55 protein-coding genes, 1 pseudogene and 2 riboswitches (2 of these 58 cut by a window edge) are annotated in these 57,671 nt (G+C 55.8%); of the genes and pseudogenes, 19 read left to right on the top strand and 37 right to left on the bottom strand.

Features of this window, described 5'->3' with window-relative positions; translation table 11 throughout:
• The 4 genes from KI379_RS04405 to KI379_RS04390 all read right to left on the bottom strand — a co-directional run.
• Window positions 1-996, bottom strand: the 5' portion of a protein-coding gene (locus KI379_RS04405; protein WP_089546000.1) for a LacI family DNA-binding transcriptional regulator. Its footprint begins 9 nt before the window's first position; only the first 996 of its 1,005 coding nucleotides appear in the window; its start codon is at window positions 994-996; the stop codon falls past the left edge of the window.
• Window positions 997-1,313: 317 nt separating this feature from the next.
• A complete protein-coding gene (locus KI379_RS04400; protein ID WP_076170297.1) occupies window positions 1,314-2,081 on the bottom strand; it encodes a MerR family transcriptional regulator in 768 nt (255 codons plus the stop codon).
• A gap of 155 nt (window positions 2,082-2,236) precedes the next feature.
• Window positions 2,237-2,590 (bottom strand): winged helix-turn-helix transcriptional regulator, encoded by a 354-nt coding sequence (locus KI379_RS04395; protein WP_234489423.1) that lies wholly within the window; start codon window positions 2,588-2,590, stop codon window positions 2,237-2,239.
• Between the two features lie 129 nt (window positions 2,591-2,719).
• Window positions 2,720-3,799, bottom strand: a complete 1,080-nt coding sequence (locus KI379_RS04390) for a hypothetical protein (RefSeq protein ID WP_212982888.1) — start codon at window positions 3,797-3,799, stop codon at window positions 2,720-2,722.
• Between the two features lie 133 nt (window positions 3,800-3,932).
• Here KI379_RS04390 and KI379_RS04385 point away from each other — a divergent pair, with 133 nt between their 5' ends.
• Window positions 3,933-4,397: a MarR family winged helix-turn-helix transcriptional regulator gene (locus KI379_RS04385; RefSeq protein WP_212982887.1), complete on the top strand. Its 465-nt coding sequence runs from the start codon at window positions 3,933-3,935 to the stop codon at window positions 4,395-4,397.
• A gap of 28 nt (window positions 4,398-4,425) precedes the next feature.
• On the opposite strand, the gene KI379_RS04380 is transcribed toward KI379_RS04385, so the two are convergent.
• A complete protein-coding gene (locus tag KI379_RS04380; RefSeq protein ID WP_306433637.1) occupies window positions 4,426-5,709 on the bottom strand; it encodes an MFS transporter in 1,284 nt (427 codons plus the stop codon).
• A gap of 110 nt (window positions 5,710-5,819) precedes the next feature.
• Here KI379_RS04380 and KI379_RS04375 point away from each other — a divergent pair, with 110 nt between their 5' ends.
• On the top strand, window positions 5,820-6,566 hold the full coding sequence (locus KI379_RS04375) for a MerR family transcriptional regulator (protein ID WP_244879189.1): 747 nt from the start codon (window positions 5,820-5,822) through the stop codon (window positions 6,564-6,566).
• Window positions 6,567-6,744: 178 nt separating this feature from the next.
• On the opposite strand, the gene KI379_RS04370 is transcribed toward KI379_RS04375, so the two are convergent.
• A complete protein-coding gene (locus KI379_RS04370; protein ID WP_212982886.1) occupies window positions 6,745-8,553 on the bottom strand; it encodes an Ig-like domain-containing protein in 1,809 nt (602 codons plus the stop codon).
• 310 nt (window positions 8,554-8,863) lie between these two features.
• Between KI379_RS04370 and KI379_RS04365 the strand changes: the two genes are divergently transcribed.
• Both KI379_RS04365 and KI379_RS04360 read left to right on the top strand, forming a co-directional pair.
• Window positions 8,864-9,607, top strand: a complete 744-nt coding sequence (locus KI379_RS04365; RefSeq protein ID WP_212982885.1) for an SDR family NAD(P)-dependent oxidoreductase — start codon at window positions 8,864-8,866, stop codon at window positions 9,605-9,607.
• A 238-nt stretch (window positions 9,608-9,845) separates the two neighbouring features.
• On the top strand, window positions 9,846-10,415 hold the full coding sequence (locus tag KI379_RS04360) for a TetR/AcrR family transcriptional regulator (protein WP_167372871.1): 570 nt from the start codon (window positions 9,846-9,848) through the stop codon (window positions 10,413-10,415).
• 3 nt (window positions 10,416-10,418) lie between these two features.
• Here the strand turns inward: KI379_RS04360 and KI379_RS04355 are convergent, their stop codons facing one another.
• On the bottom strand, window positions 10,419-11,081 hold the full coding sequence (locus KI379_RS04355) for an O-methyltransferase (RefSeq protein WP_212982884.1): 663 nt from the start codon (window positions 11,079-11,081) through the stop codon (window positions 10,419-10,421).
• A 146-nt stretch (window positions 11,082-11,227) separates the two neighbouring features.
• On the opposite strand from KI379_RS04355, the gene KI379_RS04350 reads away from it, so the two are divergent.
• Entirely contained in the window at window positions 11,228-12,118 is an 891-nt protein-coding gene (locus tag KI379_RS04350) for a LysR family transcriptional regulator (protein ID WP_212982883.1), read from the top strand.
• A 75-nt stretch (window positions 12,119-12,193) separates the two neighbouring features.
• Here KI379_RS04350 and KI379_RS04345 read toward each other — a convergent pair.
• The 3 genes and pseudogenes from KI379_RS04345 to KI379_RS04335 all read right to left on the bottom strand — a co-directional run.
• Window positions 12,194-12,712: pseudogene (locus KI379_RS04345) on the bottom strand (TRM11 family SAM-dependent methyltransferase); the annotation flags it as partial.
• A 10-nt stretch (window positions 12,713-12,722) separates the two neighbouring features.
• On the bottom strand, window positions 12,723-13,217 hold the full coding sequence (locus tag KI379_RS04340) for a THUMP domain-containing protein (RefSeq protein ID WP_212982882.1): 495 nt from the start codon (window positions 13,215-13,217) through the stop codon (window positions 12,723-12,725).
• Between the two features lie 447 nt (window positions 13,218-13,664).
• A complete protein-coding gene (locus tag KI379_RS04335) occupies window positions 13,665-14,144 on the bottom strand; it encodes a GNAT family N-acetyltransferase (protein ID WP_076170306.1) in 480 nt (159 codons plus the stop codon).
• Window positions 14,145-14,294: 150 nt separating this feature from the next.
• Between KI379_RS04335 and KI379_RS04330 the strand changes: the two genes are divergently transcribed.
• Window positions 14,295-14,633: a VOC family protein gene (locus tag KI379_RS04330; RefSeq protein WP_089550074.1), complete on the top strand. Its 339-nt coding sequence runs from the start codon at window positions 14,295-14,297 to the stop codon at window positions 14,631-14,633.
• A 68-nt stretch (window positions 14,634-14,701) separates the two neighbouring features.
• On the opposite strand, the gene KI379_RS04325 is transcribed toward KI379_RS04330, so the two are convergent.
• A complete protein-coding gene (locus tag KI379_RS04325) occupies window positions 14,702-15,922 on the bottom strand; it encodes an MFS transporter (protein WP_212982881.1) in 1,221 nt (406 codons plus the stop codon).
• A gap of 183 nt (window positions 15,923-16,105) precedes the next feature.
• Here KI379_RS04325 and KI379_RS04320 point away from each other — a divergent pair, with 183 nt between their 5' ends.
• Window positions 16,106-16,984, top strand: a complete 879-nt coding sequence (locus tag KI379_RS04320; protein WP_116232414.1) for a LysR family transcriptional regulator — start codon at window positions 16,106-16,108, stop codon at window positions 16,982-16,984.
• A 59-nt stretch (window positions 16,985-17,043) separates the two neighbouring features.
• Here KI379_RS04320 and KI379_RS04315 read toward each other — a convergent pair whose 3' ends face one another.
• From KI379_RS04315 to KI379_RS04295, 5 genes are all read right to left on the bottom strand, one after another.
• On the bottom strand, window positions 17,044-17,556 hold the full coding sequence (locus tag KI379_RS04315; protein WP_212982880.1) for a DinB family protein: 513 nt from the start codon (window positions 17,554-17,556) through the stop codon (window positions 17,044-17,046).
• Window positions 17,557-17,586: 30 nt separating this feature from the next.
• Window positions 17,587-17,916, bottom strand: coding sequence for a chaperone CsaA (gene csaA / locus KI379_RS04310; protein WP_076170310.1), 330 nt, complete (start codon window positions 17,914-17,916; stop codon window positions 17,587-17,589).
• A gap of 180 nt (window positions 17,917-18,096) precedes the next feature.
• The gene (locus tag KI379_RS04305) at window positions 18,097-19,194 is read right to left on the bottom strand and encodes a hypothetical protein (protein ID WP_212982879.1); all 1,098 of its coding nucleotides are present in this window, start codon (window positions 19,192-19,194) and stop codon (window positions 18,097-18,099) included.
• An 84-nt stretch (window positions 19,195-19,278) separates the two neighbouring features.
• Window positions 19,279-20,349, bottom strand: a complete 1,071-nt coding sequence (locus KI379_RS04300; RefSeq protein ID WP_212982878.1) for a sensor histidine kinase — start codon at window positions 20,347-20,349, stop codon at window positions 19,279-19,281.
• A gap of 4 nt (window positions 20,350-20,353) precedes the next feature.
• Entirely contained in the window at window positions 20,354-21,064 is a 711-nt protein-coding gene (locus KI379_RS04295) for a response regulator transcription factor (protein WP_212982877.1), read from the bottom strand.
• Between the two features lie 231 nt (window positions 21,065-21,295).
• On the opposite strand from KI379_RS04295, the gene KI379_RS04290 reads away from it, so the two are divergent.
• Window positions 21,296-22,135 carry an SDR family NAD(P)-dependent oxidoreductase gene (locus tag KI379_RS04290; RefSeq protein ID WP_212982876.1) on the top strand — a complete coding sequence of 280 codons (840 nt, stop codon included), beginning with the start codon at window positions 21,296-21,298 and terminating at the stop codon, window positions 22,133-22,135.
• A 164-nt stretch (window positions 22,136-22,299) separates the two neighbouring features.
• Here the strand turns inward: KI379_RS04290 and KI379_RS04285 are convergent, their stop codons facing one another.
• Window positions 22,300-23,115, bottom strand: coding sequence for an alpha/beta fold hydrolase (locus tag KI379_RS04285; RefSeq protein WP_212982875.1), 816 nt, complete (start codon window positions 23,113-23,115; stop codon window positions 22,300-22,302).
• 183 nt (window positions 23,116-23,298) lie between these two features.
• Window positions 23,299-23,463, bottom strand: a riboswitch (cyclic di-AMP (ydaO/yuaA leader).
• Between the two features lie 87 nt (window positions 23,464-23,550).
• A riboswitch (cyclic di-AMP (ydaO/yuaA leader) is annotated at window positions 23,551-23,738 on the bottom strand.
• Between the two features lie 483 nt (window positions 23,739-24,221).
• Here KI379_RS04285 and KI379_RS04280 point away from each other — a divergent pair.
• A complete protein-coding gene (locus KI379_RS04280) occupies window positions 24,222-24,851 on the top strand; it encodes a hypothetical protein (protein WP_212982874.1) in 630 nt (209 codons plus the stop codon).
• A gap of 40 nt (window positions 24,852-24,891) precedes the next feature.
• On the opposite strand, the gene KI379_RS04275 is transcribed toward KI379_RS04280, so the two are convergent.
• The 10 genes from KI379_RS04275 to KI379_RS04230 all read right to left on the bottom strand — a co-directional run bounded on the left by KI379_RS04275 (window position 24,892) and on the right by KI379_RS04230 (window position 33,970).
• Window positions 24,892-26,271 carry an MATE family efflux transporter gene (locus KI379_RS04275; protein WP_089545972.1) on the bottom strand — a complete coding sequence of 460 codons (1,380 nt, stop codon included), beginning with the start codon at window positions 26,269-26,271 and terminating at the stop codon, window positions 24,892-24,894.
• On the bottom strand, window positions 26,271-27,095 hold the full coding sequence (locus KI379_RS04270) for a sugar phosphate isomerase/epimerase family protein (protein ID WP_212982873.1): 825 nt from the start codon (window positions 27,093-27,095) through the stop codon (window positions 26,271-26,273). The genes KI379_RS04275 and KI379_RS04270 overlap by 1 nt, the downstream gene beginning before the upstream one ends.
• A 27-nt stretch (window positions 27,096-27,122) precedes the next feature.
• On the bottom strand, window positions 27,123-28,178 hold the full coding sequence (locus KI379_RS04265; RefSeq protein ID WP_212982872.1) for an oxidoreductase: 1,056 nt from the start codon (window positions 28,176-28,178) through the stop codon (window positions 27,123-27,125).
• A 33-nt stretch (window positions 28,179-28,211) separates the two neighbouring features.
• Entirely contained in the window at window positions 28,212-29,147 is a 936-nt protein-coding gene (locus KI379_RS04260) for an AraC family transcriptional regulator (RefSeq protein WP_212982871.1), read from the bottom strand.
• Between the two features lie 91 nt (window positions 29,148-29,238).
• Window positions 29,239-29,991 (bottom strand): sugar phosphate isomerase/epimerase family protein, encoded by a 753-nt coding sequence (locus tag KI379_RS04255; RefSeq protein ID WP_089545967.1) that lies wholly within the window; start codon window positions 29,989-29,991, stop codon window positions 29,239-29,241.
• Window positions 29,992-30,046: 55 nt separating this feature from the next.
• Window positions 30,047-31,159 carry a Gfo/Idh/MocA family protein gene (locus tag KI379_RS04250; protein ID WP_212982870.1) on the bottom strand — a complete coding sequence of 371 codons (1,113 nt, stop codon included), beginning with the start codon at window positions 31,157-31,159 and terminating at the stop codon, window positions 30,047-30,049.
• A 233-nt stretch (window positions 31,160-31,392) separates the two neighbouring features.
• The gene (locus KI379_RS04245) at window positions 31,393-32,187 is read right to left on the bottom strand and encodes a DUF2935 domain-containing protein (protein WP_212982869.1); all 795 of its coding nucleotides are present in this window, start codon (window positions 32,185-32,187) and stop codon (window positions 31,393-31,395) included.
• 175 nt (window positions 32,188-32,362) lie between these two features.
• The gene (locus KI379_RS04240) at window positions 32,363-33,265 is read right to left on the bottom strand and encodes a LysR family transcriptional regulator (protein ID WP_076170320.1); all 903 of its coding nucleotides are present in this window, start codon (window positions 33,263-33,265) and stop codon (window positions 32,363-32,365) included.
• 101 nt (window positions 33,266-33,366) lie between these two features.
• A complete protein-coding gene (locus tag KI379_RS04235; RefSeq protein WP_212982868.1) occupies window positions 33,367-33,765 on the bottom strand; it encodes a DUF6220 domain-containing protein in 399 nt (132 codons plus the stop codon).
• On the bottom strand, window positions 33,746-33,970 hold the full coding sequence (locus KI379_RS04230) for a DUF5957 family protein (RefSeq protein WP_089545962.1): 225 nt from the start codon (window positions 33,968-33,970) through the stop codon (window positions 33,746-33,748). Before KI379_RS04230 ends, KI379_RS04235 begins: the two co-directional genes overlap by 20 nt.
• A 360-nt stretch (window positions 33,971-34,330) precedes the next feature.
• Here KI379_RS04230 and KI379_RS04225 point away from each other — a divergent pair, with 360 nt between their 5' ends.
• The gene (locus KI379_RS04225) at window positions 34,331-35,020 is read left to right on the top strand and encodes a response regulator (RefSeq protein ID WP_076170323.1); all 690 of its coding nucleotides are present in this window, start codon (window positions 34,331-34,333) and stop codon (window positions 35,018-35,020) included.
• On the top strand, window positions 35,010-36,371 hold the full coding sequence (locus tag KI379_RS04220) for a sensor histidine kinase (RefSeq protein ID WP_076170757.1): 1,362 nt from the start codon (window positions 35,010-35,012) through the stop codon (window positions 36,369-36,371). The genes KI379_RS04225 and KI379_RS04220 overlap by 11 nt, the downstream gene beginning before the upstream one ends.
• Before the next feature lie 127 nt (window positions 36,372-36,498).
• Here KI379_RS04220 and KI379_RS04215 read toward each other — a convergent pair whose 3' ends face one another.
• A complete protein-coding gene (locus KI379_RS04215; protein WP_076170324.1) occupies window positions 36,499-36,825 on the bottom strand; it encodes an ArsR/SmtB family transcription factor in 327 nt (108 codons plus the stop codon).
• Between the two features lie 89 nt (window positions 36,826-36,914).
• Here KI379_RS04215 and KI379_RS04210 point away from each other — a divergent pair, with 89 nt between their 5' ends.
• Entirely contained in the window at window positions 36,915-38,375 is a 1,461-nt protein-coding gene (locus KI379_RS04210; protein ID WP_208629319.1) for an MFS transporter, read from the top strand.
• Between the two features lie 8 nt (window positions 38,376-38,383).
• Here KI379_RS04210 and KI379_RS04205 read toward each other — a convergent pair whose 3' ends face one another.
• Window positions 38,384-39,349 (bottom strand): NADP-dependent oxidoreductase, encoded by a 966-nt coding sequence (locus KI379_RS04205; protein WP_212982867.1) that lies wholly within the window; start codon window positions 39,347-39,349, stop codon window positions 38,384-38,386.
• 158 nt (window positions 39,350-39,507) lie between these two features.
• Here KI379_RS04205 and KI379_RS04200 point away from each other — a divergent pair, with 158 nt between their 5' ends.
• The 6 genes from KI379_RS04200 (at window position 39,508) to KI379_RS04175 (ending at window position 45,519) form a co-directional block, all read left to right on the top strand.
• Complete coding sequence (locus KI379_RS04200) at window positions 39,508-40,080, top strand: TetR/AcrR family transcriptional regulator (protein ID WP_212982866.1); 573 nt, start codon at window positions 39,508-39,510, stop codon at window positions 40,078-40,080.
• Between the two features lie 129 nt (window positions 40,081-40,209).
• The gene (locus tag KI379_RS04195) at window positions 40,210-40,710 is read left to right on the top strand and encodes a DinB family protein (protein ID WP_306433636.1); all 501 of its coding nucleotides are present in this window, start codon (window positions 40,210-40,212) and stop codon (window positions 40,708-40,710) included.
• Window positions 40,711-40,780: 70 nt separating this feature from the next.
• Window positions 40,781-41,773 carry a helix-turn-helix transcriptional regulator gene (locus KI379_RS04190; RefSeq protein WP_212982865.1) on the top strand — a complete coding sequence of 331 codons (993 nt, stop codon included), beginning with the start codon at window positions 40,781-40,783 and terminating at the stop codon, window positions 41,771-41,773.
• A 91-nt stretch (window positions 41,774-41,864) separates the two neighbouring features.
• Complete coding sequence (locus tag KI379_RS04185; RefSeq protein WP_212982864.1) at window positions 41,865-43,313, top strand: spore germination protein; 1,449 nt, start codon at window positions 41,865-41,867, stop codon at window positions 43,311-43,313.
• Window positions 43,310-44,413, top strand: coding sequence for a GerAB/ArcD/ProY family transporter (locus tag KI379_RS04180; RefSeq protein WP_212982863.1), 1,104 nt, complete (start codon window positions 43,310-43,312; stop codon window positions 44,411-44,413). Before KI379_RS04185 ends, KI379_RS04180 begins: the two co-directional genes overlap by 4 nt.
• On the top strand, window positions 44,410-45,519 hold the full coding sequence (locus tag KI379_RS04175; protein ID WP_076170330.1) for a Ger(x)C family spore germination protein: 1,110 nt from the start codon (window positions 44,410-44,412) through the stop codon (window positions 45,517-45,519). The genes KI379_RS04180 and KI379_RS04175 overlap by 4 nt, the downstream gene beginning before the upstream one ends.
• Before the next feature lie 70 nt (window positions 45,520-45,589).
• Here KI379_RS04175 and KI379_RS04170 read toward each other — a convergent pair whose 3' ends face one another.
• The 7 genes from KI379_RS04170 to KI379_RS04140 form a co-directional block, all read right to left on the bottom strand.
• The gene (locus KI379_RS04170) at window positions 45,590-47,185 is read right to left on the bottom strand and encodes a glycoside hydrolase family 43 protein (protein ID WP_212982862.1); all 1,596 of its coding nucleotides are present in this window, start codon (window positions 47,183-47,185) and stop codon (window positions 45,590-45,592) included.
• The gene (locus KI379_RS04165) at window positions 47,182-48,165 is read right to left on the bottom strand and encodes a pectinesterase family protein (RefSeq protein ID WP_212982861.1); all 984 of its coding nucleotides are present in this window, start codon (window positions 48,163-48,165) and stop codon (window positions 47,182-47,184) included. Before KI379_RS04165 ends, KI379_RS04170 begins: the two co-directional genes overlap by 4 nt.
• Before the next feature lie 37 nt (window positions 48,166-48,202).
• Entirely contained in the window at window positions 48,203-49,093 is an 891-nt protein-coding gene (locus KI379_RS04160) for a dienelactone hydrolase family protein (RefSeq protein WP_076170333.1), read from the bottom strand.
• 3 nt (window positions 49,094-49,096) lie between these two features.
• Complete coding sequence (locus tag KI379_RS04155; RefSeq protein WP_212982860.1) at window positions 49,097-50,467, bottom strand: glycoside hydrolase family 28 protein; 1,371 nt, start codon at window positions 50,465-50,467, stop codon at window positions 49,097-49,099.
• On the bottom strand, window positions 50,464-51,609 hold the full coding sequence (locus KI379_RS04150; protein ID WP_212982859.1) for a glycoside hydrolase family 88/105 protein: 1,146 nt from the start codon (window positions 51,607-51,609) through the stop codon (window positions 50,464-50,466). The genes KI379_RS04155 and KI379_RS04150 overlap by 4 nt, the downstream gene beginning before the upstream one ends.
• A 161-nt stretch (window positions 51,610-51,770) precedes the next feature.
• Window positions 51,771-53,300, bottom strand: a complete 1,530-nt coding sequence (locus KI379_RS04145; RefSeq protein WP_084203892.1) for an extracellular solute-binding protein — start codon at window positions 53,298-53,300, stop codon at window positions 51,771-51,773.
• A gap of 77 nt (window positions 53,301-53,377) precedes the next feature.
• Window positions 53,378-54,343, bottom strand: coding sequence for an ABC transporter permease (locus KI379_RS04140; protein ID WP_373309525.1), 966 nt, complete (start codon window positions 54,341-54,343; stop codon window positions 53,378-53,380).
• 292 nt (window positions 54,344-54,635) lie between these two features.
• Here KI379_RS04140 and KI379_RS04135 point away from each other — a divergent pair, with 292 nt between their 5' ends.
• Window positions 54,636-55,526: a carbohydrate ABC transporter permease gene (locus KI379_RS04135; RefSeq protein WP_076170336.1), complete on the top strand. Its 891-nt coding sequence runs from the start codon at window positions 54,636-54,638 to the stop codon at window positions 55,524-55,526.
• A 68-nt stretch (window positions 55,527-55,594) separates the two neighbouring features.
• Here KI379_RS04135 and KI379_RS04130 read toward each other — a convergent pair whose 3' ends face one another.
• Window positions 55,595-57,671 carry the 3' portion of a helix-turn-helix domain-containing protein gene (locus KI379_RS04130; RefSeq protein ID WP_212982858.1) on the bottom strand. 167 nt of this gene lie beyond the right edge of the window, so 2,077 of the gene's 2,244 nt are visible here — the last part of the coding sequence; its start codon lies off the right edge, out of view — the gene reads right to left on this strand; the stop codon is at window positions 55,595-55,597.

Raw genomic sequence — 57,671 nt, 5'->3', positions numbered from 1 at the left:
GCGGGATGACTCCCTTACGATCAGCTTATGCTTCATCATCTCCTTTGGGACCTTCACACTGCCTGTCGTAAGCAGTTCATGAAGCTTCTCCGCCGCGCGGTATCCGAGCTCGTAAATCGGCTGGGCCACCGTCGTCAGCTTCGGAATGAACATATTCGCCATCCGCAGATTGTCGAACCCGACGACCGACACCTGACCCGGCACGAGAATATTCCGGTCCTTCAGATACGAGATCGTCCCCATGGCGAATTCGTCCGCCACGCAGAAGACGGCCGTAATGTCCGGATGGGCGGAAAAAAGCTCGTGCGACGCATGATAAGCCTGCTCGAACCGGTGTTCCGCGTACGCCACCCTTTCGATGTTATGAGTGAGCCCGCCTTCCTTCATGGCCCGGACGAAGCCTTCGTAACGCGGCGGCCCCGATACCGAGTTCACATGGTTGAAGCCGATCATACCGATCTCCCGGTGGCCCAGCTCAATGAGGAACTTCACGGCCTCATAGGCGGCCTCCTCGTCGTCGACCTCGACGCTCGGAACCTCGAATTCGTCCGAATGCGAGGACAGCAGCACGAACGGGATGCGGCATGCGGTGAGCTTCTCATAGTACTCCGGATACAGGATATCGCTGGCGAAGACGATGCCGTCCACCTGCTTCTCGCGGAAGGCGTCGATGTACGACAGCAGACGGTCCTTGTCGCGGTCGGTGTTGCAGATCATCAAGCTGTATCCGAGCTTGACGCAGGCGTCCTGCATCCCCCGGATGATCCCGGCAAAGTACATGTTCTCGATATCCGGGATAAGGAGCCCGAGGGTAAAGGACTTTCTGTAAATCAGTCCCCTGGCAAAGGCGTTCGGCTGATACTGGAGCTTCTCGATCGCTTCGAGTACGCGTGAGCGCTTGGCCTCCACCACCGATTCGGGCGAGTTCATGACCCGCGAGACCGTACTGATGGAGACACCGGCCATCTTGGCAACATCTCTGATTGTTGGTTTCATGTAGGCAACTTCCTTTTTAAGAAAACCTTTTCAAGGCGATTATAGCAAGGGTATTTCGAGTTGGCAACAACTTTTTTAAGCGCTTACAATTACCTTTTTATGCCGAAACGTTTTTACTCATTTAAGGTGCCTATAGCTGCATAGGGAAAGGTTCTTCGTTCTCCCAGCAAAAAAAGCCCCATCAGGGCTTTTAGGTAATGCGCCAAACGTTCGCGGTTTCTTTCGGGAAGGTCAGCTGTACATTGGTCCCGTCTGGGCTCCGGTACGGATTTATAAAATTGCTACATGGACGAAACCACGAACTTCGCAGTCCCGGTTCAGGACTTCGCCATCCCTGTGTAGACCAGAATTGCGTCCCGCAGAAACTCCGCCGCTCCCGGCTGCTTCGCATCATAGTAAGCCTTGAAGCGCTCGTCGTCCACATACATCTGGGCCAGCCCGGCATGCGCCTCTTTGCTGTAATCGCTCCAGTAGTACGTCAGCCACTGCTTGTGGAGGTCAGCCGTCTTCTGGGCGAGCTCACCGGCAGGATCCCCGGTTTGATAAGCCTGCCCAAGCGTGGACAGCACCTCATCGGCCAGGCGCGACACCTCTTCGTACTGCTCCTTGGTCATGTTTTTCACCTTGGCGTTGGAACGCTCGATGGCCGCATCCCCGTACTTCTCACGGATTTCCTTGCCGTACTTCTGTTCGTTATCGTCAATGAGCTGTTGTTTGAAGCCTTCAAATTTCTGCTGATCCGTCATGTTCATTCTCCCTTCCTGATACTGGATCGTCCGTTCCACGTTGGCAATCAGCCGGTCCAGCTGCCTGCGTTTGTCAAGAAGCTTCTCACGATGTTCCTTCAGAGCTTCGCTGCTGTTAAAAGAAGGTGAGGACATCAGCTCCTTGATGCGGTCCAGGCTTACGTCCAGCTCTCTGAAAAATAAAATTTGCTGCAGCCTGTTCACCTCATCTTCCCCATAAATCCGGTACCCTGACGAATTGATCCTAGCCGGCTTAAGAAGACCGATTTCGTCATAGTACCTCAGGGTCCGGGTGCTGACACCCGCGAGCCGTCCCAGCTTCTGCACGGTGTATTCCATGGGATCACCTCCTGACGGTTTCACTGTACACCTTTACGTAACGTCAATGTCAAACCTATTTTGCACACAACAAAAAGGACTTACCAGGCCGACCTTCAGACGAAAGCCATGCCTTGCAGCCCTTGAAGTAACATTTGACCTATGGCTATGTTCCATTATTCAGCTGAAGCAGGGTTCCGCCCGCCCCATTTGTCCACCCATCGCTCCATTTCCTTTAAGGCGAGCTGGAAATCGGCGCCCTTCTCCGTCAGCGAATATTCGACGGTCACCGGGACCGTGGGGAACACCTCGCGGTTCACAAGTCCCATCCGTTCGAGATGCCGGAGCGTATCCGTCAGCGACTGGGTTTTGATCACGGACGCATTGCGCTGGAGCTGATTAAACCGCTGCGGGCCCTTCAGCAATTCATCCAGAACGAGGAACGCCCATTTGGTCTTCAGGATTTGCAAAACCTCGCAAATTTTCGAGCCCGACTCTTCGGGATCATATTTCAAAGCATGATCTTCCAAAGTGCTTCACCTCCCTCGTGTTCGAGAAAAAAGTACCGACATTATCCCGCCTGGCCAGCAGGATGCTGCCCTGAATATATAGCTTCAGCATGCCCGTGTCAATGAGCGGATGGTACGCTTGCCGGATTTCTACGGCCGATCATAAAGCTCGCCCAGTGCCGCAAAGGAAGCCTTCGTATCCCACGGCATCCCGGGATAGGCCGCCCCTGTCCGCCCGTCTTTGAACGTGCGCACGACACTGTAGCTCGCCGTATCCAAATTTAAGGCCGGCTCTTCGTCATACGGATAGCTTGGCATGGCAAAGGTAAACCAAAAGGCTCCATCCACCCCTTCTTCCTGAAAAATATCGAAAAGCTCCCTCATGTACCGGACCTGCACCTGTTCGTTCCTCACGACGGCCTCCCCCAGCCGCTTGGGCGAATGTCCATGATCTACGACGTTCCAGCCAAAACCTCCCCGGTCCTGCGCCCCTTCGTAGGTGCAGCATCCGAATTCCGTGATGACGACCGGTTTCCCGTGCTTGAAATAGGAGCGCAGCTGCTTCCGGTAGTGCTTATCGTTATACGCATCGCGGTAATGATCGGCCGAAACGATGTCAAAGAGATCCCAATTCACATTTTCCCACGTACCGGAAGCATAGGTGACTTGCCCGTGGAAATGCTCCCGGATCACGTTTACGGCTTTGCTGAGAAAAGCGTTCAGACGCTTATGAAAAGATCCCTTTCGAATGGTGTATTTGAGCAGCCGCCAAGGACTCATCAGCACCCCGATTCGGTCGAAGGACGCAGCTCCTTCCAATATCCCTTTCATGAACAGGCTCAGCTCGCAGCCGGCCACAAACACGACATCCGCTCCTTTTCGCCGCAGCGTCTCCGCCGCGATTGCACATTCCCTGTAGTACTCGAGCATCGCTTGTTCTTCCTCATCGATCAGAGCCGGGGAAAACCACACCTCGAGCCCCTGATGGAGAGCGCATTCCGAAGCCGCCACCAGCCTGTCCACATCCCTGCCCGAAATACGGATACTGGTGCAGTGCAGTTCGCTCTGGATGATCTCCATTTCCTTCCGGACGGTCTCCGGATCAAAAAGTTCTCTCGAGGAGGGCTGATCCGGTCCCCGGGTGTACGTTCCGACATCATAGTTGATTCCCCTCCGGCGAGGACCGCCGCTCCTGCGATTTATTGGATCATTGGCCATGCTGCGGGTCATTAGGGTTCCTCCTCTGTCTCATTTTTAATTAATATTTATTTACTATTACTGTTGATATTTTGCTTTAATACGTGAATAATATAAATAAATATTTACTACCTGTCAAATGGACAGGGATGAAGGAGAACACGCCATGAATTCAGACAACTCCAGGCTTGCCGCAGCTTATATTCAGCTGATCCCGCTGCTTCACCGCGGCTTTGACATGCCTTCTGCGCGGCAAATGTTGCCTGAGCTGACGCATTTGCAGTACCACGTGCTCGAGGCTTTATATCATCAACCGGATAGTTATTCGATGAGCCTTCTGGCCAAACATCTGCATATTTCCAAGCAGCAGCTTACGCCCCTGATCGCCAAGCTTGAAGAGAAGGAGTGTCTCACCAAGCAGCCGGACCCACAGGATAAGCGTCAGATCGGACTGTCCTTGACCGAGAAAGGCCGACGGATCGTAAGCAGCCGGTGGGAATCCTTCCACCACGAGCTGAGCCAGCAGCTCGATCTTCTCAGCGAGGAGGACCGAAGCGATCTCGGCTTCTGCCTTGAGAAGATGACCCGAATCCTGCGCCGGTTGGATCCGGATACGGCTAAGGCGGATTAGCCCGGCCTGCCCGGCCGGGCTTGATCCGTTACTCGGGCCGGCTTGCGAGAGCGGATTCCCGCTGCCGGTACAGTGGGAGCACGATAAGCAGGCCGATCAGCAGGCACAACCCTGCCAAGCTGTAGATGATTCCGAGCGGTAAGCGGCCGGCGAGCACGCCGGACAAGCTCATCATCAAGAGCATGGCTCCCGTCATAAGCGGCGTGCGGATTCCGCTCACCCGTCCGATGTATTCGGGCTCCGTATGCTGCATGACGAGCGTTTGGTTACCGATGAATATCGCCGGCTGCAGCAGGGCAATAACGAACTGGGCCAGCATCGTGAGCCACAGCATACCGGACCATCCGGTGACGGCAATCCCGGCTGCATTGACGATCAGGCCGAGCATCAGCAGCGTCTGGGGAGCCATGCGGCCGGCCAGCGCAAACGCGGCGATCCCGCCGGCAATCTCCCCGGCGCCATACGGGATGGACAGCCATTTCAGGTGATCGGCGGGAAGACCGAGCTTGTCGGTCACAATGAAGACGCTTAGCGGCGAAATGAGGCCGATCCCCAGACCGACAGCCGCAAAACAGAGACTGAGCCGACCCAGTACGCGGTTCGAAGTGACATAACGGATGCCGTCCCTCATCTCCCGGAATACCGAGGTTCCTTGTCTTCGGCCGCCCCCTTCGGCCTTGAAATCGGCTGGAATCCATCCCAGCACGGCGGCGGACAGCAGAAAAACAGTCCCGGTCAAGCCCATGGAAACGCCGATGCCGAAGGTTTGGTACACCCATGTCCCCAGAACGGGGCCGAGCACCATAAACACGGCAAACATCGTCTGAAACACAGACATCGCCGGCTGGATCAAGTCCGCTGCGGCCCGTTCTTGAAACAGTCTCATTCCTGACGGCTGTGACAATTGGGACAGCACGGCGGATATCAAGGTAGGGAAGAATACGGCTTCCCAGGCACCCGATTTCATGGCCGCGAGGACGATCCAGATGGAGACGGCGGCGAGCGCATCGCACCAGATCAGCGTTCTGCGCGGCGGCCACCGGTCGGCGAACACGCCTCCGATCAAGGCAAATACCAGCATCGGAGCGTACTCGGCAACCGAGATCATAGAGACGGCGAAGGCGTCGCCGCCAGTCTTGTTCACCACATAGAGCAGCACTGCGAAGTTCCGGATCCAAATGCCGGTTTGCGTCAGCAGATTGGAAATGAGGACGATGCGAATCCATGGATGATGTAACAGCTTTGACGAAGCGAACATATTCTTCGACTCCCTTCCTGGTTTGGATTTCATCATGTGCGTTTCGGATTCCATGATGCAGCCTCCTCCAAGGGGAGAGTCAATGAAACATTTTTTCAGGTTCCCCGCTTGACTCTGACCTTAGGGGAGGCTATACACTAACCGCGAAAGGAGGAAAGGACCAGGTGTACACCGTGAAAGAAGTATCGGAGCTGTCGAATGTCACCATCAAGACGCTCCATCACTACCACAAGATCGGCCTCCTGATGCCGAGGGAGATTACCGAGGCGGGATATCGGTTATACGGCATGGAAGAACTGGAGCGTCTGCAGCACATTTTGTTCTATAAGGAGCTCGATTTTCCGCTGGAGCAAATCAAGCAGCTGCTGGAGGATCAGCCGGGCAGAGCCGAGATTTTGTCCGGTCAAAGGGAACTTCTCCTAGGCCGGATGAGCCGGCTCGAGCGGCTTGTCCATACGCTGGATGAGTCCATTCAACATACACGGGAGGGAAAAGCGATGAATACGAAAGATATGTTCCAAGGATTTCAGAGCGAAGAGGAATGGAAGGAAGCGTTGGCGGAGCAAAGCCGCCATATCCAGGAGAATTACGGATACGACATGCTGGAAGAAAACCGGGTGGATCCGGCCGAGATGAACGAGCAGGCCGCGGAGGCGGTGCGCTTTATGAACGGAATGGCGCAGGCGCTGAAGGATGGCGTCAAATACGACGACGGTCAGATCCGGCAGCTGATCGCATCGCATCTGGAGGCTTTGAAGAAGCATGGACATGACACCGGACCGGACGCATTTGCTGCGCAGGCGCGTTTTTTCCTGCAGGACGACTTTCACCGGAACATGCTGGAGTCCCAGCAAACCGGCCTGTCCTACTATCTGTGCACCGCAGCCGAGGCGTTTGCGCATAACGCTTAACAGGCGTATTGGAAGCCATCAAGATCCAGGACCATCAGGATCGATGGACGCAAAAAGACGGATCAGCTGCAGCTGGTCCGTCTTTTTCCTCTTTCCAGGGTTTATTCATGGGAGGGGGCGATTGGAGAATTCCCGCTTCCCCCTTTGGTGCGGCTGACGCCGGCCAATTGCGTTTTCTTTAACGCTCCGAACCGGCCGAGCGCATCACCTGCACGTCTGCCATCACATGGCTGCCTTTATAAAAAGCATAAATCGTCGTGCTCCCTGCCCGCTTCCCGACCAGATTTCCTTCTGCATCGATATCCGCGATATCGGGGTTCTCGCTGCGGAACTTCGCCTGCTTGGTTACGTCGGTTTCCTTGCCGGTCAAGTAATCCAGCACAGTCAGACGGATATCGATCTGCGTGCCGGCGGCCAAAGAATACTCGTCCGAATCCAGTTGAAGCCGACCTTTGACCTTATCGAATTCGTCGCTGTCCTTAGGCAGCACCTGGACCTTGATCCTAGCGCTCAGCCCCTGGAATTCCGCAAGCAGATAGGTTTTCCCCCGCGAGACACCGATGACACGCCCGGAAGGGTCCGCCTCGGCAATGGACGCATCTTCGATGCTGTACACCGCCGCTGTGGACAGATCGCTGTGCGATCCATCCTCGTATACCGCCTCAAGCACGGAAGGAACGGTTTCCCCTTCTTTCAGCTTCAGTTCCTTTCCGGAAAAAGCAATGCTTGTCGGCTTGCGGTCATCCGCTGGCCCCTGCTCCTGAAAAGGAGCAACCTTAATGAGCTGGAACTTTGTCGTTTCCTCGCGCAGTACCGTGCCGGGAACGATGACGCCTCCATCCGGACCGGCGGCACCGATGCCGTAGCGGGATAAAGCCGCCTCCTTGAACAAATGGCGGTTCAGAAGGTTACCGTCCCTGTCCACAGTCAGCACATCGTACTGGATTTTCCGGTTCGAAGGGCTTCCCGAATAGTGGCCCCCCAGCAGGGCGTATCCGTCGCCCAACGGAATCAAATTGTTAAACACCTCATAGTCCGAGCCCTCCGTCTTGAACGTCTTCTCCCACTGCGGCTCCCCGTTCAGATCCGTCTTCGTCAGAATCGTAATGCGCTGCTGGTCTACCACCCGCTGGCTGCCGATCAAATAACCTTCGTCACCCGCGGGGATGACCGCAAAAGCGCCCCGGTCCGTGTGGGGATCACTGATCTGCTTAGACCAGACCTCCTGCCCATCCGCATTCAATTTGACGATCAGCAGCGCGTCCGGATCCCCTGCCTCATATTCCGGAGTATTCACCGCGCCCACCGCGATCAGCCCGCCGTCGACCGCTGGAATCAAATCGTCAAAATACTGGCTCTCCGCATAACGGTATTTGTTATACCACAGCTCCTGTCCCTGCCCATCGACCTTAAGCGCGTAAGCGGTCTCGTATCCCATCTTGGAGATGCCCTTGCCGCCGATAACGAAGCTTCCATCCTCCAGCTCCACCGCTGCCTTCGGCGTGCTGTAAATATAAGGATCATCCTGGGTCCGGTCCCACTTCAGACCGCCGTCGGCATCCAGTTTGGCCAGGTACATCTGGCTGTACGGCTCACCGGCCTGATTGGTGGATGTTCCGTACACGAGATACCCGCCGTCCCGGGTTTCAATCGCGGACAGCGCTTCATTGGTGCTCGAACCGCCGTAGGCCAACCTTTGCTCCCATTTCACCTCTCCCTCCGGGCTGAGCTTCATGATATACGCTTGTTGCTCATAATCGTCCCACTCCCCCGCAGGCACAACTTCCGTATAGCTGCCCAATGCCAGGTATCCGCCGTCCGAAGTGGGAAGAACGCCTTCACCGGCGGACCAGCTGCCGTATTCCCGAGACCATTCCATATGCGTCTGACTGTCGCTTTCAGCGCGGACTACCTCCGCCTTTCCTCCTGGCAATACAATCAACAATACCAACATCATGCTTGTAAATCGCAGTAAAAACCTGGACATATGCGCACCCCTCACGTCTCGTCTGATTAAATTCCATAATATTTCAATCTGCTCTAATTATGGGTTCAAATCATCCAGGTGGGTATCCCCCTAATCTCTTAAATCCCTGTGTCGTATGAACGGTTTTCCGTTCACCGATCAAGGCTATCTGCAACCCTCTGGACCTAGTTCGATGGAATGAGCCCGCATATAGCGCCATTGCATTCGTCATGAAAGTGTGCTAATAATTGTATGAACTATTTTACACAATGTAAACGAAATTCGCTGAAGCAGGATTCGTTTACACTTTATATTGGGGAGGCAATCTGGCATGAGATTACAAGGCAAAGTGGCGATCATCACCGGGGCAGCAAACGGAATGGGTGCGGCGGAAGCGAAATTGTTTGCCAAAGAAGGCGCAAAGGTCGTCGCAACCGACTTAAACGAGGCGAAGCTCAATGAAATCGTTGCTGAAATTACCGCAAACGGCGGTGAAGCCGTGGCGCTGAAGCAGAACGTCACCTCGGAAGAGGAATGGAAGACGATCGTTGCAAGAACGGTTGAGCTCTACGGCAAAGTGGATGTATTGGTGAATAATGCGGGCGTCGCAAGTCCCAAAACGATGGCCGATATGGAGATGGACGAGTGGAACAAGGTCATGGACATCAATCTGAACGGCTGCGTGCTTGGCATGAAGTACTGCATACCTGAAATGAAAAAGGCCGGCGGCGGATCGGTTATTAATATTTCATCCATCGGCGGCATTGTGGGCATGGCAGGGTCAAGCCCTTATACGGCTGCCAAAGGGGCGCTGCGCGCGTTGTCCAAATCCGCTGCCGTCGAGTACGGCAAGGATCGGATCCGCGTCAACTCCGTCCATCCCGGCATCATCGTCACGCCGATGACCGCTCCTTCGATGGCATCCGCCATGCCTTATTATGAGGCGCACACCCAGCTCCCTTACATGGGCGAGCCGGAAGACGTTGCTTATGGCGTCGTATTCCTGGCCAGTGACGAGTCCAGATTTATGACGGGTGCGGAACTCGTCATTGATGGCGGCTGGACGGCGCTGTAACGGGAGCATTTTTTTCTATCGCAAAATAACAGGGACTGCTTCTCAAATGGTTCGAACCTTTGAGGCAGTCCCTTTTTTCTCGGCTATTCGGCATCCTTCTATCGCATGATAGATCATCCGCAGATGACGTCTGGCTGCCTTGAATATACGTCGAATGACGTTTTTTATGCTAGTATAGAGTTACCAAAAGATAGGTGTGATGTGGGTGGAAAGAAAAGATCCAAGGCAAGTGCATTCGATGAAAAAAATACAACGGGCTTATTTGTCGCTGATGCTGAAGGAAAACGAAAAGAGCATCACCATTCAGCGCATCTGTCAGGAAGCTCATGTAACGCGGCCTACGTTTTATAAATTGTATAAAGATATCCTGGAATTGCGCATCGACCTGCATAATGCAATTTTAAACGATTTGAGGCAGTCCTTGACCATTACCCATCCCAAAAGGATTGACGAACTGCGTTCCGAGGACCTTCCGGAAAACATGGTCGCCCTGTTTGAGCATATCATTCAGAACCAGCTTGCCTATGAAGTCATGCTCGTGTATAAACCGGACGACTTATTCATTCAGGAAGTCAAAAACATCATCAGGCATTACGTAGAAGACGGCATTCGCGTATCCCAAACGTCCGAAGAAGGGCTCCGCATGGAGATGTCCTTCGTCATTGCCTACACAACGGGCGCTTATTTGGAAAGCATCGTCTGGTGGGTTCGCAGCAACTATAAATATTCCGCCGTCACCATGGCGTCCAAGCTGCTCGAAATCTCCTTCCACGGGCCATACAAAAACCCGATTTTATGGAATAAGTAACACTTATTTCACGATGCCAATCATAAATCCGTCGTACCCCTTGCTCCCCACCGTCTGCAGTGCCGTGGCCGAAATATTCGGATGCCCGCTGAGCATATCGTAGAACGTTCGGACACCCTGCACCCGCGGGTCGGTGCTGTGCCGATCGGCAATTTCTCCGTTGCGGATAACGTTGTCCCCGACAATGACCGTTCCCGGCCGGGAAAAATGCAGCGCCCAGCGGAGATAGTTCGGATTGTTCGGCTTATCCGCATCGATAAAAATGAGGTCAAACGGCTCCACCCCCTCTTTCTCCATTTGAGCCAGCTGTTCAAGCGCGTCCCCGGTACGTACTTCGATCGTCTGTTCCAGCCCCGCCCGGGCGATGTTCTTCTTGGCAACTTCGGCATGATACGGACTCAGCTCCAGTGTGATGATCCGCCCGCCTTCACTTAAGCCTCTAGCCATCCATATCGTGCTGTAGGCCCCCAGCGTCCCGATTTCCAGGATCCGTTTCGCCCCTTTGATTTGTACGAGCAGCTGCAAAAACTTCCCCTGATTCGCCGTTACATCAATTTCCGGGAGGTCCGCCTTCCGGTTCGCCACGATCACTTCGTCCAGCACCCGGTCATTCGGGCAAAGCCGGTCGACAATATACTCATCTACTTGTTCCCAAACAGGATTCATTCCCCGTCACTCCTCATCATTTGGTTTCAACTTTAGGATAGAAGCGCTTCTGGTTCTATTGTAGATCGTCTATAATGATATGAATAATATATCTTTAGCCGATTTTCATACATGAAAGATATGAATGGATGAGGAGTTGATACATCTTGAACCTGCACGCCCTGCGCTTATTTCATGTGATTGCTTCCACCGGGAGCGTGACCCGGGCATCCGAGCTGCTGAAGATCAGCCAGCCTGCGATTACCGCCCAGATCAAGAAATTCGAGAAGGAGCTGTCCCTGATCCTGCTTGAACCGCAAGGAAGGGGCATCCGGCTGACGGATGCGGGGAACAAAATAGCTGCGCTCGCCAAGAGGCTGTTCGCCGTCGAGCAGCAAATCGAGCAGCTGGCGCGGGATTACGGGCAGGGTACGGCCGGCCACATCCGCCTGGCGGCGACCTACCTGCCTGCGCACTTTCTCCTCCCGACCTGGCTGGCAAGGTTCAAGCAGCAGTATGAGCAGGTCGAGATGAGCATCACCACGACCAACTCCAGCGGGGCGCTCCGGCAGCTGCTGAGCGTCGAAGCCGACCTGGCCATCTATGGCGGGCTGCCGGAAGAATATCCGGACACAATTCAGACCGAGGAGCTGTTCCAGGACGAGCTGTGGTTCGTCGTCGCGCCGAATCATAAATTTGCGAACCGCCACCTGTCGCTTGCCGAAATGATGAGCGAGCCGTTTGTCATGCGCGAGGAAGGCAGCTCTACGCGGGAGCGGCTGTTCGCGCTATGCCGCACCTACAACGCCCCAGCCCCCAAAGTAGCGCTGCAGTTTAACGGTCTGCACGAGGCGATCACCGCCGTCATTGCCGGATATGGCGCCAACTTTGTCTCCTCGCTGGTCGTACGCGAATATGTGGCGCGGGGAGAGCTGTGCCGGGTCTATGTAGACGACGTCAGTTTGACGAACGTCATCGCCATCTGCACCCGCAAGGATGAGCCTCTGTCTCCGGCGGCCGCAAACCTGGTCGAGCTGATCCGCAGCCGCCCGGTGTAATGCGGCAAGCACTGTCGGCACACTGCATTCCGCCATATTGCCCGAAGTCCGTTTCAGCCGTGCGACAGGGCCGGATTAATCTTTTTGCAGCAAATAAATGGACGGATGCAGTCCCTTCAACCGGAGATCGGCTACCGTGGTCAAACGGAGGTGGGCTTTCTCGGCAGCCGCCAGCAGAGGACCCCCCGCATCGGTTAAACAGACGATCTGACCTCCCGATTTCAGCACCCGCTTCATTTCTCTAAGCACTCCTTCATACAACACGGGAATGCATGCTATGGACGAAATTTGCCTTCCAAAAGGAAGATTGGTCACCACTTTGCCGGCATATCCCGAATCCAGCGGCAGGCGCTGCCCATCCCATAGCTTAAGATGCACACCGGAAGTGTGTCCCATGTTGGCACGGGCAGCTGTGACGGCTTCCTCGGAGAGGTCTCCGCCGTGAATGCCGGCGTGAGGATACGCACAGCGCTCGGACAACACGGTCCCTGATCCGCAGCAGGGGTCAACGAAGATGTCGTCCCTCTCCGGACAGGACACCCACACGAGCGCGTGCGCAACGGTCGGCCGCAGGGCGGCCGGCGCAAATTCCCGCGTCTTTCCCCTATACCTGAACGCCGCATCCCGTTATCCTGATGGCAAAGACAGCCTCTTCCTGAACCAGATCAAGCCGAAACTCGAGCTGATGCCCGCCGCTGTGATCTTGTCTAAAATGCCGATAGCGCCGCATGATTCCCAATTCCGCAGCCTCTGCCGCATCAAACCTGCTGTAGGTATGGTTTCCCGCTCGACTGGCATTGACCTTAAAGCTAATCTTTTCGGAAGAATCCGGGCGGATCATGGATAAATCCAAACGGGAGATTTCTTGTTCAATGTCGTGCAAATGCAATTTATGAGGACCCACCGGGAACCGGTGGATAAAACGATACAGATTGTCGGCGGTCCGCAGCGCCAGAAAATGCTCTACTGGCGAGTCAGAGTCAAAATAAACCTTACCTCTAGTCTTGTCCTGGATACATTCACCGGAAATTTTAGCTTGCATTTCATCGGCGAGAATTTCTTCCAGCCCAGGCAGTACAGTAAAAAAGTAGCGTGGCATAATACATCGATCACCTCGTCATTGATGGTAAAGCCCGCAGAACGCGGTTTTTGCTCCGGCGGCCGGTTAGTGTGTTTCGAACATCTGCCCCGGAAACAAAAAAAACGCGAATGAACCAAAGTCCATTCGCGTCTTCTATGCAAAAAGGCACAGGCTGCCCCTAAGGCTGCCTGCAAAAGAACGTGATTAAGGAATTCCGTTTCATGACCATTCACTGCATCCCCGGAAGCTGCATATCAAATATACCCAGCCCCTATCGGGCTTGGATACCATGCCTCCGGCATGCTATTCAGTTTAGTTCACTGAATGAATGGTCAAGAAAACGGTCATCATCATCGTTCCAACCTCCATCAATTACGAAATTTTCCCCATTATATTACAGACCGCCGGATGGGGCAAGAGATCTGCGCGCCAACAAGCTTATTCCCTTTGCATCCCTCGAGAAATTCAGGCTGATGAATCAGCCTTAGCGACCGGCAGGCTCCATACCTCTTCTTCACCGTATACCGCCCCGGTTGGCGTAAAGCCTGCCGACTCGTACAGACGCTTGGCGATTCTATTGTTCCCATGAACGGTCAGACGGATTTCCCGGCAGCGGTCCCACCGGCTTAAGATCCAGCGGATCATCTCCGTCAAGGCGGCCCGGCCGTACCCTTGGCCCTGGTAGCGCTCATCAATCAAAAAGCCGTTAATCCAGTACATATCCGCCGTGTTCTCTTCACATGCGTGCATGATAAAGCCGACCATTCGCGGCCCATCGTATATGGCGAAAGGGATATAGTCGACATTGTCCCCATCGGGTTTAACGTAGACTTTGGCCAGCGATACAGCAACCGGTGGGGTGAAGCCGGCCTGTTCCTCCGCAACCCTGAGGGAAATGGCTTCCTCCCAATTTTCCCTTGTCACCTTCTGAAGCTGAATTTCCATACCGATGCCTCCTGCCAGGTGACGGGTTTTTATCGTAAACCCCACCTCTTTTAACCCCTATTATACCGAAACCTTATCACTTGCATAAAGGTCATATAATAAGGGGGTAAGCAAAGAAAGTCATCCCATTTTGAAAGGACGGCGGTAATGATGAAAATCAACCATTTGAATTTAACGGTGACCGATGTGGCGGCGTCACGGGCCTTTCTGGAAACTTATTTCGGACTGGAGTGCCGGGCGGCCCGAGGCGACAACTTCGCGGTGCTCTTCGATGATGACGGGTTTGTGCTGACGCTGATGAAGGGCCGTGAGGTGCAGTACCCCAAAACGTTCCACGTCGGCTTTCCCCAGCAGACCGAGGAGCAGGTCGACCGCATCAACCAAAAGCTGCTGGAGGACGGATACGACGTCAAGCCTCCGCAGCATGCGCACGGGTATACGTTCTACGTCGAGGCACCGGGCGGGTTTACGGTCGAAGTCCTCTGCTAAAGCCTGCCCCCGTCCCGATCTATACTGCCAGCCGGCAGGCTGATGCTCCGTCATCGACGGCCCTTTCCTTACTCTGCCAAGGGAAGGGCTGTTTCCTTTTCCTTCGCCCGCTGCTTATTTAGCACCTTCGCCGCTCCGGGCTTCGCGGCCAGCTGCTGAACCCCCACCATGGCCAGCGTGACGGCCAGCAGCACCGGGATGAGCAGCGTATAGCTGCCGGCAGCGTCGTGGATCACGCCAAGCAGCATCGGTCCCATCGCGCCAATTACGTATCCCACCGATTGGGTCATGGCCGACCAGGCCGTCGCCTGCTGAGCATCGCTTACCGCTTCGATCGGCATCATCAGATTGACCGGGAACAGCACGCCAGGACCGATGCCGATCAGAATCGCCGCCAGCCACGGCGTCACGGACATCCAGAGCATCAGGAAGCCGGCGGCCATCGACAGTGCGCCCAGCGCCAGCCAGAAGCGTCGGGAAGGCAGACGCCGGAGCAAGTGTGGAAACAGGAGGCCGACGGGGATCTGTGTCAGGGAGAACAGGACAAGCATGTTCGCCGCATAGTCTTTGCCGTATCCCATATGTTCCACGACCGGCGGCAGCCAAGCCGTGACCGAAAAGAACAGAACAGCGAGCAGGCCAAAGGACAGCGTGAGAGCCCATGCTTTGGCGCTGTTCCAGGGAAGTCCGGCCGCCCTTGCCGAGCGCTCCGCACGGGCAGGCCGACGGGTATGGCGGAGAACCGACCACCACCATACCGGCAGGGCGACGGCAGCCAGGATAGCCCAAACCGCCAGCGATTCCTGCCACGAATGGGCCCGGACCGATAAAGGCAGGGACAATCCCGATGCGAGCGCGGCTCCGACCGCCATGGATACGGTATAGAGCGAAATCATGACGGGTACCTTGGCGGGAAAATGCTGCTTAATGAACCCGGACAGCAGCGGACCTGCCGCAGCGATCCCGAGCCCGGACAGAACGGTGGTTAGCAGCAGGTATGCTGACGACCCGGTGAACCATCTCAGCACCGTACCGGCGCCGATGACCGCAATCGACCAGCCGATGACGCGCTCCAGGCCGGCACGCTGGCCCAGTTTGACCGCAAAGGCTGGAAATATCCCCATGCACAGCACCGGAATGGACGTAAGCAGACTTGCCGACAACGAGCTCATGCCCAAATCCCGCTGGATGGCTTGCAGCATGGGCGAGATGGAATTCATCGCGGGCCGCAAATTTAAAGAGGCCAAAATGAAGGCGACAGCCATCATGAACAGTGAAGGTTTTCTCATTATTTCTCTCTCCCTCAGATCGATTTGATCACATCTTAATGGGAGAGCAATCATTTATCAATTATATTGAAATTATAATAATAATTTGTTATACAAATGATAAAACCGTGTTTTCACACATTCTAGAATTTATTTCTACTTCGGTGTGCCGCGTTCTATTGTTCATGAACAGGAGGAATTAACATGGAACTGAGACAACTGGAGTATTTCGTGGCCGTTTGCGAGGAGCTGCATTTTACGAGGGCCGCAGATAAGCTCGGCATCTCCCAGCCGAATTTAAGCCTGCAGATTAAGGCATTGGAGGAGGAGGTCGGTATGCCTCTGTTTGACCGGATCGGCAAACGGATCGCGGTGACCGATGCGGGCTCGGTCCTGCTTAAGCAGGCAAGGGGAATTTTTCAAAATTTGCAAAACGCCAAGCTGGAGATCGGCGAACTTCGCCATCACCAGGGCGGTACGCTCGGCGTCGGCGTGCTGCCTTCCGAGCTCGATTTCCGCCTGACCCCGATGTTCATCGATTTCCGCAACCGGTATCCGAACGTCCGGCTCAAGATCGTCTCGGCCGTCGATGTGGCGGACCTCGTCCTCAGTACGGAAATCGATATCGGCATCTCGCTCAAGCCGCTTTACGACAACCGGCTGGTGGTCCGGTCCCTGCCCCGGGAGGAGTACGGCGTGGTGGTATCTGCCGAACACGAGCTGGCCGGCAGGGAGTCGGTCTCCCTGACTGAACTGAACGGGCTGCCGATCATTATGTATCCCAAGGGATTCTGGGGAAGGGAGCTCGTCGAGCAATACTGCCGGAAGCACGGGTTTAACCTGGACATCGTCGTGGAAACGACGTCCAACCCTTCGCTCTTCCGCTTTGTCAGGGAAAACATGGGGGTTACCGTTCAGACGCCTACGCTCGTCGAAGCCATCGGCGATCCGAAGCTGCGGTTCCTCCCCATCCATGATGATCCGCCCTACAGGGAAATGAGCATCATTTACCGGGCGGATAAATATTTGGGCCATGCTGCGCAGGCTTTTATTCATCTTGCCGAGGAGCGCCTCAAATCATAGTGCGAGCTGGAGGCAACGCAGCATGGCCGGCAACCGGCCCCATTTTGACCCTTGGGAAGTTATATGTATCTTTCCTGGATCACGTTATAATGGTGGATTTCATGTCCGGTCAGAATATACGCCCAAGCGGCGGCGGTGGATTCATAACCGTTCACGATACCTCTGCGGGTCCAGGCCTCGTCCGGAATGCTCCGCAGCAGCGTCAGCGTGGAGCGGCGAACGGCGGCAAAATCCTCGAGAAGCTCGGCGATGGAGAAACGGTCGAAGGCTGCGCCTTCCATCAGCACTTCCTCGTCATAGCCGGTCAAAGGCGTGGCGTCCCTCCTCGCGATGCGGAGCAGTCTGTAGCACATGATGCGCTCATTATCCGTGATATGGCCGAGCACCTCTTTCAAGCTCCATTTGCCTGGCGCATAGCGGTAATTCCCTTTTTCTTCCGTCAGTGCAGAATAAAACGCGGTCGTCCGGTTCAGAGACCCGTTCAGAATCTCCTCGAGGTTCCCTTCAGGTACGAGAGAGACATACTTAGCGAAACCTTCGTTGTAGTCTTCCTTCGTTGGGCGCAGAATCATCGGTATCCATCCTTTCTTTTTGTAAAATGTTCAAGCAATGGGCGTGCCGTTGCCGACAGGCACATCAGGGGCCAGCAGCACCACATCGCCCTCTTCCGGAACTCCGCCGAGAACGAGCACTTCCGATTCATATCCGGCAATCCGCCGCACGGGAAAATTAACGACGGCGGCCACCTGGCGGCCGACCAGCTGCTCCGGGGTATACCTTCTCGTAATCTGGGCCGAGGAACGCTTGACTCCAAGCTCCCCGAAATCAATGCTCAGCTTGATCGCCGGCTTGCGCGCCTCCGGAAAAGGCTCCGCCTTGACCACCGTTCCGATGCGAATGTCCAGCTTCATCAAATCTTCGATGGTTGCCACAACTTTTCCTCCTTCTTATGCCATGATGATATCTCTCCATTATATCCCTGCCTGTCAATGGCACAAGCACTTTCACCAACCTAAAAAAGGCTGCACACCGCAGCCCAGATTCCCATAACGTATTTTATCGGTATAGCCGCAAATAACAAATTAGCCAAAGCCAACTCCACCACTCCCTGCTTAGGGATGGTCTGCCTCCGAGCAGTGGCGGCAGTGCCCCTGCCTCCGCTTGTAGTAGGAAATAGCTGCAGCACCCAATGCGATCCCCCACAGAGGCAAGAGCAATAGCGGCGTTGTCCCTCCCCAATTTTCAAAATCGCCGCTCCACATAAACTCGAAAATGACTTGAATGCCTGTTACGGTTAATAGGATTGCGACGAATCCGGCGGGTACGACGGCCAGCAATGGCGGGACGCGTCTACCTCCACACAGGGGAAACCAACGGGGGAACACCTCTCCCCAGGGTCTAATCAGCCCATGTGTTAAATAAGCGCCTCCCATCGAAACGAGGGCAAGGCCTGCCCCAGCCCAATCTGCGCCCGAGACTTGAAGGTCATGTAGCATTTCTCTAGAGATGCCGAAGGGAATCCCCAACAGCCAGGCTATACGTGTCATATCGTAATAAGCAGGGGCTAGAATTGCCGCATAAGTTGCCCATGTTCCCCAACGTGCCGCCGAGCTGATCCGATGATCTGTTCGCCCCTCTTTTTGTCCGCAGTAACTGCATGCATTGTGCATTCGGCGGTACCAGGTCAAGGTGGATGCTGCCCACAGCAAACCGCCCAGGAGGCAGATATATTGGTGCACAACCGGCCAGGTGAAGAAGGCCAGATAGTGTAAAGACTGCCCGGATAGAAATGCGATCAAAGATACTGGGGCGTAAGCGACGCCCATAAGTGCCCGCGGATCTGGAATCGCGAAGCAGAGGATAGCGGCGGCACTCCAACCATAAAGCAGCCGAATCACACGGACGGCCCCCCGCCTGTTAGAGAAGATCAAGGCGGTCATGCCAATAAAAGAGAAGCAAGCAATGAGTGTTCCGCCCGTTGCAGACACCGCCTGCCGGAATAGAGAATGATCCGCGGTAGGATCACCGAGCAAGCCAAGCGGGAAGCCAGACCCTCCAAGTGCCCAGAAAAGTCCAAGCGCGCCGTAGACGAACATCCAGGCCATCGTTGCGTAATGGATCCACTCCGGCCAGCGCCTCCACCAGCGTACCATAGGTTTCGATGGAGCCGGGGCAGCCGAAGTTAAAGTTGTTGAGTTAGCCTTATTCATTCGAAATCACGTCCCTCTGTTCAATCTTGAGTTCAGTATAGGCAACTCAAGTAAACAGGAGGTAAACAGGTTCCTAAATTCATCTTAACTTTCCTCAGCTCGCAGCCTGATCGTGATTGATGATCCTTCACCGGGTTTGCTGAGGACATGCAAGCTGCCGCCATGACCCTCGATGAACCTCCTGGCAATAGACAATCCTAGGCCTGCGGGTTCGAAAGCATGTAGAGCGTCATCCCGATGCGTGGGAGTCTCGTTGAATCCGACGCCGTTGTCCTTGATCCGAATTTCCACCGTCCCATCGTCATACAGTGAAGTCCAAACCGTAATCCGGGTGCCAGCCGGGTTGTGGACGACGGCGTTGACGAGCAGATTGCGGACGGCGCGCGTCACCAGCTTCGTGTCGCAGAATACCGGTATGCAGTCAGGATCGGAATCCATCGAGAACAAATATTCGGCGGCCCACGGCGCGCTGCCCACATCCGCAACCGTTCTTCGCACTAGTTCGACGATATCCGTCTTTTCGGCTTTGAGCGGGATTTCCCCTTGAACCGTTTCATTCAGATCTTGCACCAGTTCCTGCAGATGAGCCGCCTTCTGCGAAATGACAGATAGGAATTGCTTCTGCTCCGTATCGCTCCAACGATATTCGGGATGAAGCAGCATTGCAGAGTATCCGGCTATGTAAGTTAAGGGCGTCTTCAGATCGTGAGAGATCCCTTGGATCCACTCCCGCTTCGTTTGTTCCACTTCTCGAAGTGTCTTGTCTTGAAGATGGAGTGTGCGTGTTAGCAATCGTAAATGCTCGAATAGTTCCTTGTAGATCGCATACGGAAATTTTAACCTCCCCGATTCACCGGCACGCAGGTTGTCCCATGCAGGAGGCGGATCGTATCGTCCATTGGCCAGGCGTCTGATCCAGACCACCATGTGATAAAGGGGTTTTCCTAAGTACCAGCCGATCAGGAGCAAGGTAACCAGGAACAGCAGGAGGCAGAGGACGGTCACAAAAATCTCGTAATGCCCGGAGCTATTGCCGCTGCTGATCAATTGCGGCCAGATCAGCCAGGCAACCCCGATAACAATGGCTTCAATACAGATCAATAGGAAGATGAAGATCGCAAGCAGTTGCAGCGCAATGCGCAGCATAAATTTCATGGCGTCAGCCTCTCACCGGAGGAACGAACTTGTATCCGATGCCTCTCAGCGTCACGATGACTCTAGGGTGGGCAAGATCGGCCTCCAGCTTTTTCCGCAGCCTGGAGATATGGATGACGACCGTCTTCTCGTCGCCTTGTACCATCGTGCCCCATACTTGCTCATATAACTGCTGCGCCGTAAATACCTGATTCGGATGTTTGCAGAAATAAAGCAGAAGCTCAAATTCCTTGGCGGGACAAGGCGTCTCCGCTTGGTTGATGATGAGTTGTCCAGTCGTCCGATTCACGGTAAATGTATCGAATCGATAGAGTTCTTCCGCAACTTTGGATTCGGATGTATAAATGGATCTGCGTCTCAAATGAGCCTGGATACGGGCAACGACCTCGAGTGGGTTGAAAGGCTTGGTTACATAATCATCCCCGCCTATTAATAATCCTTGAAGCTTATCGAGATCGCTGGAGCGGGCAGTCAAAAATAGGATAGGTGTCGTAACGGTCTTGCACAGCTCCATGCACAATGCGAATCCGTCCATGTCCGGGAGCATGACATCAAGTACGATCATATCGAAGGTTCTCATCCGCGCGGCCTGAAGCGCTTCGGCGGCGGATTTGGCTCGAACGATAAGATGATATCCCTCTTTAAGCAGCAGATTTTCGATCATGACGAGTATGCCTTCCTCGTCATCGACCAATAAGATAGCTTCACTTCGCATTCACCGACCCCCTTTTTTCAAAATAATACCACGAATAGTTATGCTGAAGTAGCGCTGATCCATGGATCCTACCTCTCAGATATAGAAGGAGACCGGACGTGTCATACATCTAACTTTCAAGCTTGCCTTTTCATTTATTCCAAAAATCAATCGTTCATCCTCAAACTACGACAGTTAATGACGTATTACCATAGTATGATGAAATAAATAACTGCGAAGGAGTAGATGGACTTGAAGAGACTCGCTGGGAAAATCGCTCTCGTAACCGGAGGAAGCCGGGGAGCAGGACGTGGGATTGCCGTTGAGCTTGGGAAAGCCGGAGCAGTAGTTTATGTATCCGGAAGAAGTTTACGAGGGACGACTACACACGGTTTTCCAGGCAGTATCGATGAAACTGTGGAGGAGATTCGAAGTCATGGAGGAGAGGCGTACCCATGTCGTTGCGATCATACCCGTGATGAGGATACACAGGCTTTGATCGAGAGAATCCGACAGGAACAAGGACGGCTCCATATCCTAGTGAATAACGTCTGGGGACTGCATGACTTGGAAGTGAATTTACAATCCAAACCATTCTGGGAATATCCGCTGAACATGTGGGATGCTATGTTTCAGAATGGAGTACGCCCACAAATAGCGACAAACCATTATGCGATCCCGCTTATGCTGGAAGCTGATTCTGGATTGATCGTACATACCACATTTCAGGATCAGGATAAGTATTTAGGAACTTTCTATTACGACCTCGCCAAGAATACCATTAACCGCTCAGTGCTCGGATTAGCTCATGATCTCAAAAACACTGAAATAACCGTGGTAGCGGTCTCCCCTGGCTGGATGAGAACAGAACTGGTATTAAGGAACTTCGGTACAGATGAAGCTCATTGGAAAGAGGTTGAGGCTCTGAAACACACGGAGTCGCCGTACTACGTAGGGCGAGCGGTGTCAGCCCTAGCTGGGGATGATGAGGTGAAACTGAAAAACGGACTGGTACTACAGGTTGGTGATCTTGCCCAGGAATACGGGTTCACCGATATTGATGGACGGTTCATCCCTCCCTTTTTAATATAATCAGTCTCATTGAAAAAACGAATACTCGCTAGAGCTCAGTTAACCGCCTTCTTATCGGGCGGTTAACTGATTAGCTAATATAGGAGTAGATCGTTTGGGTGAGGGACAGTGCGATTCAAGATGCGACTTTCTTTCCAGGAGGCAAATCCCATGAATGCGGGTTTCTATCCTCCATAAGCTTCCCGGGTCCGGTAAATATGCTGGTCCATCAAAAAGTTCAACAGCATGCGGTTGAATGCATGGGGCTGGCACAAATGGGTCGGGTACATCGCATCCTCGATCGTCGCCAGCTGCACATGCCTGAACAGGGTGGCCGCCCGCTGCATTTGCTTGACGAACCACTCGCTTTGGCTGCCTGCGACGCACAGTACAGGCATCGGCAGCCGCGCCAAATTGGCGGGCATCTCCATACGCAGCAGCTCCATGCGCTGCTTGATCGACTCTGTCGGCCGCTTGTGGTACAGCTCCTTGCGGAGGATGCTGTAGACCGGTCTCCACCGGTTATACGTCACCCGCAGCGACCGGAGGAAAAACTCCGCAGGCAAATAATAAGACAGCCAGCTGCACGCCTCGCAAATATTCAGCAAATGGTTCTTTTTCCCGAAGCATCCCGCGAAGTAGCTGTCTACGAGTACCAGGGCGCTGACCCGGTCCGGATGAAGGGCGGCAAACGTCTGGGCGAGCACGCTTCCGCTGGAACAGCCGACAAGCGTCGCCTGCGAAATATGCAGCTTATCCAGCAGCTCGCACAGATCGCTGCATTGGGTTTCCATAATGTGCCCGACCTCCACGTCAAGCTTCCCCGAATTGCCGTAACCCCGGAGGTCCAGCACGATTACCTTCGCCCGCTTGCTGAAATATTCGACCTGGGGCTCAAACATATGATGGGACGACAAATGCCCGTGAATGAACACGATGGGCGTGCCGCTGCCGTGAATTTCATAATATAACGTGGTTCCGTTTACTTGTATCTGAGGCACTTCATGTTCTCCTCTCTCCCAAATAACCTGTTTTCTCTGTTTGTGCAAAATCGTGGGCGCCGCCCGCTTGGGAATCGATGCTTCTTCTTGTTTAAACAACAAAAAAGAAGCACCGGAAAGAGGACACTCTTCCATGCTTCCAACTCCAAGGCCGAATAAGCCTTTCCATCTGCATGAATAACAGCTGCCTCTCTTAACACGCTTGCGTGGTTAGCTGACGGATTCGGGCCCAAGAGTAGCCCTACTCATCACTTTCGAGATTCACCCCATATGGCCGCAGCGGATGCTGCAGACACGACCGGTTCCCCCGCTTTCCGCCCTCCGGCGGAAATTCAGCGAATAGACATATTCCATGTACACGCTTCATCCTTCAAAATGAGCGCACAGAAAAACACAGAGCAGATACCCTGTGTTGATGCGTCAAATCACAGTTTCCTCCGCTCTCAACTACGCTTACGAGGTTAGCTGACGGATTCGGGCCGTGAGAGTAGCCCTACGGAAACAGGCATTGTCCTGCCTCCGATTCACCCCTGCAAGCCGCAAGCCCCAGCATAAAGATCCGTGGGACGAGGACTGCGATTGGTTCCCCCGCTTTTCATCGGAAAATTCAGCGTTCATCAAGTCGCAAATCTTACTCTATTGGATGATGAAATGAATATACGCCTGGGACGGCGAACTGTAAAGCAGGGAAACGATACGATTCCCTGCTTTATTTGGGGATCTGATGGGAAAACGGGTCCTAATCCGTAGGAATCATTGTTTTACGGCCTTTCCTACCGCTTTCCTTAGCTTTGCTGGATAACTGAAGGCGGGAAGCCATTCATATGGCTGAACCCGCCCATTGGATCGGAATATAATGCCGGTATAGGGCTGAAGCCGCTAGGCTGAAAAAAAGCGGCTTTTTGCCGGAATTTTGGACTTTGCACTGGAAAGATGCTGGTTTTGATCCGAAAAATCCGCCTCGTCTTCTTGCCAAAGATATCCCTTGGACGTATGATGCGGATAGTTTACCAATCGGACACATGTATGGAACCCTACTGGCCGTGACGATCCGGAACAAGACGGCAGGGAGTATCCATGAAATCACGGTCAAGGAGGATGTCACGATGAACCGGGCTTTGATTCCCACCATCGAACTGTTTGAAATCGTTCTTCCAAGATACCAGCACCACAGCCTGGGCTGGCTGGAAAACTGCCGGATCGGCATTTTAAAGCTGCCTTACTCCGGCGAGGAAGGGCTTGCCGAGGGCCTGCTGTGCTCAGGCAAGCAAGCCTTCGATCTGGTACGGTGGGGCTGCCGCCTGCGCTATATTTGCGGCCTGACGCTGGAAGAGGCCATCACCGCGACGGCCATGAACATTCTGAAGCATCCGGATCACAATCAGTACCCGCTCGCGCTGATGGCGCTGCTTGATGTCAGGTCACGCCTGGAGCAGCATACCGCGCGCACAACAGCCGAACAGATGGGAAGATCCCTTGATGTCGGCCTTCTCGAGCTGAACCGTACGGCTTACGCCGAAGGAGCCGCAGCATCGCTGCGCATCGGGGGAGGAACGTCGCTTGCGATCTCCGGCCGGACGGCTGCCCTTGAAACGGAAATCCAGGCGAAAGCTCCCTACAACCGCCTCCCGCTGCTCGGCCGGGAATTCCCGACGGATACCCGCGCCTTGATCCGCCGCTCCTCGGCATATCTGTCCCTGTTCGGCGCCGGCACAAAGAACCGCCACCCCGGATAATCCCCGAGTGGCGGTTCTTTCGTGCTGCCTGCGCGGGCGGCTATAGCGCCTGCTCCTCGCTGCGAAGCTGCACCAGCGCTTTTCGCTGCCAGGCCTTGCTCCTCCAGCGGACCCAGAGCAGGATGCCCCGCAGCCATTCGTCGGCGATAAAAGCCGCCCAGATGCCGTACAGGCCGTATCCCCAATAAATGCCGAGCAGGTACGTCAGCGGCACGCTGAAGAGCCAGGTCACCGTGATGGACACGATCATGGCGGACCGGGCGTCGCCGGCTGCCTGCAGCGACCGTTCCAGGATGACGTTGAAGTTGCGCCCCGGCTCCAGCAGAAAGCTCAGCAGCAGCAAGGCCGCTCCCATCGCGATAATGTCCGGGTCGGTCGTGAACAGCTTCATCAGCGGCTGCCGGAATAGCGTCAGCACGGCGACGGCCGCCAGCGTGATCAGCTCGCTGCGGATCAGATTCCGGATCACCTGCTTGTAGGCCTCTTCCCTCTGGCCCGCGCCGACCAGCTGCCCGACGATGATCTGCCCGCCCCGGCCCAGCGAGACGGCCAGAATCATGACGAAGAACATGATGTTCTGCGTGTAAATTTTCGTTGCCAGCACGCTGGCCCCAAGCGACGAAATAAAGGCCGTGGTCACAAACTGGTTGGCGGAGTACGACAAGGACACGGCCGAGGACGGCACGCCGACGCGTAGCACCTTCCCGATATGCTCACGGCTCCACACGAACAGGTCGTTCCAGCGGATGTAGACGCCCGCCGCCTTGCGGAGCAGCACCAGATTGACGGCCAGACCGACGCACTGGGCAAAGGCGGTGGATATTGCCACCCCGACGACGCCCAGCTTCGGAAAGCCTCCGGGGCCGTAAATAAACAGGTAATTCCCGAAAATATTCAGTACGTTCATGCCGATCGTGACGACCATCGTCTGCCGGGTTAATCCGTGAGACTGGATCATGGCCGTGACAGCGGTCAGCAGCGCCTGAATGACCAGGGCCCCCCCGGCGATGAGCAAATACTTCTCCGCCTGCCCGAACAGGGAAGGATCGAGGTCGAAAATCCGCAGCAGCGGCCCGCTGAGCATCATGACGATGACGCTCACGACCAGGCCGAACAGGAAGTTCAGCGCCAGCGAGGACCCGGCAAGCCGGCCGATTTCATGCTGCCTGCGGGCACCCAAATACTGCGAGATGACCACCGCGGAGCCGAGCGCCACGAAATTGAACATCAGCACCGCAAACATGATGATCTGGTTCGCGACACCGACCGCCGCAACCGCGCCGTCGGACACCTTGCTCAGCATGAACGTGTCCGATGTCCTGAGAAACATTTGAAGGGCCGATTCCACAAAAATCGGCCACGTAATCGCAAGCAGCGACAGCTTGCTAACGGGGTTGTCTCCCGCGATGGATCTGGACATTACAGGCTGTAAGCCTCCCGGATCTTGGCGATGCCAAGCTTCGCGGTCTCCAGGGCGGTCAACCCGCCGTAGCTGTCCATAAACAGCTCCAGCGACAGGTAGCCCTCATATCCCGCATCCGCCAGCGTTCTGGCGAGCGCTTCGGACGGAGCGATGCCGTCTCCCGGAAATACCCGGTGGGCGTCCTGGATCTCGGAGCGGGACGGCGCCGCCGGATAATCGTTCACATGGACGATGCCGATCTGGTTCCCAGGCAAGCCTTCAAGGTCCCGAAGCTCGCTGCCGCCGGTGTACATGTGGAACGGATCGATGAGAATTTTGGCGTCCGCCACCGCGCTGGCTTGAGCTACGTAAATCGCATCCTTCAGGCAGTTCAGCCGGGCCGCTTTTCCCCAGAATTCAAGATAGGGCTCTATGCCGATCCGGCGGGCCAACTCGGCCAGCTTGGCAAAGGAAGCGGCAAATTCGTCCAGCGTGACGTGGTCAACCTGTCCGAAGGGGGGCGCCGCCGCCGCGAGACAGCCCAGCTCCGCCAGCATCTCCATTTCCTTCTCCGCTTGATCGAAACCGCGCTGTCTCGCTTCAGGATCACGGTCGGCCCAAGCCCAGAAGGCGATGGCGTTCGCCACCTTCAGTCCATGATCTTCGATATACCGTCTAAGCTCCTGCAGCTCGCCGCCCTCTGCAAGGTAAGCTTCAATGTCCCGTACCCACAGCTCGATGCCCTCATAGCCTGCTTCCGCCGCCACGCGGACCTGCTCTTTGACGCCGAGTCCGTAAGGCAGGAGTGTAGATGTATTCAATGACAATTTAAAAGGAAACAAGCTTGATCTCCTTCTTTCCGTAAGTAGTTAAGGGGTAAATGGCACCCTTCTCTGCTCGGCATGGCTCTGCATGCCCAGCTCGATGACACAGATCGCCATCCGAGCCTGCTCGGGCTTTACGCTAAGCTCTGACACACCATGGATAGCCTCAGCCACGTTGCGGTAATAGGCGTCGTAACATCCCGGAATCGTCTTCAGACGCCCCGTAAACTGCAGGCCGTCCCGGCTCGCCACGAGGCTTCCCCACATCTCCTGCGGCTCTTCGCCCCATCCGGGCGATCCCGGCAGCCTGCCGGCCTTCAGCAGATTTTCCTGAGGATCTTCTCCATACTTGACAAACGAACCCTCCGTCCCGTACAACCGGTATCTCGGAGCCGGATCCCGGGCCAGCAGGGTCGATTTCACCGACACCTTCAGCCCATCCGGATACCCCAGCGATACGTCAAAATAGTCCGGGGCCAGCGTCCGCTCCCGCTGCGTCCGCACCTCCGCCTGCACGCTGTCCGGAAGCCCGAACAGCGTCAGCGCCTGGTCGATCAGGTGGACGCCCAGGTCATAGAACGTCCCGGACCCTTCGGCCCCTGCATCCCGCCAGCGGCTCGGATCGGCATTCGGGCTGAACCGGTCCCAGCGGAATTCCGCTTCGGTAATCCGGCCGACCAGACCGCGGCGGACAACCTCCTGCAGCGTCAGGTAATCGCCGTCCCACCGGCGGTTATGGAACACGCTGAGCACCAGCCCCTTGTCTTGTGCCAGCGCGATCAGTTCGTCCGCTTCCTCCGTCGTCGCCGTGAACGGCTTCTCCACGACGACATGCTTGCCGGCCAGCAGGGCGTCCTTGACAAACGAGTAGTGCGCCGTGCTCGGCGTCGTAATGACGATCAAGTCGATGCCCGGATCCTCATAGGCTTCCCGGACGTCCTGTACAGCCCGGACGGACGGGTAGGCCTGCAAGCACGAATGGCCGCTGCGCTGGACGATCATCGCCAGCTCCAGCTCCGGTACGGCCGTGATGACCGGGCAGTGAAACGTCCTGGCGGCGAATCCGTAACCGACCACCGCTGTCCTCACCTTCTCCTTCATTCGCATCACTCTCCTCTATAGCCAGGCGAATGTTTAACCTTCGCCGGCCCCGATGTTATACAGAATCCGGTTGACCGGATACAGCGATTCCGACTCCTTGACCGGAACCAAATCCCGGTACATCGGATTGTAATACTTTTTGCGGTACTGGCTGGCGGTGAGTCCCTTCACGGCTTTGAACACCCTGCTGAAGTAATTTTCATCCGAGAATCCGACCGCAAAGGCGACCTCCTTGATGCTGTGCTCCTCGTACAGCAGGAGCTGGCAGGCGCGCTCGATCCGCCGTTGAATGATCGCATCGCGCGGCGTGCGGCCCATATACTGCACAAAAGACCTGGAGAAATGCTCATGCGACCAGCCGATCCGCCTCGCCAGCATTTCCACCGAAATGGCCTCCCCCAAATGCTTGTCGATATAATCGAGCGCCTTGACGATTTGGGGAGGAATCCGGTTGGCCGGCGTCGTCAGCGGCTCGTCGTAGAGGTGGCCGCTGATTTCCGTCAGCAGCGACCATAGAAGCGAGCTCCCGCGGCTCTGCATCCGGTCCGTGTGGGCATGGGCAATATGCATGATTTGCTTCATCATACCGACCGGAAGCTCCTCGTCCAGCGGAATACAGCTCGGCCCGCCGGGCGCAAGGAGCGGAAGCGCCGCCTCCGTCCCGGCATTTTCCGGAAATCCGAAATGAATGAACAGATGGCGCGCCGGCTGCTGCGGGTCGTATTCATAGGCGTGGTATTCGCCCGGCCTGGTCACGATAAAGCTCGGCTCCTGCAGGACGTATGCTTCTCCCTCCACCCTGTAGACGCTGCGCGTTCCATCCGGAAAATACAGCAGCTCGTAATCGTGAATCCGCCGCGGGCCGAGGGAGGTGCCGGGCTTCTTGACGATGTCCCCGACGATATGGATCCTCGGGAGGTGCACAAGATGCGAGGCCGCCCGGCTGGATTGGCTTTCCGTTGTATTCATGGCAGTTCCCTTCCTCATCCCCACGAAGTGGAGTCTTAGCTTCGGTTCCTATTCAGGCCCATTCGATGTTCGTTCGTAAGAAAATAATTGATTAAATCAGTCCGAGCCCCTGCAAATTGCGGTAGCTGATCGCCAGGCTCTCCAGCGGATCGCGCCGGCTCTGATCCTGTTCGACGACGAGCCAGCCGGTTCCTACCTCCCGCGCCGTTTGAGCGATGGCCTTGAAATCGAGAATCCCCTCCCCGATTTCAGCGAAAAACTGCTCCTCGCCGGCTTCCACGTCTTTGATATGGAGCAGCGGGCACCGGTTCTGAAGCTTGGCGAGGTACGACACCGGATCTTCACCGCCCCGCTTGACCCAATACGTATCCAGCTCCATCTGAACCAAGGAAGGATCGGTTTCGCGGAGCAAAATATCGAGCGCGTATTCGCCGTCGAATTTGGCGAATTCCCAGTCGTGGTTATGGTACAGCAGCTGAACCCCGCGCCGGCGGAATTTCTCGCCCGCTTCGTTCAGCTTGGCGGCCTTGGCCAGCACCTCGTCCCGGGACGCAAAACGCAGCGACAGCGCCACGAATTTACCGCCGTCCACCTCCTCGAGATAATCCGCGATGTCGTCCGGGTTGAAATCAAACGTATCGAATCCGGCGTGGGTTCCGATGACCTTGAGTCCGATCCGGTCCAGCAGCGCCTTCTGCTCTGCCACAGTGATGCCTTCCGGCGGGCGTCCGAGCTCGATGCCCTGATAGCCGATGGCGGCGATTTTCTCCAGCGTGCCTATGTAATCCTTACTTAATTGTTCGCGAACCGTATATGGCTGTACGGCGACGGGAAATTGGGTCATGATCTATGCATCCTCTCTTGGTTTGAAATGAGATAGATATTCCGTGCGGTGATTGTTACAGATCCAGCATGTTGTATTTCAGGCCGAGCGGCAGCGGAGCCGGACGTTCCACCGTGGATTTCAGGTGAATGTGGCGTTCCTGCTGAGACGCTTCGAAGATGCCGAGCGAGATGTCCAGCACATGGCGCGCCAGTTCGCCGCTTGCCCGGTTCGGACGTCCCGACTGGATCGCATAAGCCATGTCAGCGACGCCCATGCCGCGTCCTTCCTCGGCATACGGATGGGAATGCGGGATCTCTTTCGTCTGCCCGTTCGGGAACTGGATGGATACGGCGCCTCCGAAGAAGTTCGGATCCGGAACGTATAGAATGCCTTCCGTGCCGTACACTTCCAGCCGCGGGGAATAGCCGAACGCCTCTTTGGCTGCCTGAAGGGTTGCCACCGCGCCGCTGTGGAAGTCCAGCACCGCCGATACGTTCGTCGGCGCTTCCACCGGCACCGTCTGGCCGAATGCCGGCGACTTCGGATTGGCCACGACGACCTCCTGCTGCAGCTGGCGGGCGGATCCCGTTACCCTCTGTACGGGTCCGAGCAGCGCGATCAGCGCCGTCAAATAGTAAGGCCCCATATCCATGATGGGATCGCCGCCCAGCTTCAAGAAGTTGCGGAAGTTCGGATGCATGCCGCCCGCGGCGTTCCCCATGATAATCGTAGCGCTTGCACCGTAAGGCGTACCGATCCATCCGTCATTGATCAGCTTGACGCAGGTCTGGATGCCGGCGCCGAGGAAGGTGTCCGGCGCGCAGCCGACAAGCAGGTTTTTGGACTCGGCCAGAGCCAGAACCTCATCGGCATCCTCGCGGTTGAGGGCAAACGGCTTCTCCGTGTACACATGCTTCCCGGCCTCAAGAGCCCGCAGGTTCAGCGGGGCATGCGCGGCGGGGGCCGTCAAATTGAGAACGATTTCAATTTCCGGATCGGCCAGCAGCTCCTCCACGGTGTACACGTTCGGAACGCCGAACTCTTCCGCTTTTTTCTGCGCGAGCTCCGGAACCATATCCGCTACGGCTTTGACCTCGACGATATGGTCGAGCATGCCGGTCAAATTTTTCAGATATACGGTGCTGATCATGCCGGTACCGATGACGCCAACCTTGACTTTACGCACGAATACATCAACCTCTCTTCGTTTGGTAGTGATCTTGTGCCCTCATTATCACGCATCGCCCGGTCGAACTCAATGGACTGCAGCGCAAATAAACTGGATTTATTTGATATTATCCATCCCTGTCCGCAGCCAGCCGGTTTGTGTTCAGGAGTAAAAAACCTCCCGGCACCCGGGGCATACCCGAAGAGCAAAGAGGCATTCTAAAGCGGTTTTATGATCAATCCCTTGGGGCGTTACTCCACCCTCGGCTTTGCCGGGTCGCAATCAGGACGCGGCACCTCGCCGAATTGGGACAGCTTCTGCAAATAATAGCATTCTTCCCGGAACATATGGTCCGGCACCAGCCTGTTCAGCCTGCTCAGCAGCTCGGCGCTGATGTCCAGCTCTTCGATCTCCAGCAGAAAGTTCATAAACGCCGACATTTCCAGATCTACGTCGCTGTGGAACTTTTTCACCGCCGGATAGGTCGTCCGCAGCGTACGCAAGTATCCGACAAGCTCAAGCGCCTTCAAATAAAATTCGTTGAAATGCTGCTCAAATTCCTTGCTCCTCTGGATCAGCCTCCGCTCCACCCCGTCGAGATCCGAAGCGATCGATGCCGAGTGAAAAGCCGCGTCAGGCAGCCACAGCAGATCGTGATGCAGCGGGTGATAGCGGGGAACCGGACTTCCCTTTAACAGCTCAGCGAGAATGCGCTCATATTCCTCCAGCTCGTTCACCATATGATTGATAAACGTTGGCGACAACCCGATGACCACTTTGCGCTGCAGCACCCGGTCGAGAAGATCCAGTTTAAACGCCCGCAGTTCATGTACCGCCTGATTCGCCTGTTCGTTCAGCTCCTTCAGCGGCTGTCCCTCAGGAAACGAGCGCGCCTGTCCCAGCAGCCGGTCGAACCATTGGACGAACGAAGCCGCCGTCTGTACGTCCTTGACTTCCTTCGACGCCAGAGCGTTGTAGATAAAACGGGCATGATCCCCCAAAATCTGCAGCCAAAACCTGTGCTCAAAGAGCGCCTCTTCATTCATTGCAGGCGTATCCCTCCCATCGATAACCATCCGTCACTGGACAATATATGAGATGGAGCACCCAACTTATGCGTTACAAAAAACCACCCCCGCCGCATAAAGCGGCAAGCGTGGCTGCAAATCATACCTCGAGACTACGTCCCGGCGTTTCACCCTTATTTTCCAAAAATACGGATCAATCGGAGATCGCCTGATGCAGCGCTTCGATATACTCCAGCGCCAGCTTGGACAGCGCCGCATTCTGATGGCAGATCCAGCCGACATTGATCGTCTCGTCGCAGTCGAGCGGCACAGGAATAATCTCGTTCCCGTTCAGGTCGGCGCTGAGCACACCGGTTGAGATCGTATAACCGTTCAGTCCGATCAGCAGGTTGAACAGCGTGGCACGGTCGTTGACCCGGATGCTTTTCGGATGCGTCAGTGTGCTCAAAATTTCCTCGGAGAAGTGAAAGGAGTTGTACTCCCCCTGCTCAAACGACAGGTAGGGATAATCCTGCAGCTGGTCGATCGTCACGATGGATTGCTTGGCGAGCGGGTTATGGATGCTGATAAAAATATGAGGCCGGGCCGTAAACAGGCTCGTGAATTTCAAATTGGCGTCTTTCAGCAGCCGGTTGATGACCTTGCTGTTGAATTCATTGAGGTACAGAATGCCGATTTCGCTCCGCTGGCTTTTGACATCCTGGATGATTTCATGGGTCTTCGTTTCCCTCAGCGCCAGTTCGTATTCGTCCTGCCCATACTCATTGACCAAATGCACGAACGCATTGACGGCAAACGCATAGTGCTGGGTCGATACGGAAAAATGCTGCGGCGACGGCTTGGCGTTCATATAGCGGCTCTCCAGCAGCTCCGCCTGCTCGGTCACCTGCCGGGCATAGCCGAGAAATTCGGCGCCTTCCTTGGACAGGGTAATCCCTTTGTTCGTCCGTTCAAAAATCGTAATGTTCAGCTCTTCCTCCAGATCCTTGATCGCATTCGACAGGCTTGGCTGCGAAATAAACAGCCGTTTGGCCGCTTCATTCATGGACCCGCGGTTGGCGACTTCGATGACGTATTTTAACTGTTGTAAGGTCAATGCTACAGCCCTCTCTTTGAAACAACGATATGATCTTCATTTATTTCAAAGTATACCCGGGCACCGGTCCCCTCCACAACTGTTCGGGCTTAAATTCCCCATTACTGCCGCCGTGTGCTTCGCAGTGCGGTGTACAGCGACAGCAGGATAAGCACGAGGGCCATCACCGGATGCATGGCGCCCAGCGCAGGCACATGCGCCGTCATGTACTGCAAGTCGATCAGAACAAACATGGCCAAACTGAGCCACGCGCTGCCTTTAAAGCATCTTCCCGTAATGGCAAAAATGATCATCAGAAGCGGGGCAAACCCAAAGAAATGAACAAAGTTTTCGTGGAGCCGCCAGTTCACCGGATTCTGGAACACAGCCGACCCTGCGATGTACACCTGAACCGTGATGCAGGCGACCAATATCCAGGACAGTCCGATAAAGATGCCTCGGGAAATCCGTCTGCCCCCTGAAATTTTATCTTTAGATGGATTAAGATCGATGCTTGTCATGTGGTTTTCCTCCCTTATAATCGGACGTCAACGCGGCGATCCCCGCAAACAACGCAGCCATGATCAGCGGAAGATAAGGTGTCCCGGCCGGCCGGTCATGGATCAGATAACCGAGAGCGGCAATAATGGTTGACAGAAAGATGCCGCAGGCAGCGCCGCCGACGGCAGCCAGCAGTACTTTGATCACATGGTGCTGCTTCAGCATAGACTTCCCTCCCGTTGAACTGCATTCCATTGCATAGACTGCAATGAAGCAGTAGATTGCGATGGTCTGCGGCGCACCCCGTGTTTTGCCGCCTGGAGTTTATTGTAGCAGCGACTTGTTGTGAACCTGTGAAGTTCTCTTGTTGTTGCGATGAAAATGCATCCGATTTTTCGCGGCTTTTTCCCTGGTCCATGCGGGGTTGTCCGGGGTTTTCCTTCAGGAATGTTGCGAACTTGTTGCGGTTCCTTACGGCTTTGGTGAATTGTCCCCGCATCCGCGGGAACCGGTATATAATGAGGGGGATAAAAGCCGGAAAGGCTGCAACGGCCCGAGGCTCTCGAGAAAAAGGAGAATGAACACATGACGCATACTCTGCTGCTTGTCGATGATGAAAAGGAAGTGCTGGCCTTTATGGAGCCGTTTCTCCAGCAGGAGGGATACGAGACGATCACGGCTTTATCCGGGCGGGAAGCGCTCCGGATCGCCGGCGAACGGAAGCCGTCCCTGGTCGTCCTCGACTGGATGATGCCGGGAATGAGCGGCATTGACGTGTGCCGGGAGCTGCGGAAGCTGCCGAAGCTGGGAATCATCATGCTGACCGCCAGAGTGGAGGAAACGGATAAAATCATCGGGCTGGAGGTCGGCGCCGACGATTATTTGACGAAGCCCTTCTCCCTCCGGGAGCTGGTCGCGCGAATACGCTCGGTTCTCCGGAGAATCCATGGGGACGAGACTCCGGACGACCGGATCGTGCGGGGAGATTTAACGATATCCGAGGCGCAGTGCCGGGTGTGGAAACGCGGGGAGGAAGTTCTGCTGACACCGACCGAATTCAAAATGCTCGCCACCCTGGCTTCGCGGCCGGGCATTGTATACAGCCGCCTGCAGCTGCTGGCTGCGGTCGATGACGACCTGCTGAACGACGAGCGGACCGCGGACGCCCATATCAGCCGGATCCGCAAAAAGATCGAGGACGATCCGTCCAACCCGGTGTTTATTAACACCGTGTACGGATTCGGATACCGGTTCGGTGACCGCCGTGAACGTTAGCCGGAAACTGTTTTGGGCCATGGCCGCCTTTATCGTGGTCATGAGCCTGACGTTTATGCTGATCACAAATGCAGTCGTGCGCGGGCTGCTGGGCGAGCTGACACCGTCCTCCGACCAAGAGCAAATCAGTGCCCTGTCGCGTACGCTCACCGAATATTATGATCGGCACGGCGGTTCCTGGAACGGTGTTGAGAAGCTGGCTCCCGGCGACTTACTGGAAGAAGTTCAAGACAGCGGCCTGATCTTGTACGACGTCCACGACAGGAAGCTGGCCATCTTCGGCAGCGTGGCCGAGCCCATGATCAGGGGGCTCGGGGTAGAATACCGCATCGAGACGAATGGACGGGACGTCGGGTCTTTTCGATACTACGACCCGGAGATCAGCGTGATCTCCAAGGTGAAGCTTGGCATTTCACACGGCGTCGGCTTTCTGCTGATCGTCAGCGCCGTGGTGTTCATTGTTGATGCCCTGCTGGCTGCCTATTGGATCTCCCGCCGTCTTACTTCCCCGCTTCGCCGGCTGGTTTCTGCGATTGAGCAGATTAAGGAAGGCCGGCATGGGGTGCAGGTTCCGGTCACGACTAAAGATGAGTACGGCGAGGTCGCTTCCGCCTTCAACCGGATGTCCCTGCAGCTGGGCCGGGCCGAGGATGCGAGGCGCAATCTCGTGGCCGACGTCGCGCATGAGCTGCGAACTCCCCTCTCCATCATGAGGGGAAAGATGGATATGCTGCAGCAGCAAGGCGAAGCGATCGAACCCGAGCAGCTGCTTCCGCTGCAGGATGAACTGATCCGGCTCACCCGGCTCGTGGACGATCTGCATCAGCTCTCATTGGCCGAGGCAGGCAAGCTGTCGTTTGAGTTCAGCCGGACGGACGTCCGTGCCCTGCTGGAGCAGACGCTCGAGCGGCTTCTGCCCCGCGCACAGGATGCCGGCATTGCCATGACGCTGGTGAGCCAAGCCGGCTCCACGATGATCCCGGTCGACTCCGGCCGGATAACCCAGGTCTTTCTCAACCTGCTGACCAATGCCGTCCGGCATACGCCGCATGGCGGTTCGATCCAAGTGATCCTGTCTGAGGTCCAGGATGCACACGGACGGCCATGGCTGGAGATCGCGGTGAAGGACACCGGCACCGGCATCGCCCCCGAGCATCTCCCGAACCTCTTCGACCGCTTCTACCGGGCCGATGCTTCCCGCTCCCGGCACAGCGGCGGAATGGGGCTTGGGCTCGCCATCGCCAAGGAGTTCGTCGCGGCGCATCAAGGCACCATCGAAGCTGAGAGCTCACCAGGCGAGGGGACCACGTTCCGGGTCCGGCTGCCATACAGCCGAGAGGAGCAGGCCTGAACGCAGCTGACTGCTCTCTGTCTTGCATCAAATCGAAACACCCCCCGACATTATCGGGGGGTGTTTGTGCTTACGGATAAAGGGCAGGCATCAGCTTGATCTGTCTCCAAACCCCCGCTCCGCTTTCCTATTCATACAGCCAGCTTAAATCTTTCGTGAACTGCTTCAGCCGTTCCGGCTGCAGCGAATAATAATGCCGTTTTCCCTCCCTGCATTCCTTGATATACCCCTCATCCTTAAGCTCCTTCAAATGGTAGGACAGCTTGGACGGCGATACGTCTCCCAGCTTAAGCTGCAGGTCCGCGGGGCATACGGCCGCAGGCTCAAACGTACAGACAGGAGACTGGTAATCCGGCTGCCTGCCCATTTTAATCATCGTCAAAATTTTCATCCGGATCGGATCGCTGAGTGCTTTGGCCGCTTTGGCCATCTCGGTTTCGTAATGGGATCTCATAGATCATATTATACACCCTCTGTATTGACATTTCAATTTTTGTTGAAATATAATCATTTCAAAACATTTTGAAATGAGGTGCTTTTCGCGTGTCATCACGAGACCCGTTGTCAGCAAGTCCAAGGGGCGAGGTCATTACCGCTGCCCATTCTGCCGCCACACCGGCGATGTCAAAGAAAGCCTTGGGCTGGAGCCTGGCCATCCTCGCTTTCGCCCAGCTGATCTACTCCCTTGATATTAATATCGTGTTTGTTGCGCTCCCCGAAGTGGGCCGTGCACTTGGCTTTTCGGAACAATCCCTTCAGTGGGTCGTCAGCGCCTATACGATTTTCTGCGGCGGCTTCCTCCTTCTTGGCGGACGTGCCGCAGACCAGCTCGGGCAAAAAAGGATGTTCATCTCCGCGCTGCTCCTGTTCGCGCTGGCCTCCTTGCTTGGAGGGCTGGCATGGAGTCCGCTGGTCATCATCCTGGCCAGAGCGCTGCAAGGTATCGGAGCCGCTTTTCTTTTTCCGGCGACCCTATCCCTTATCAACCGGCTGTATGAAGAAGGACCTAAGCGCAACCGGGCCCTCGCAGTCTGGGGCGGAGCGGGAGCCAGCGGATTGACCTTGGGCTCTCTCCTCGGCGGCGTGCTGACGAACGCCATTGGATGGGAAGCCGTCTTCTTCGTCAACGTATTGTTTGCCGGCGGTGCAGCTCTGGCCGCACTCGCTGCCATTCCGCGGGACTCCGTCCAATCCGGAAGGAGCAGCTTTGATCTGCCTGGGGCACTAAGCTTTACTGGCGCTGCAACTTTACTCGTGTATTGCCTCGTTCAGGGGCCTGAGGCAGGATGGGGCTCCCCCGGTATTCTGATATGCGCCCTTCTGTCCCTGTTGTTATTTCTTACTTTTGCCTGGATCGAAAACCGAACCTCCAATCCGCTGATGCCGCCGCGTCTTCTCCGGAGACGGAGCCTGGTCACGGGCATGATCATAACCTTTCTTTACATGGGTACCTTTGGAGCCATCCCCTACTTTCTCACGGTACTGTTCCAGAACGTGCATCAATTCAATGCCCTGCAAACCGGTCTTGCCTTTATCGTGCCATCGCTTTCTATTGCCCTTGGAACCCAATGGGGCGAAAAGCTTGCCACGCGCTACGGCATGCGCAGCACGATTCTGACCGGCAGCATGATCGGCATCGTTGGCACCGCCCTCATCCCGCTGGGGGCGTATGCCGACTCCGGCTATCTGCTTATCGTGCCCGGATTGATCATTTCCGGCCTCGGCCAAGGCGTCGTATGGACCGGCATGTGGATCGCCGCTTCCGCGGGTGTGGCTCCATCGGAGCAGGGCGTGGCCTCGGGTATGGCCTCGACGACGCTGAATATCGGCAACGCCATCGGCATGGCCTTCCTGATCTTCATCGCCAATTCCGGTATCGCCGGTCAAAGCGGCGGCTCGCTTCTGGTCGCGCAGGCAGCAGGCGTCCGCACGGCCATGTATCTGGCTGCCGCCGGGATGATCATCGGGGGAGTCGCAGCCTTGTTCCTTCCACGAAAAAAATAAGGAAGTTTTTATCGATCCGCCGTGCTGCTTACATGAATAATGATCTTCCCCCTGGCTCGCCGGCTTTCGCTGAGCTCATGAGCCAGGGCGGTCTCTTTTAAAGGAAACATCCGGTCGATGGCCGCTCGAAGCTGCCCTTCCTCCACTAAGCGGGATATCCGTTCCAAATCCGCTGTCGTGACCGGCAGCATCGCAACTTCGTGAACGTCAATCTGCCCGGCGGCCGCCTGATCGGTGTCATAATTCCCCCGCGTGACCGGAACCAGCGATCCCCCAGGCGTGATCACCTCCAAAAGCCGGTTTCCTTCGGTTCCGCCGACCGTATCGACCGCAAGCTGGACCGGATCAACGGCCTGCGTCCATGAACCGGACGAATAATCGGCAAATTGATCAGCCCCAAGCTCACGCAAAAATGCTTCATTCCTGCCGGAGGCTACGCCGGTCACCTCGGCTCCCTTCCATTTGGCGAGCTGCACGGCGAAGTGGCCGACGCCGCCGGATGCACCGTTGATCAGCACCCTTTGGCCGGCCTTCAGGCCACCTTGAACAAACAGCGCGTTCCAGGCCGTACAGGCCGACTGCGGAAGGGCGGCCGCCGCTTCATGGCTGATGCTGCGGGGCTTTCGTGCAAGCTGCGCTGCAGGCAGAGCCGCATATTCCGCACACGCGCCGCTGTTCGCCGTCATGCCAAAAACCTCGTCACCGACCCGCAGAGACGTGACGCCCGCTCCGACCTCTTCGACGGTGCCGGAAATATCCCACCCGGGGATATACGGCAGCGGAAAACGGTCTCCCGCCATCCCCGAGCGGATCTGCCAATCTCCCGGATTGATCGATGCCGCATGCACGCGGACCAACACTTCGCGCTCGTTGACTAACGGAACCGGAACAACTTCATACTGCAGCACTTCCGGCCCTCCGTGCCGGTGATACCGGATCGCTTTCATGGTTTCTTTTCGCTGATAACCAGGCATGTTCACCTTACCTCCATGGATTGATTCTTTTCCTGCCACCCCCTACAATAGGGAAAACACGGGCCGGAGAAAATCGTCAATCGTCCGCGTTTGACCGTTATCCGACATCTGAGCCTCATTGTTGAATATTACATAGGTATAAAGGAGGCGGCACATGCATGGAAAACAGAGGCGTTCCGCAAGACCGGCGAAGCAGGCGCTCGGAGAATCTGCTGAAGCAGTCGTTCGCAGAGCTGATGAAAGAAAAGGGCTTTACCGCCATGACGGTTGGAAATATTGCCGAACGTGCGGATGTCAACAGGGGCACCTTTTATTCGCATTATCCGGACAAATACGCCCTGCTGGAACAATCGATCCGTGATAAGCTCCATACCCGCCTGCAGCAGCATCTGCCCCCGGATGCCGGATGGAACAGCGATCATCTTCAGATGCTGGCCGTGAACCTCCTTGAGCATTTCCGGTCCCTTCACGGTCGCTGCAGTCCGGTGGAAACAATCAATCCTGTCTTTGAACAAACGATGCAGCAGGAAATCAAATCACTGCTCACGGCCTGGCTGCAGCGGCTCAAACCGGAGGATTTCGGCTGGAACGTTCCATTGGATACCGTAGCCCTTGCGGCCAGTTGGACCCTTTACGGCGCCGCCCTCGAATGGAGCAGAGGAACAGCTGCGTGCCCAGCAGAAGAAACGGCCAGTTATATTGTCCAGTTGATCCTTCGAGGAACGGCTTAGCGGTTGCCCACATTAAAAATAAATAAATAAATACAGCAGCATTCCAAAAAATCACTGACCGAGACTGTCAGTGATTTTTGTGTATACTGCTAATAAACCGAACAAAACTTCAAAAAAATGGAGGAATGCATGATGTTTACAAGCATTAAAGATTTTGCAGCGGAATGGACCAACGAAGCGGAAATGACCCAGAAGATCATGAACGCACTGACCGATGAATCGCTCGGGCAGGCCATAACGGACAAGCACCGGACCCTGGGCGGGCTTGCATGGCATCTCGTGGAATCCGTTCATTATATGACATCGCTCGGGCTGGCGTTTGATGCACCCGATAACAGTGACGCAGTAAAAAAATCGGCCGCTGCGCTTGCCGGCCAGTACGAGCGGGTCAGCCGGGCCATTCTCCAAGCGGTCGAGACGCAGTGGACGGACGTCAAGCTTCTGGAGACGCAAACCATCGCCGGCCAGGAGTGGAACAACGGAGGTTCGCTGCGCTTTACCCTCATGCACCAAGCCCATCACCGCGGACAGATGACCGTCCTGATGCGGCAGGCCGGATTGAAACTGCCGGATTTGTACGGTCCGACTTACGATTCATGGGTGGAACAAGGAATGGAACCGCTCGCCTAGACGCGTTACAATGGAGCTGATACCCGGGATCGTATCCCGGGTAACTCTCTTTTACGAAAGGATTTCTCCGATGTCCAAAGCTGATAACATGCTCTCGATCCTCTGGATGCTCCGGTCCGGCAAAAAAATGACGGCACAGCAGCTTGCCGACGAGCTGGAGATCCATGTCCGCACCGTGTACCGGTGCATTGATTCGCTCTGCGCAAGCGGCGTCCCGATCATTGCCGATTCCGGCCCAAACGGCGGATTCCAAATCCTTGGGACCTTTGCCGACTCGCCGCTCATGTTCGATGCGGAGGAGCAGAAAGCCCTCGTCCATGCTTCGGTGTTTGCCCAGGAGGCTGGGTATCCTCACACCGATGCCCTGGGCAGGGCCGTGGACAAACTGAAACGGTATACGAACGAGAAGCAGCTCACACAAATTGAACGCCACAGCAGCGGGCTGTCCGTCCTTCAACCGCCCATCGATTCGGAGCAAAAAGGGCGGCTGCAATGCCTTGAGGAAGCCGCTGGACAAAGGCAGACCCTCCGGATGGTGTACGGCGGCTCCAATGGAGATTCCGGAACCGGGTCGGTACGTGAGTTCGATCCTTACAGCATCATCCATTGGAAAGGGCAATGGTACACCACCGGATACTGCCATCTCCGCAAGGATTTGCGCAACTTCCGGGTTGACCGGATTGTGAGCCTGGACTTGACGGATCGGCGTTTTGAGCGCCCCGAGAACTTTTCGGCCAAGGACGTTCTGCTGGAACAGCTGCTGCCGGACCCGGCTGGCGACCCTTCCCTGGTCACGGTCCGGATTCAGGCTCACGATCATGTCCTGAATGAACTGAAGCAGCACTGGCTGCTCGGACATGCACTGATTGAGCGAAGCCCAGGGGAAGCGGTATACAGGCTTGATTCCACCTCCCTGCATTCATACGTCCCCTACTTTCTTCTTCCCTACGGAAAAGCGCTGACCATCGCCGAGCCGGAATCCCTGGTGCTGCGCATGGCCGAAGTCAGCCGGGGAATCGCGGAACACTACGGATCGATGCTGTCAGGATTGCCTTCAGAGTAACCTCACCATCCTCCTGCATAATTTGATGCCGTAATTGGAATAATTAGGTTCATTCGAAGGCAAAAAGTGTCATGCAAAGGATGATCGACCCGTGGAACCCAGCAAAGGTGCAACGATGCTTCAGGCGCTCCAGCATACGTCCTCTGAATTTCTTCTTTCCCGGCTCCAGGAGGCTTTTCAGCATGCGGCCGACTTCCAGGCCGTCTGCATCGGTGAATCGGACGCCGGCAAGCTGTATTTGCTGTACCTGACGACGCTTGTCGGCTCCGATCATTTCATATTCAATGTGAACCGGCAGCCGCAGGATGGTGTCCTGACCACACTGCACAGTTATTACGGCACCAGCTATTCGGCTGGTGATTTTTCCGCTTGCGAAAAAGCGGTATGCGCCGGCAAAACCGTGCTGTGCACTGCGGAGTCTGCCAACGGCCTGATTCTGGCAACGGAAAATCCGCAGCAGCGGGGACTGCAACAGCCGCAGACGGAGAACGTGATTCAGGGCCCGATGTACGGTTTTATCGAAAACTATTCAACCAATATCGCCCTCATACGCCAGCGGATGCAAACCTCCCGTTTGAAAATTTGGGAGGCCCGCGTCGGAGATCTGACCAATACGAAGGTGGGCGTGGTTTACCTGGAAGGGGTGACCGATCCGGGTCTCGTTCAATACACCTGCGGTCAAATCAGCGCCATCCAAGCGGACGGAATCCAAGATTCCGGCGAATTGCTGCGGTTCATGGACCCCGGATCTTCCCGCCTCTTCCCTGCCGCCGTCACGACGGAACGCCCGGACCGGGTAACGGCCTCCCTGTTAAACGGGAAGATTGTCGTCTTGATGGACGGAACGCCGTTTTCGATCATCGCCCCGGGGTCCTTCTTCGATTTCTGGGAATCCCCCGAAGATCAATACCTGACGCCGCTGATCGCATTATTTTTAAGGTGGCTGCGGTTCATCGCACTCATGATCAATCTGTTTCTGCCCGCCCTCTATGTCGCCATCACGTCGGTGAACATTGACCTCAACCGTCTGGAGATCAGTCTGGCCGCCGCCGGCAGCAGGGAAGGGGTCCCTTATCCCGTGTGGCTCGAGTCCCTCATCATGCTGTTTCTTCTGGACTGCATCGTTGAGGCCGGCATACGCCTGCCAAGGTCGATCAGCTCCACCGTTACGATGGTTGGCGGGGTGGTGCTGGGACAGGCGATCATTCAAGCGAATATTGTGAGCAATTTGCTGGTCATCATCGTCGCAACGACGGCGCTGACCAATTTTATCGTCGTGGATTATCAGATGGGCCTGGTTCAGCGGATTTTAAAATATTTCACGCTCGCCGGGGCCAGCGTCATCGGAATTCTCGGCATATTCATCTGCTTTGCCATTCTCGTCATCTGCCTCTCCCGCATCCAATCGTTCGGCGTTTCCTATTTGACTCCGATCGGCCCCGGTGCCCGGATCCGGTCCATGAGTCTTGGGCTGATCGGCGGCTCCCGCAAATTTTCACTCAGCTACTGGATTACCTTCGGAAGAGGGTCGAGACAATGAATCCATCGAACGAGGAACTGAAGATCTCCATGCCCCAATACTTCGTCCTGCAGATGATGGTATTCGGGGCGATCTCCTTTCATGTGTACCCTTGGCTCGTTCTGCAGTCCACCACCCAGAGCTACTGGATCCCGATCCTGGTCTGGATGCTGCTCGGACTGCTGGGTGCCTGGCTGTTCAGCCGGGTCCTCGCGCTGCATCAAGGAAAAGACGCCTATACGATTACAAAGCGCGTGCTTGGGTGGCCGGGGGTCATTCTTTTTATCGTCCCGCTGCTCTGGTTTATGTGGAGCGCCATGGTGATCATCGTCCGGGCTCACAGCGAGATCATCTCGATGACGATCCTTCACAGCACGCCGCAGTGGTTTTTGGACGGGATGATCTTTATTGGCGTCTTTCTGGCTTTCGGGGGAATCGGTTCGATTATCCGTGCTTCCGTCCTGTTTCTGCTCGTCAGCTTTCCGCTGTCCGTCGGGCTCGTATTGCTGGGTTTCGGCGATCTCGATTTTAATCTGGGCAAACCATGGCTCTATACCAACGGGGATTTTCTGACCAGCCCGAAGTTTTACACGACATCCTTCATCTGGGCCGGCTATCTTTACTTTGCGGCTTGCGGCAGATACGCCAAACAGCCGAAGAAGCTGTGGCGGCCTTATACCGTGGCTGCGCTCTGTTTTCTGCCTTTACTGGCCGCCGCCGTCTATCAGCCGGCGCTGACGTTTAGTCCGGAGATGTCAAGAATTTTGACGCTTCCTTATATCAGCAAAATGGACTCGGTAAGCTATTACTGGCTGGTGATCGAGAATTTAACCGCCGTATTTATCGTTAGCTCCATCCTCTATTTGTTTTTATTGCTTGCCCTGATCCTGAACTGCATCGTAACGGCAATCAGGGCGGTATTTCCCAGCTGGAACGAAAAGCTGCTGTATGTGCTGGCAGGAGTCACGGCATACGCCGCCATCCGGCTTATTCCTTCATGGGAATGGATCGAAAAAGCCGTGGAGTGGGATACGGTTCTGCGCCTTTACTTAATGTATGGCTTTCCTATGGCTGTGCTGGTCAAGTCCTTCATTTCCAACAAAATGAGGGCCCGCCAATGAGCAGACGCGCAGCCCGATGCCTGGCCATCTTATGCCTGCTTCTCTTCCTCCCCGGCTGCTGGGATGTCAAAGATGTCGACAACCGGCTCCTCGAGACCGCGATCGGTATCGAGCCGGCCGGCGGTGACCGGGTGCGGGTCTGGATGAGGTTCCCACTCCCGCAGTCGCAGAACGGAGCCCATAAGGATTTTTTCGTCACCAAGCAGGAAGGCAGCACCGTGATTGAAGCCATAGACCAGCTCCGGTTAAGGCTGCCCAAAAGTCTGGATATGTCGCAGAACCAGTCAATCTTTCTGGATCAGGCACTGGCGAAAAAAGGATTCATGCCCTATTTGGAATTCACAATCAGGGACCGCACCGTTCCTCTGGATTCGTTAATTGCGATTACGACAGGCGGCATGAAGTCAATATTTGAACGTCCCAACCCGACGGGCGAGCTCTCGGGCATCTACACGAAGCTGTTCTTTGAACGCTACGGCGGCGGAACCTCGCAAAAAAACGTCGTGTCGCTATGGGAAATTTTCAGGGGGTACTATGATCCGCTTGAGGAATGCCTCGTGCCTGTATTGGTGACGGATTCTGAAACGATATTCCGGGTCGCGGGCAATGCATTCTTTAAAAATGACGCCATGGTCGGCATGATCTCTCCGGAGGAAACCCTGATTTACGAAATCGTTACGGGCAAGATGTCCCCTTTCGAAATCGAAACCGCGGATAAAATGAACCTTAAAATTCTGAATTCCAGTGCCGATATCGACACGGATATGAGAAGCGGCAAGCCCGTCATCCGCATTCATGCCAAGCTCTCGATGACCCTCATGGATTCCGCGCGCGGGATCGACATCAAGGCAAAGCATCTGGAAGCTTCCATTAACCGCCTGATTGAGCAGCGGGCAGCCGCTGTATTCCGGATGACGCAGGCGCAGGAATCCGACATTTTTGGACTTGGCAACCGCTTCAGAGGAAAAGTTCCACCCAGCCAATACGACCGGTGGCCCAAGCTGTACTCGACAGCAAAACTGGAGTTCAAGCTGGATTCCGAGCTGAAAAACACGGGCCTTCAGCTGAGGCGCAGGCCGTTCATTAATCCGTCCAAGGAAAAGTAAGAACCGAAAAAAGGGGCTGCTTCACATAAGAGCAGCCCCTTTTTCATCATTACCGATCATCCCTGCTCTTCTATGCTTCAATTCCCGTATAACGAAAATGGGAAAAGTCCGCATAGCTTCCCCCAAAGGACTGCATATCATGGACGGCGATACCGACAAAGTTGCCGGTGAAGCCGCCGCAGAGGAAGCGGATGTCCTGCTCTTCAAACAGCGGGACCCAATCCTGCCCCGGGCTGAACCGGCCATAGAACCGTCCGCGGATGCCACGGACTTCCACGGCCAATTGAACAGCTTCCCCGGCATTCACCGGAATCATGTCCGGAATAACGGTGAACGCATCGTCCGCGCAGCGCATGAGCCGGATCACCTTGCCCTGCTCTTCGTCCTGCGTCACATAAGCATACAAGTAATTTTCATCGTTCAAATAAAGCATCAGCCCGGCCATCTGCAAATAGCTTGCTGGCTCGAACTCCAGCGACGTCTCGGCTCGGAAATGGATATCCGCCTGCCGGAGGGCCACAATGTGGTGATGAAACAGGCTTTGCGGCGATTCCCCGGAATGCAGGCGGAGATACCCCGGGCGCTCCGACAGCGAGCACCAGGATGGATCCGCCGGTATGCGGAGCGTATTCCAGGCTTTGGCAAGCTCCGGTCCGTCAAAGGTATCCTCAAACAAGCTCCGTTCCGCGGCCGTCTTGGCCTCTGCCGGCGTGATCCCTTTCGGACGCGGGACCTCCATCTGCGGGGAATTCCCCCCGGCGGTCAGGCGAAGCCATCCTTCCTCGTCCCAGTACACCTGCTGCAGCGCTGTTTCCCGGCCAAGGAGCGCGTACTGGCCTTCAACCGGACGCGTGCACAAATGGGCCATGTACCATTCCCCTTGCGGCGTCTGGATCAGGCTGCCGTGGCCGGCACACTGCAGCGGGAGCTCCGGGTTGTTCCGGGAGGTCAGCATCGGATTGCGGGGGTCCACTTCGTAAGGGCCCATCAAGCTGCGGGAACGGGCTACCGTCACCGCATGGCCGCTCCCGGTGCCGCCTTCGGCCGTAATCAAGTAGTAATAGCCTTGATGCTTATAGATATGCGGCGCTTCGGTCTTCTTCAGATCCGTCCCGTCAAACAGCTTGAACGGTTTACCAACTAGCTTCTGCTGCTGCGGATCATACTGCTGAATAACGATGCCGCTCGATTTATTCCCTTCCGGAATGCGGTAATCCCAGATTTCGTTCAGAAGCCATTTCCGTCCGTCTTCGTCATGATACAGGCTCGGATCGAATCCGCTGCTGTTCAAATAGACCGGCTCGGACCAGGGCCCGTGAATCGAAGGCGCCGTAATCAAATAATTGTGAACGTCTTTAAATGGGCGCTTGGTGCTTTTCACATCGGTATAAATGAGGTAAAACAACCCGTCATGGTAGCTGAGCTGAGGCGCCCAGATGCTGCAATTCTTCGGGTTTCCCCGCAGGTCGACCTGATCGGTCAGCACGTCGGTGCAGTGCTCCCATACCGCCAAATCCTTGGAAGCATATACCCTTACGCCAGGGAGCCACTCGAAGGAAGACACCGCGATATAATAAGTGTCCTTTGCCCGCACGATGCACGGATCCGGATTAAAGCCCGGCAGCACCGGGTTTCGAATGGTTGCCGTTTGGGTGGATATGGTCATGCTCTTCCCTCTCCTTTTCGTTTCCAAAAGTCCGTTCCGGTAAAAACTTGCTCCTTCTGCGGAGCCCCTTCCAGCGTCTCCTGATAGACCGCCCACCCGGCCCGCTGTCCTCCCGGAGCCGGCGCGGCCGGATCAAAGCGGGTGCCGAATTCCCGGTACCTGGCCGTCAGCCGCCGCCCCGGATCGTTCCAGTCGTCCCAGCCCAGCGGTTCGATATGTCCGCCCATCCGGCAGTCGACGTAGTCAGTGCGTGCATATTCGCGCCACGGCCTTCCCAGATACACGCCCGATACGCCTGGCTCTGCCGTCAAATAACAGAGGTTAAAGACATACCCGTATTCCTGCCCCGCTGGAGTAGAAGCCGCGGCGATATAACCGGCATGCCCGCTCGAATGGCGCAGGCTGCGAATCTCACAGCGGTCAAAGAAGGCGGCCGCGCCGCCGAATATAAAATCCACCGTCCCTTCGATCCGGCAGTATTCGTACACCTGGCGGTACTCTCGGTGATGCTCCCGGAGCGGGATTCCTCCAAACACGCCGCCATGCTTGGGCGCAGGCGGAAGTGGTCCGGTAAACAGCGTGTCCTGGTGCCCTTTAAAGGTGCAGTAGCGAAAAAGCGTTTCGTCGCAGTGCGCGTAGACCGCCACGGCCTGGCCGATGTCCTCGCCCTGCCCGGCCGAATTGGTCACGACCAAATTCTCGATTAGCAGCCGCCGGCCGCCAAGGAACAGCGTAGGCGTTGCAAAGGTGCCAATCTCATTTCCCTTCTCGTCCAGTTCCTTGGCATACCGGCCCTTCGTGATTTCCACATATCCGATGCCGATCACGGCCAGATCGGACCGGTATATCCGTACCGCTTCCTCATAGACACCCGACAGGATGTACAGCGTTTCGGGCCGCTGCGGATCTTGCTTCTCCAACGCATCCACCGCTTCCTGAATCGTCGGATAATCGCAGTGGTCCAGCTTTCCTACAATCATGACCTTCCCCCCTTTCGTTTCGGGCTGCGGCCATCGCTTACAAGTGTTCCGCCAAAAATCCCTGCCAGCGGGCCCGCATTTCAGCCGTCTCCATATGGCCGCCGCCGGTCATGACCGTCTGCCAATGCTCCTCCTGTCCGGCGGCCCGGTATACCTCCCGCAGGCCATCGGCCAGCAACACGACGCCTTCCTCCGGGGTCAGCCGGTCGGTGCGCCCGGTCAGGCTCATCCTTGGCCGCGGGGCGATCATGGCTTGGATTTCCAGCGTCGTGAAGTGCTTCAGCAAGCCCGGAACGTAGTAGTAGAACCCGTGGTGATCCAGCCCGCGCTTCTTCATCAAGGTATGGGCATCCACCTGTCCGCAGATGTCCACGGTCACCTTGATCCGCTCGTCCAGCGCCGCCAGCCACCAGGCCATCATCCCGCCCATGGACATGCCTAGGGTCGCGACCCGCGAGGCGTCGATATCTTCCCTGGAGCACATGTAATCCAGCATCCGCCGGTTGTCATACAGCATCATGCCCCACATGACGCGCCCCTGCCATAACATTTCCTTGACGATTTCGCTCTCCGTCTTACCCGACCTCTCATGGAAGCCCCACATGTCGATACAGCAGACGGCATAGCCCATGCCGGTCAGTGTGCTGGCAAAAGACGGCTGCTGCAAATACGAGCTGCCGCTGATCAGCTCCCTGCGTCCGTTTGTGTAATTGCCGCCATGCGAGTGATTGAAAACGACGAGCGGATAGGGCCCCTCTCCGTCTATAGGCAGTGCGACATAAGCGGGCACCTGCTCCAGACCGTTTAAATCCAGCAGCAGCGTCTCGAGCCGGTACCCGTCCGTCTCTTCCTGCTTGAGCAGCTCCGCCTGGATAGGCCGGTCCTCCGGCACATCGCCCAGCAGCTTCTTCAACCGTTCCCTCATCATTGGTTAAACCTCCTCTTCGCTGAGATCCTCCTCCTGCGGAACTACGCTTACCTGCTTTACAAGCTGCTCCGGCACCTTCGTATCCTTTGACCGGCACTGCTGCCATTCCACGTCTTCGCCGTTCTCGACGTAGAAAGCCGGCCCTTCGTGGCCGCCAACCGTGACCCGGTCAAACCGAATGTCCCTCACATTGCCTAAATAAAAGCCGCGCGCTTTCATATCCTTGATGCCGGACATCATGGCCGGACGCCCCGGAACGGGGTTCTCCGCCATGGAAATATCGATGTCGGCAAACGTTAATTCCGAGATATACCTTTCCGCAAGACCATAAACAAACCCTGCCGCCGCATGTACGTTCCTTGCGGTAATATTCGAAAAGTGAATCCGCCGGAACGTCGGCGTTTCCAGGGTGACCGGATAAGGCCGCTTATCCCAGACGTACTTGTCCTTGCCCCGCGGTCCGCAAAAATAATACAGGTTCAAAATGAAAGGGCAGATGACTTCCTCCATGACGATGCCGCTGACCCGGATATCCTCCACCGTTCCTCCGCGCCCCCGCCGCGATTTCAGCCGGATGCCGCGGTCGGTGTGCTTAAAGATGCAGTTGCTGATCACGACGTTCCGGATGTCCCCGCTCATTTCGCTGCCGAGCACGACGCCGCCGTGGCCGTGGATCATCGTACAGTTCGTGATCGTGATGTTCTCGCACGGAACCCGCTGCGCCGTGTCTTCCGTGCCGGCCTTGATGGCGATGCAGTCGTCGCCGACGTCGATGTGGCAGCCGCTGATCCGCACGTTCTGGCACGACTCCGGGTCGATGCCGTCAGTATTCGGCGAATCCGCGGGATTGTATATCGAGACGTTGTCGATCGTCACGTTGTCGCAGAGAATCGGATTGACCGTCCAGCTCGGGGAGTTGATCAGCGTGACATCGCGGATCGTCACCCGGGTGCAGCGGTCGAGGCTGATCAGCTTCGGCCGGGGGTGGGTCAGCTCATCCGGGCGGCTGCGCATCTTGTCCCACCAGGGCTGGCCGTTGCCATCCAGCGTGCCGCTGCCGGTAATGGACACGTTCTTCAGCCCGTGTCCGTACACGCATGAGGCGTGCACCTCACGCAGCACCCCTTCCCAGCGGGAGGTCACGACCGGATAATCCGCCGGATCGGTGCTGAAGGACAGGACCGCGCCCGGGTCCAGCCTCAGCTCGATGTTGCTGCGCAGGAGGATAGCCCCGGTCAGGTACATGCCTGCGGGGACGAACACGGTCCCGCCGCCCGCGGCATCCGCCGCCTCGATCGCCGCAGCGATGGCCCGGGTCGCCGGCTCGGCGCCGCCGGGTACCGCCCCGAACTCGGTGATGCTGTACACGCTCATGGCTGTTCTCCTTTCGCCGCAGCGGCCGGAACCCTGGCCTCGTATTCGCCGCAGGCCTGCAGAAACGCCCCCAGCCCCTTCTGGTCGTTGGTGATGATCGGCTCGCTAATGTAATAGGCGTACGTGCCGTCGCGCCGGTCGGCCCCGCCCAGCCCGGCCACCTGGCAGTTTTTGTTCAGGTTCAGCCAGCCTTCCTTCGTCTCCAGCACAAACTCCTCCAGCAGCCCCCGATACGCTCTGTCCAAGCAGTCCTGCCATTCCTGCGGCGCAAGCACGCCGAGGCGGAGCCCTTTCGCGATGGCATAGGTGATCATGCTGGAAGCCGAGGCCTCCAAGTAATTCCCCTTGCGGCCGCCCTCATTGACCACCTGGTACCAGACGCCGCTGCCCGGATCCTGATAGGATCTCAGCGCACGCAGCGTATCGCTCAAGATGCGCTTCAGCTCCGGATAATCGGGATGGCTTCCCGGCAGCAGCTCCAGGCTGTCCGCCAGCGCCATGACGAACCAGCCAAGGGATCTTCCCCAGAAATTTGGAGATAAGCCGGTGGCCGGGTCGCACCACGGCTGGGCTTTTTTCTCGTCCCAAGCGTGATACAGGAGCCCGGTGGCCTCATCCTTCGTATGGAGCTCGCACAGCTTGAACTGCTTCGTCACGTCGTCCAGTCCCGCCCCGTCTTCAAACGTAAGCAGATATTCCAGATAGAAAGGCGAGCCCATATACAGGCCGTCCAGCCAAATCTGATAAGGATAAATTTCCTTATGCCAGAATGCCCCCTCCGACGTCCGGGGATGGGATGCCAGCTGGGATCTCAGCAGCCCGGCGGCCTGCTTGTATTTTTCCTCCCCCGTCTCGCGGTACAGCGTGAACAGCAGCTTGCCGTTGTTGATATGGTCGATGTTGTATTCTTCGGGGCGGTACCCGCGGATGCTCCCGTCTTCCTGAATAAAATGGTCCATGTTGTCCCGGATATAGTCCAAATACCGGCGGTCTCCCGTCTGCTTCCAGAGCAGCTCGAAGCCCTTGAGCACCACGCCGTAATCATACGACCACTTGCCTTCATATCCCTTACCCTCGTACAGCTTCGGCGTCCGTGCCATGATGGACTCGGCCATGCGCTGCGCCGCGTTGAATGTCTGCATGCTGATCCTCCTCGGATAAAATTTCCGGCTTTCTCTAATAAAATTTCCATCTCCGCCGGCGATTGCTTTTTTGCACCCTGCCGTCTTGGAAAAAACACAGTCCTAACCCCCATGCAGGCGGGATAGGACCTGGTACTTTCTTCTTGCGTCCGGCTCAGCCGTTATTTTTGCTGCGTAGCCTTGTAGGCCGCCTCGTATTCCTCGATAATTTTGCTGCCGCCGGATTTCTTCCAGTTCTCCACCGCAGCTTTGAATTCGTCCAGGTTGATTTTGCCGAGAATGTATTTGTAAGTCGCATCAGTGATGATCTTTTGCAGCTCGGAGCCCTGCGTTGTGTACGTTTCGGATTCCAGGGAATATGCCGGGTTCAGCACCCCGTATTTTGCGTTTTCCTTGATCAGCTTGTCGGCCTCGGCCTTCAGCGGATCGGCATCATGGATTTTGTAGCCCGTTTCGCTCGGACGGGAAGAGGCAAACGGCTGCACTTCCTGCTGCCACAAATCGGTATTGGTGATCGTAACCGCGTCATTCGCATCCACGGTATAATGGACGCCTTCGATTCCGTATGTCATGAGGGCGTACACATCGTCATCCATCAGGTCGTTGACGAACTTCAGAACGCGCTTCAGCTCGGCTTCATCCTTCACTTCGGATTTCGGGAAAGCCAGCAGTCCGCCGATTCCGTTGTTCGCCGCCCAAATCGCGCGGTCGCTTTCGTTGCCTGTCGATGTAATGTTGTTGACCAAGGCGAGCTGCATGTTATCCTGAACGCCCTTGGCCATATTCAAGAGGTTCTTCCCGTCAAACAGGGCGCCGACGTAAATTCCGGCTTTTCCCTGGGCGAATTTTTGCTGCTGGTCGGTTTTGGCGGTCACCGCAAAGTCTTGATTGATATATCCTTTTTCGTACAGTGTCTTCATGTAATCCATCGTTTTGACGTACCCCTCGGTTTCGAATTCGGGAATCATTTTCCCGTCATCCGTCACCTGCCAGTTATTCGGCGTGCCGAAGTAAGAGCCCAGCGTCTTGAAGGCGCCGTAGATCAGATCGCTCCGGTCCATGAAGCCCGTCGTATCCTTCTGCCCGTTGCCGTCCGGGTCCTGCTCGGTGAATGCCTTGGCGACGTTCATCAGCTCATCGGTCGTCTTCGGCACGGACAGTCCGAGCTTATCCAGCCAGTCCTTGCGGATGACGACGCCGTTGCGGGCGAGATCCTTCTGGAAAGGCACACCGTACAGCTTGCCGTCGATCGAAGCCGATCTCCGCGTATCCTGCGAAATTTTCGCCAGGTTCGGGAACTCGTCCAGGAACGGTTCTACCTCCCAGAACATGCCGGACTTCAGGGCATTGCGTACGGAGGAATTGTCGAGAATGGTGAGCGTAACGATATCCGCCAGGGAATCGGACGCCAGCGACGTATTGATGCGTTCTTCCTTGGAAGCATCCGGAATCCACGAAAATTTGATATCCGCCCCGGTCTTCTCCTCAATCTTGTTCAGCACCGTATCGGTCGGCGGCGACGCCGTGTGCAAAATGTTCAGCCACGTAATCGTCGTTTTTTCGTCACCTGCCGCAGCGCTTCCTCCCGAGCCCTGGGCCGTTTCCCCCTTGCCGCCTCCCCCGCCGCAGGCCGAGAGCAGCAGCCCGCAGACCAGCGTAAACGCAGCCATCTTGCTTACCATTGGTTTCATGTGCCATTTCCCCTTTTCTATTATCCTTTGGATTGATCCCACATCCGTGGATGGATCCCACACCCGCCGTGCGTTGATTAGTACACGCCGTCCTCGCCGAACTTCTTCGCCAGCCGGTTGGAAGCCATGACCAGCACAAGTCCCACCAAGCCTTTGAACAAGCCTACCGTTGTACTAAAGCTCAGCTGTCCGTTTTTCAGCCCCGCCGTATAGATGTAGGTGTCGAAAATTTCGGCCACCTCGCGGTTCAGCGAATTGAGCAGCAGGTACATATGCTCGAATCCCAGATCAAGCGTGCTGCCGATCTTGAGAATGAGCAGGGTGATGATGACCGGCCGGATCGCCGGCAGCGTCACGTGCCACGTTTTGCGGAACCGTCCGGCTCCGTCCATTTCGGCTGCTTCGTACAGCTGAGTGTCCACCACCGTGATCGCAGACAGATAAATAATGGTGGACCAGCCGAGCTCCTTCCAGATGATCTGCCCGATGTACACGGTGCGCAGCCATTCGGGAGCGGTCAGGAAGCTGATTTTGTGCCCGCCCAGCCTGGCGATCAGCTCGTTCAGCACGCCTCCGTCCACGGTGAGGAATACGTAGGTAATGGAGACGATGATGACCCAGGACATGAAGTGCGGGATGTAGATGATGGTCTGTACCCAGTTTTTGAACAGCCGGTGCCTGACCTCATTCAGCATCAGCGCCAATATAATGGGAAGCGGAAAAAAGATCACGATGTTGAGTGCAAACAGAATCAGCGTATTGCGCAGAAGCATGAAGAACGTCGGTTCTGTAAACAAGCGGACAAAGTGCTTCATTCCGACCCAAGGGCTGCCCGTGATCCCCTTGAAAGGCTGGTAATCCTGAAAGGCAATGACGAGACCGCCCATCGGCAGATACTTAAAGATGATGAAATACAACACGCCGGGCAAAATCATCAGGTACAGCAGCTTGTGACGTTTGATACGGTCCAGCGCGGTGTCCGTCCGTACCTTCCTGGCCGGTTTGACATTCATGTTCATGACGGCCGTGTTCGAGTCCTTCACCAGGTCGACCTCCTTGTAAGCGTTTCCTGTTACGACTCCAGCTTAGGCCGTTTTGGGAATTCCGTACATAATCATTTCATTGACACCGGCCATAAAACCGCATAACGGCGCCATTTTCGCCTTCCGCATCTCAGCTGATGATTACGGATTGAAGCTGATGATTATCCGGGTGACAGCCGCGGATTCCCCGCTCTCCCCCCTGCCGGACAACACCTCAGGAGCTGATTATATACGTAACCTGGTGCGCTTGGTACAGTCTAACTGTAAACGATTACAAGGAGGATACCCGCGTATGACACCATCCACAGCTTTGCGTAGAAAAGAGTCTTTCGGCAGCCGCCTGTTTACCGTCGTAAACAGCCTCCTGCTCATTCTGATTGCCCTCATTTGCCTGCTGCCTTTTGTAAACGTGATTGCGAGCTCCTTCGCTTCCACCCAGGAAGTGGTGGCCAAAAAATTCATTCTGTTTCCGACGACATTCTCCCTCGATGCTTATAAGTACATTTTATCGACGCCTACGATTTTTAAAGGGCTGGGGGTATCGATCGGGATCACTGTAGTAGGCACGATCGTCAGCATGATCCTGACGGCGCTCATGGCCTATGGCCTGTCCAGGAGATATCTCTACGGCCGGGGCTTCGTCAACTTCATCGTCGTCTTCTCCATGCTGTTCAGCGGCGGCATGATCCCGACGTTCCTCGTCGTCAAAAGCCTCGGACTGATCGACTCCTACTGGTCGCTCATCCTTCCGGTCGCCATTAACGCGTTTAACCTGATTATAATGAGAAACTTTTTCCAGGCCCTTCCGGACGCGCTCGAGGAATCGGCCAAAATTGACGGATGCAACGATTTCGGCGTTTTCTTCAAAATTATGCTTCCGCTCGCTCTGCCATCCATTGCTACCATTTCGCTGTTTTATGCGGTAGCTTACTGGAACACCTATATGAATGCGATCCTGTACATGACGGATTCGACCAAGTGGCCGATCCAGGTGCTGCTCCGCCAGATCGTCATCGTCTCCAGCGGCATGCAGGCCGAAGGGACGTCCGTGGATGTCGTTCCGCCGGCGCAGACCATCAAAATGGCGGTGATCGTCATCGCGACCGTACCGATGCTGATCGCGTATCCGTTCGTGCAGAAGCATTTTGTCAAAGGGGCGCTGCTCGGCTCGGTCAAAGGGTAACGAACAGCAAAGTCTTGCATTCCGCTCAAGAAAGCAGCCCGGACGGAAATGCAAGACTTGTGTTTTGATTACTGAGCCTGTTTGACTTTACGGTAATTTCCCGGCGTCACAAGTTCCTTCTTGCGGAAGGACCGGATGAAGTTTTGCGGATTGTGATACTGCAGCCGCTCGGCGATTTCCTTGATCGTCATGTCCGTTTCAATCAGCCATTTCTTGGCCATCTCCAGCCGGTAATTCATCAGGTATTCGCTGAACGTCATGCCAAACTCCTTTTTAAAAATGCTGCTTAAATAGTTCGGATTATAATGAAGCCGGTCGCTGATCCATTCCAGGGACAATTCCTGGTCGTACTCCGTGCGGACGATCGTGGCGATCTTCTCGGCCAGGGAACGGAACTGGCGGTTGGTCTTCTCCTTCATGCTGCGCACCATCGGCGAGATGACTTCCTCCACGAGGATCCGCTCGATCTCTTCCGGGTTGCGGATATCGAGCAGGCGGTGGTACAGGGCGTGATTGTCCTGCGTCAGCAGCACCTCCACGCCGAGCAGCTGCTCCAGCTGGATCAGGTTGTTGACGAAACGCACCAGGGCCACTTCAAAATTCATCGAGTTTTTGTTCTTCTTCATCATCTCGGCCAGCAGCGGATACAGCGCCCGGGGGACCTGCTCCTCATCGCCCAGCCGGATCGCGTCGAACAGCTGGGTTTCCAGCTCCGTCGGGTAATGCAGAAGCACCGGTCCCGAGACGACCGTCTCAATATCTTCATAGAAAATGATCGATTCTTTACCCAGATTGAGCCGGTGCCGGAGCGCCTGCTTGCTCATTTCGCAAGCCTCCTTGCTCTCCCACAGATGCCGGTACGTCTTGCTGATGCCGAAGCTGACGGAGCAGTTCAAATAGTCGCGCGCCGTCATCATAATCGTTTTCGAAAAGGAGAGCACCTGCCTGCGTATCTCCTGTTCCTCCTGGTCCGTAAACGTGAGGATGGTCGCCTGCGTGTTGTCGTTTAAAATAATCGGCAGCATGCGCCCTTCCTTCGGCACGACTTCCTCGACCATTTTGTTGATGGCGAGCAGCAGCATATCCCGGTCCGACGCCTCCCGGCCGCCGTAACTGTCCATCTGGATCAGCATCGCGACGAATGACGGCTGCGTCAGTTCCGGATACCCGAAACGCGGCAGCATCCGCTCCAGCTCCTCCGGGGACACCCGGTTCCGGAACAGGTTCAGGATCAGCTGCGTTTCCAGCTGGGGCAATTCGGCTTCCATCATGCTCTCCAGGTTTTTCTTCTCGGTGACGATCGTGTCGATGGAATGAAGGATGCCTTCGATTTCGTTCTTGTACGGCAAATGGGAGCTGCGCGGCAGGCTGCGCTGGATTTGGCGGATCGGCTTCGTGAAATAAACGGAGATGCCGTAAGCCACCACGATGATCAGCAGCGTAATGACGGCCACCATCAGCATGATTCCGTATTTGGTCGTCTTGAGCGCGCCGGAAATTTCCTTCTGGTCCAGCAGCGTTACATAGATCCAATTGTTGTAGCTGGATTTGGCATAAATCGCTTCGGCCGACTGGCGCCCGGATGCCGTCACCTTCAGCCTGCCGGCCCGGTGATCTTCCCCGGCCGACTGAACGATGTGTCCAAGCTGGTCAGCGGACAGCAGCTGTTTGTCGGGATCGGTTTCGTACATCAGCTCGCCCTGTTTGTTTAAAATGATGACCGGCGCATTGTCCTCAGTCTTCAGGATCCGGTCAAGCGTGGACCGGGAAATATCCGAAAGGGCAATCGCCTGCTTTTGCTTGGAAAAGACCGGCAGCGTGTTCACGAAACGGATGCCGTCATCCGTTTTGATCCAGAACAGCCCTTTGTCTTTGTCATCGATGTAGGCCTCGTACAGCTTGCGCCGGTCGGCATCCGTCAAATAGGACAGCTTTCCGCTCGTAATCTGCCAATTCTGTACGAGGCTGATGAGCGAATACTCGGTCCCTTCCAAGCCCATCGTGGCGATATAGTTCAGCTGTGTATTGACGTTCCGGTATTCTTCGAAATCCTGTTCCGTGATCGGCCTTTTTACGACGGCATCAAACGAGCTCGTCGTGCTGTATGTATTAAAGGCGTATTCGATCGTCTGGATTTTCTGCTCA

Origin of the sequence: Paenibacillus cineris, assembly GCF_018333335.1 — a bacterium.
Lineage (GTDB): Bacteria > Bacillota > Bacilli > Paenibacillales > Paenibacillaceae > Paenibacillus_AQ > Paenibacillus_AQ favisporus.
This window is presented reverse-complemented; position numbering and strand designations above follow the sequence as displayed.

Coding starts and splice junctions, on each gene's coding strand:
- KI379_RS04400 (WP_076170297.1), bottom strand. CDS start 2,081: ATGGAATACACCGTGCAGAAGCTGGGACGGCTCGCGGGTGTCAGCACC.
- KI379_RS04390 (WP_212982888.1), bottom strand. CDS start 3,799: ATGACCCGCAGCATGGCCAATGATCCAATAAATCGCAGGAGCGGCGGT.
- KI379_RS04385 (WP_212982887.1), top strand. CDS start 3,933: ATGAATTCAGACAACTCCAGGCTTGCCGCAGCTTATATTCAGCTGATC.
- KI379_RS04380 (WP_306433637.1), bottom strand. CDS start 5,709: ATGGAATCCGAAACGCACATGATGAAATCCAAACCAGGAAGGGAGTCG.
- KI379_RS04370 (WP_212982886.1), bottom strand. CDS start 8,553: ATGTCCAGGTTTTTACTGCGATTTACAAGCATGATGTTGGTATTGTTG.
- KI379_RS04365 (WP_212982885.1), top strand. CDS start 8,864: ATGAGATTACAAGGCAAAGTGGCGATCATCACCGGGGCAGCAAACGGA.
- KI379_RS04360 (WP_167372871.1), top strand. CDS start 9,846: ATGAAAAAAATACAACGGGCTTATTTGTCGCTGATGCTGAAGGAAAAC.
- KI379_RS04355 (WP_212982884.1), bottom strand. CDS start 11,081: ATGAATCCTGTTTGGGAACAAGTAGATGAGTATATTGTCGACCGGCTT.
- KI379_RS04340 (WP_212982882.1), bottom strand. CDS start 13,217: ATGCCACGCTACTTTTTTACTGTACTGCCTGGGCTGGAAGAAATTCTC.
- KI379_RS04335 (WP_076170306.1), bottom strand. CDS start 14,144: ATGGAAATTCAGCTTCAGAAGGTGACAAGGGAAAATTGGGAGGAAGCC.
- KI379_RS04330 (WP_089550074.1), top strand. CDS start 14,295: ATGAAAATCAACCATTTGAATTTAACGGTGACCGATGTGGCGGCGTCA.
- KI379_RS04325 (WP_212982881.1), bottom strand. CDS start 15,922: ATGAGAAAACCTTCACTGTTCATGATGGCTGTCGCCTTCATTTTGGCC.
- KI379_RS04320 (WP_116232414.1), top strand. CDS start 16,106: ATGGAACTGAGACAACTGGAGTATTTCGTGGCCGTTTGCGAGGAGCTG.
- KI379_RS04315 (WP_212982880.1), bottom strand. CDS start 17,556: ATGATTCTGCGCCCAACGAAGGAAGACTACAACGAAGGTTTCGCTAAG.
- KI379_RS04305 (WP_212982879.1), bottom strand. CDS start 19,194: ATGAATAAGGCTAACTCAACAACTTTAACTTCGGCTGCCCCGGCTCCA.
- KI379_RS04300 (WP_212982878.1), bottom strand. CDS start 20,349: ATGAAATTTATGCTGCGCATTGCGCTGCAACTGCTTGCGATCTTCATC.
- KI379_RS04295 (WP_212982877.1), bottom strand. CDS start 21,064: ATGCGAAGTGAAGCTATCTTATTGGTCGATGACGAGGAAGGCATACTC.
- KI379_RS04280 (WP_212982874.1), top strand. CDS start 24,222: ATGAACCGGGCTTTGATTCCCACCATCGAACTGTTTGAAATCGTTCTT.
- KI379_RS04275 (WP_089545972.1), bottom strand. CDS start 26,271: ATGTCCAGATCCATCGCGGGAGACAACCCCGTTAGCAAGCTGTCGCTG.
- KI379_RS04265 (WP_212982872.1), bottom strand. CDS start 28,178: ATGAAGGAGAAGGTGAGGACAGCGGTGGTCGGTTACGGATTCGCCGCC.
- KI379_RS04260 (WP_212982871.1), bottom strand. CDS start 29,147: ATGAATACAACGGAAAGCCAATCCAGCCGGGCGGCCTCGCATCTTGTG.
- KI379_RS04255 (WP_089545967.1), bottom strand. CDS start 29,991: ATGACCCAATTTCCCGTCGCCGTACAGCCATATACGGTTCGCGAACAA.
- KI379_RS04245 (WP_212982869.1), bottom strand. CDS start 32,187: ATGAATGAAGAGGCGCTCTTTGAGCACAGGTTTTGGCTGCAGATTTTG.
- KI379_RS04235 (WP_212982868.1), bottom strand. CDS start 33,765: ATGACAAGCATCGATCTTAATCCATCTAAAGATAAAATTTCAGGGGGC.
- KI379_RS04230 (WP_089545962.1), bottom strand. CDS start 33,970: ATGCTGAAGCAGCACCATGTGATCAAAGTACTGCTGGCTGCCGTCGGC.
- KI379_RS04225 (WP_076170323.1), top strand. CDS start 34,331: ATGACGCATACTCTGCTGCTTGTCGATGATGAAAAGGAAGTGCTGGCC.
- KI379_RS04215 (WP_076170324.1), bottom strand. CDS start 36,825: ATGAGATCCCATTACGAAACCGAGATGGCCAAAGCGGCCAAAGCACTC.
- KI379_RS04205 (WP_212982867.1), bottom strand. CDS start 39,349: ATGCCTGGTTATCAGCGAAAAGAAACCATGAAAGCGATCCGGTATCAC.
- KI379_RS04200 (WP_212982866.1), top strand. CDS start 39,508: ATGGAAAACAGAGGCGTTCCGCAAGACCGGCGAAGCAGGCGCTCGGAG.
- KI379_RS04195 (WP_306433636.1), top strand. CDS start 40,210: ATGATGTTTACAAGCATTAAAGATTTTGCAGCGGAATGGACCAACGAA.
- KI379_RS04190 (WP_212982865.1), top strand. CDS start 40,781: ATGTCCAAAGCTGATAACATGCTCTCGATCCTCTGGATGCTCCGGTCC.
- KI379_RS04180 (WP_212982863.1), top strand. CDS start 43,310: ATGAATCCATCGAACGAGGAACTGAAGATCTCCATGCCCCAATACTTC.
- KI379_RS04175 (WP_076170330.1), top strand. CDS start 44,410: ATGAGCAGACGCGCAGCCCGATGCCTGGCCATCTTATGCCTGCTTCTC.
- KI379_RS04170 (WP_212982862.1), bottom strand. CDS start 47,185: ATGACCATATCCACCCAAACGGCAACCATTCGAAACCCGGTGCTGCCG.
- KI379_RS04165 (WP_212982861.1), bottom strand. CDS start 48,165: ATGATTGTAGGAAAGCTGGACCACTGCGATTATCCGACGATTCAGGAA.
- KI379_RS04160 (WP_076170333.1), bottom strand. CDS start 49,093: ATGATGAGGGAACGGTTGAAGAAGCTGCTGGGCGATGTGCCGGAGGAC.
- KI379_RS04155 (WP_212982860.1), bottom strand. CDS start 50,467: ATGAGCGTGTACAGCATCACCGAGTTCGGGGCGGTACCCGGCGGCGCC.
- KI379_RS04150 (WP_212982859.1), bottom strand. CDS start 51,609: ATGCAGACATTCAACGCGGCGCAGCGCATGGCCGAGTCCATCATGGCA.
- KI379_RS04145 (WP_084203892.1), bottom strand. CDS start 53,300: ATGAAACCAATGGTAAGCAAGATGGCTGCGTTTACGCTGGTCTGCGGG.
- KI379_RS04135 (WP_076170336.1), top strand. CDS start 54,636: ATGACACCATCCACAGCTTTGCGTAGAAAAGAGTCTTTCGGCAGCCGC.